Below are 50,302 nucleotides of genomic sequence, written 5' to 3'. Positions count from 1 at the left end.
CCCTGGAAGACGTGGTGGAGACCGCGGATATCTTCGTGACCACGACGGGGAACTTCAACATCATCACCGCGGAGCACATGACGCGGATGAAGCATCAGGCGATCGTGGGCAACATCGGTCACTTCGACAACGAGATCGACATGGCCGGTTTGGAGAAGGTGCCGGGTGTCCGCAAGCAGGAGATCAAGCCGCAGGTCCACGAGTACGTGTTCGGGGACGGGCACTCGATCATCGTGCTGTCGGAGGGTCGTCTGCTGAACCTGGGCAACGCCACCGGGCACCCGAGCTTCGTGATGTCGAACTCGTTCACCAATCAGACGATCGCGCAGATCGAGCTGTTCACGAAGCCGGGGGAGTACGACAAGCAGGTGTATGTGCTGCCGAAGCACCTGGATGAGAAGGTCGCGCGTCTGCACCTGGACGCGTTGGGTGTGAAGCTGACCAAGCTGACCAAGGAGCAGGCCGCCTACATCGGTGTCGATGTCAACGGCCCGTACAAGCCGGACCACTACCGCTACTGATCGATTTCTCGGCTGAGAAGGAGACCAGGCCATGACTCGGGTCATAGACCGGCTGCGCCCCGGCAAGACGGTGTTCTCGGTGGAGTTCTTCCCCGCGAAGACCGACGAAGAGGAACGCCAGCTGTGGCGGGCCATCCGGGAACTGGAGCCGCTGGACCCCGCGTACGTGTCGGTGACCTATGGCGCCGGCGGGTCCAGCCGGGACCGCACCGTGCGCACCACCGGTCGGATCGCCAGCGACACCACCCTGGTGCCGGTGGCGCACCTGACCGGCGTGAACCACTCGATCGCCGAACTGCGGCACGTCATCGGCTCGTACGCGGCCGAGGGCATCACCAACGTGCTGGCGATCCGCGGCGACCCGCCGGGCGACCCGATGGGCGAGTGGATCCCGCACCCGGAGGGCATCACCTACGCCGACGAGCTCGTGCGGCTGGTGCGCGAGTGCGGTGACTTCAGCGTGGGCGTCGCGGCGTTCCCGCACCTGCACCCGCGCTCGGTGGACCTGGAGTCCGACACCCGGCACATGGTCAACAAGCTGCGGGCCGGGGCGGACTTCGCGGTGGCGCAGATGTTCCTGAAGCCGGAGGACTTCCTGCGGCTGCGGGACCGGCTGGCGCAGCACGGCTGCGACCAGCCGCTGCTGCCGGGGATCATGCCGATCACCACGCCGCGGGTGCTGGGCATGACCACGCAGCTGAGCAACATGACGATCCCCGACGAGGTGTCGGCGGTGCTGGACCCGTTGCGCGACGACGCGGCAGCCTTCCGGGCGGCCGGGCTGGAGATCACCACCCGGCTGTGCGAGAAGCTGATCGCCGAAGGCGTACCGGCGCTGCACTTCTACAGCCTCAACCGGGCCAAGGCCACCCGCGAGGTGGTGGCCAACCTCGGACTGGCCGACGGCGTGCTGAAAGCCGCCTGAGGTCCGAGCCGTCGAAGCCCGCCGTCCCTTCGGGGCGGCGGGCTTCTGCGCGTTGGGGCGGAATTCCTGGTGAGGTCGGTCACGGGTCCGGGGCGCGCATCCGGGCCGACCCGGTGCGTGGTGTCATCGAAGCCGGTCGGCCTGCCGTCGCGCGCGGTCGCCGTGCCCCGCATTCGGGTGACCGACCGCGGGTTCTCGGCACGCAGCGGAGCGATCAACGGCAGTGCCGGCGCACCGGACCCGGCCGCTTCCTTTTTGATGCGGTCCTGCGTTTCGCTACAGTTGACTCATCGCGGCCCGGTCGGCCGAATTCGGCCGAGACCGGAAATCGATCAGTCCATTTCGGACAGAAGTGCGATGGTGCACCGGAAGCGGTGTCCCGGGGGGTCGCAAATGTCAGGATCGGGGTTCGTCGAGTGCTGTCCGCTGGGCGGGAAGGGGCAGGTCGGTGCCGGTGTGCTCGCTCCGCGATCCCGAACCGTTCGAGGGCGAATCTTTTCCGCGCATTCCGGAAGATCAATTGGTTCGGGTCGGCTCGCGGAGTGCACTCGCCGTCCGGTGTTTCGGGAACGGAAACGGTTCGGTAACCCGGCCGGTCGAATTGCCGAGTTCAAATGGTTCGCGGACACGACTTCTCGAATTGCGCGGTGAGGTGCGGCGATGACGACGACGAGCGAGGTCAGCGCCCTCGACTGGGCGTTCCTCTGCCTGGAGCAGGAAACCGCGCCGATGCACCTCGGCGCGGTCGCGGTGTTCCGGCCGACGGAACCGGCGGACCGGTTGCGCCTGCTGGCGCTGCTGGCAGAGCGGGCGCAGCGGATCGCGCGGCTGCGGCTGCGGATCGGCCAGTCCTGGCTGCCCGGCCAGGCCCACTGGGCGGAAGCGCCGGAATTCGACGCATCCGATCACGTGCACAGCCACCAGCTGCCCACGCCCGGCGGGCGGGCGGAGCTGGCCGGGCTGGTCGCGGAGCTCCTCGCGGACCCGCTGGACCGGCGCCGTCCGCTGTGGGAGCTGCACCTGATCACCGGCCTGGACGGGGACCGGTTCGCGGTGCTGGTGAAGTTCCACCACGCCCTGGCCGATGGCCGCGAGGCCGTCGAAACGGGCCTGGCGCTGCTGGACGCCTTCACGCCCGCCGAGCAGGAACCGGCCTGCCCCGGCGGCGGCCCGCTGGAGCTGCTCCGGCGCTCGCGGCGGCTGATCGGGGCGGTGCGCGGAACCCTGTCGAAGTCCGGCGAGACGCTGGGCATCGCCTCGTCGGTGGTGCGCAACATGCGGGTGCCGGTCCCGGATTCGCCGCTGCGCGCCTCGTCCTCGACGGCGCGGCGGGTGGCGCTGGTCCCGATCGACCTCGCCGACCTGCGGCGCATCCGCGCGCGGCACGGCGGCACCACCAACGACGTGGTGCTCGCGGTGCTCGCCGGGGCGTTCCGCCGGTGGCTGGGCACGCGCGGGCATCCGGTCGGCGAGCTGCCGGTGCGGGCGCTGATCCCGGTCTGCCGCCGGCGCGGCGACGACACGAGCGGGAACAACCGGCTCTCCGGCTACCTGTGCGATCTGCCGGTGGACGAACCGGATCCGGTGGCGAGGCTGCAGGCGATCCGGGCCGCGATGAGGCGCAACAAGAGCGCGGGTCCGCTGCGCGGGCCGGGCGCGTTCCCGGTGCTGGCGGGCCGCGTACCGCAGATCGTGCACCAGGTAGCCGCCCCACTGGCCGGGCAGAGCGCTGCCCTGCTGTTCGACACGGTGATCACCAACGTGCCGCTGCCGGACTTCCCGGCGACCCTGGGCGGGGCGGCGTTGGCGGAGCTGTACCCGGTGGCCCCGCTGGCGGCAGGGCAGGCGCTGGCCATCGCGGTCTCGCAGTACCGCGACACCGTGCACGTCGGCGTGCACGCCAACCGCGCCGCGCTGCCGGATCTGGAGAAGTTCAGCAGCGCGCTGCCGCTCGCGGTTGCCGAACTCGGCGACCTGTCGTGACAGATTCGCCCGCACCACCACTGTTTTCCTGGTTATATGGTCGTATGGATCTTGTGGTGCGGACCGAACACGGAGCGGTGCGCGGCACCGTCGATGGTGGAATCAGCGCGTTCAAGGGAATCCCGTACGCGGCGCCGCTGGACGGCCCGCGCCGGTTCCAGGCTCCGGTCGCGCCCGAGCGCTGGGACGGCGTGCGCGACGCGTCGACGTTCAGCGCATCGGTGCCGCAGCCCGCGATCATGCCGGGCGTGCCGGCGTTGTGGAATCCCGGCGACGGCACCGATTGCCTCACCCTGAACGTCTGGACGCCGGACCTCGGCGGCGGTCTGCCGGTGATGGTCTGGATCCACGGCGGCGCGTTCCTGGGCGGCGCGACCGACAGCCCGGCGTACGACAGTTCGCAGCTGGTGAGCGACGGCGTCGTCGTGGTGACGGTGAACTACCGGGTGGGTTACGAGGGCTTCGGCTGGGTCCAGGACGCCCCGGCCAACCGCGGCATTCTGGATCAGCTCGCGGCGTTGCGCTGGGTGCGGGAGAACATCGCGGCGTTCGGCGGCGACCCGGACAACGTGACGATCTTCGGCGAGTCGGCCGGGGCGACCTCGGTGGCGGCGCTGGTCGCCGGTTCGGCCGAGCAGGGGCTCTTCCGCCGCGCCATCGCGCAGAGTCTCGGCTCGCTCTACTCCGACGAGGACGAGGCCCGCAAGATCGGCGAGCTGATCACCGGCCGGCTGGATGTGCCGGCCACCGCCGAGGCGCTGGGCGCGGTGCCGTCCGAGGCGATCCACTCGGTCCAGTCCCCGGTGATGCAGGAGATGGGCGCCGACCGTGCGGCGTGGACGAACTCCACGGCGTACGCGGTGGTCCTGGACGGGGAGGTGCTGTCGGAGCTGCCGTGGGTGGCGCTGCGCTCCGGTGCGGCTCGCGGCGTGGACGTGATCAGCGGCTACAACACCGACGAAGCCAAGATGTTCACGGTCGGGCTCCCCGCGGAGACGAAGGACCCGGCTGCGCTGGCGCAGGGCCTGCGGCTGGCGTCGTCGGTGGTCGACGAGTACCGCGCCGGATACCCGGGCGTCGACGACGCGGAACTGTTCACGGTGATGCTCAGCGACCAGCTGTTCCGCATGCCGTCGATGTGGCTCGCCGAGGGCCACGCCGCCGGCGGCGGGCGGAGCTACCTGTACGAGTTCTCCTGGCCCGCCCCGGGGCACGGCGGTGCGCTCGGTGCCTGCCACGGGCTGGACGTGCCGTTCACCTTCGGCGTGTCGGAGAGCGAGCTCACCGCGGCGTGGTTCGAGGGTGTGGTTCCGTCGGACTTCGAGGAGCTCTCCGGCGAGCTGCGCAAGGCGTGGGTCTCCTTCGCCACCACCGGCGAACCGGGTTGGCCCGCGTACACCACCGCCGACCGCTCGGCCCGGATCTGGAACGTGCCGCCGACGGTGGTGGCCGACCCGATCAAGCCGTCCCGGGAGATCTGGCGGCACCGCTTCCCGGTGTGAGATCGCCGAGGGCCGGGATGGCGATTTTCCGCCATTCCGGCCGTTGCCGCGGCAAGCACGGGATTCTCTTGCGCATGTCCGGAAGATCGGCTCGTGCGGCAGCGGTTCTGACGATGGCGCTGGCCGTCGCGGTCCTACCGGGGACCGCGGCCGCGGCGCCGCACTGCCAGAGCATCACGGAGACCTCGAACCCGGACTGGATGGCGGGCCTGCCGGACGACAGCAGCCTCGCGCAGCTGTCGATCCCGGGCACCCACCAAACCCTTTCGCTGCACGGCGGTTCGCTGACGCAGACGCAGGAGAACCACGGCGACAGCGCGGAAACGCTGGGCGTGCAGCTGCAGTCGGGCATCCGGGCCATCGACATCCGGGTGCGGCGCTACGACGACCGGTTCACCCTGCACCACGGGCCGTTCTACCAGAACGCCAACTTCTCGGACGTGCTGCGCGAGGCGGGCGAGTTCCTGGCCGCGCACCCCGGCGAAGCGGTGCTCATGCGGCTGAAGGCCGAGTGCACCGGCGAGATGACCTCGTGCACCGACGAGAACAGCCAGCTCGACACCGCGCAGATCCTCGACTGGTACCGGGACAACGATCCCAACGGCGGGTACCTGCTCGACCCGGCGGGCGGCGAGATGCCGACGCTGGGGCAGGCGCGCGGCAAGATCGTGCTGGCCACGCTGCAGGGCGCCGGCGGCGGGCTGTACGAGGGGCGCGGGCTCGGCCAGTTCAACAACGACACCTGGGGCGAGTACGTCCAGGACGCCTACGACGTGCCGACGCTGTTCGACATCGACGACAAGTGGTTCAAGGTCCGCGACCACCTGGGCAAGACGGCGGCCGCCGACTCCGGCCGGATGTTCCTGAACTTCTCCAGCGGTTCCAGCCCGGCGGCGTTCCCGAACGCGGTCGCCTGCGGCGCGTCCGGCTTCCGCGGCGTCAACGACTACGCCCTGGAGCACCTCAACGGCACCGACCTGCCGCGGACCGGGGTGATCATGATGGACTTCCCGGGAGCGGACCTGGTGAACGCCATCATCGCGGCCAACCGCTGACCGGACGGGGCCGTCCGGAGGCCGGGAGAAATCGGGAGCCGCCGGCGAACCACGTCCCGGCGCTGAAGCTCCCAATTTTAGGCAAAATCGCCGGCCTCCTCGGGAAGGTGCGGTTCCGAGGTTTCTCATTTTAGGCAAAATTGGGAGCCCCAGCGCCGGAGTGCGGGCCCTGGTGTGCCCAATTTTAGGCAAAACTGGGCGTTTCCCCGGGGCGTCATCGGACCGGTTTGGGCGGCGTCGGGGCGCATCGGACGGGCGGAAGGGAGAATCGCGGCGGAAGACATGTCCTCGGGGCGAGGAGACGATCCGTCATCTGGGCAAGGGCGGTCGGTCGTCGGGAACTGTGATGGGTACGAGGTGAGTGGGAAGTTGGGACGCTGGATCGACGTCGCCGACGGCGTGCTGGTTCGTCGGTACGAGGAGCTGGACCTCTCGGTCGGCCTCGTCGTGGGCGGTGAGCGCTGCCTCGTCATCGACACCGGCGGCGACGCCGGGCAGGGGGCCGAGCTCGCCGCGGCGGTCCGCGAGGTCACGCCGCTGCCCTGGTCGGTGGTCCTGACCCACGCGCACTTCGACCACAGCTTCGGCACCGAGGCGTTCCTGCCGTGCCCGGTCTGGGCGCACGACCGGTGCCGTGCCCAGCTCGTGGCCACGGGCGCGGATCAGCGCGAGAAGTGGGCCCGGAACTACCGCGAGCGGGGCGAGCACGAGGTCGCCGATCGCATCGACGCGGTGCGGATCGCGTTGCCCGACAACCTGGTCGGCGACCGGCAGGTGCTCGACCTCGGCGGACGCGACGTGGCGTTGCTCCACTTCGGACCGGCGCACTCCGACCACGACGTGGTCGTGCACGTGCCGGACGCGGGTGTCGTGTTCGCGGGCGATCTGGTCGAGCAGGGCGCGCCGCCGCAGTTCGGGGACGCGTACCCGCAGGGGTGGCCCGCCGCGCTGGACGGCATCCTCGCGCTGGACGCGCCCGTGGTGCTGCCCGGGCACGGTGAGCCGGTGGACCGGGAGTTCGTGCGGCACCAGCGCGCCGAGCTGGCGACCGTGGCCGAGCTGTGCCGGGCGGTGGCGGCGGGGGAGCTCACCGCGGAGCAGGCGGTGGCGCGTTCGCCCTTCCCCGAGAAGTTCACCCTGGACGCCCTGGCGCGCTGACCTCGTTGCGTGGGTTGGTGCCCGCGTTGGTTAACGTGAGTAAGTATCGCGGCGGACGGAGGACGGCATGTCAGGCACGGCGGAGAAGGCGCTCGCGGCGCTGCGCGCGGAACTGCCGGAGCCCGTGCTGCTGACCGACCCCGACTCCGTAGCCCGCTTCGCCCACGACGAGGCCGAGTGGGCCCCGCACGGCGAACCGCTGGCGGTGGTGCGCGCGACCAGCACCGATGATGTCGTCGCCGCAGTGCGGATCTGCGCCGAGCTGGGCGTTCCGGTCGTTCCGCGAGGCGCTGGGACCGGCCTCTCGGGCGGCGCGAACGCCATCGACGGCTGCGTGCTGATCTCCTTCGAGGGCATGAACGAGATCCTGGAGATCAACCCGCGCGAGCAGCTCGCCGTGGTGCAGCCCGGCGTGGTCAACGACGATCTGCGCGCCGCCTGCCGCGAGCAGGGCGCCTGGTACCCGCCGGACCCGGCCAGCTCGCCGTGGTCGACCATCGGCGGCAACGTCGCCACCAACGCCGGCGGCGTGTGCTGCGTGAAGTACGGCGTGACCCGCGACTACGTGCTGGGCATGGAAGCCGTCGTCGGCAACGGCGAGGTGGTGCGGCTGGGGCGGCGCACCGCCAAGGGCGTCGCCGGCTACGACCTGTGCGGGCTGTTCGTCGGCTCGGAAGGCACGCTCGGCGTGATCACCGAGATCACCGTCAAGCTGCTGCCCGGCCTGCGCGCCCCGGAGCGCACCGTGGTCGGGTACTTCGATTCCCTCGTGGCGGCAGGCGAAGCGGTGGCCGCGGTCGCCGCGGCCGGGATCGTGCCGTCGGCGCTGGAACTGCTCGACCAGCACTGCCTGAAGGCCGTCGACGAGTGGAAGAACATGGGCCTCAGCGCCGAGGCGAACGTGCTGCTGCTCGGCCGTTCCGACACGCCGGGCGCGGCGGGGGAGCAGGAGGTCGACGGGCTGCTGCGCTGCTTCGACGAGGCCGGCGCCACCTGGAGCGCCCGTTCCACCGACGAGCACGAGGCGGACGCGTTGTTCGCCGCGCGCCGACTGGCGTATCCGGCGCTGGAACGGCTCGGCCCGTTGCTGACCGAAGACGTCTGCGTGCCGCGGGCGAAGGTGCCGGAGATGCTGGCCCGCATCGAGGCGGCGGCGCAGCGGCACGACACGCAGATCGCCAACATCGCGCACGCCGGCGACGGCAACCTGCACCCGCTGATCATCACGCAGCCCGGTGACGATGCGGCGCGACTGCGCGCGCAGCGGGCCTTCGACGACATCGTCGCCGACGCCATCGCGATGGGCGGCACGGTGACCGGCGAGCACGGCGTGGGCCTGCTCAAGCGCAAGGGCCTGCACGCCGAGCTCAGCCCGGCGGTGATCGGCATGCACCACGCGGTCAAGAACGCCCTCGACCCCGCCGGGATCTTCAACCCCGGCAAGGTCTTCGGCGACCCGGACAGCTGACCTTTCCCCGTCTCTTCGGCAAAGTTGCTCCGAACGGGTTCGCCGCCTTCGTTTCCGATGGCGCGGCGCGAGCTGGTTGGCCTTCTCGGCGAGTCAGCCTGCGGGAGGGTCGATGGCAACCATCGCCGGGGCGCTCGCGACGAGCGCACGGCGCTGCCCGGATCGCGTCGCGTTGATCTTCGGCGAGGCCTGAACAGTCCTCTCCTGCCAGGAGCCCGTCACCTTCCAGACGAACCGCCACCGACCGAGCGCGTCAGTCGTGGTGGCCGTGCCTGCCGAGGGTCTCCACGGGGGTCGCGCCGGGGCGGGTCCACTGCGGCACGGGGCGGCTGGTCGGGCCCCAGGTGGCGTTCCCGTCCGCGTCCGAGCGCCAGGACCAGCACGACCTGCGCCCCTCAGGCCAGCCCGCGGGCTTGTCCTCCCATGCCTCGCCGCGGCCGTAGGGCGTCATGTCGAGCAGGCCGAGGGACCCGTTGACCGTCTCGTTGCCCCGGGCCGTCGTGGAGTAGGTGAGGAACGCGCGGTCGCCGTCGCGCAGGTAGCAGGTGAGGTAACCCATGCTGCCGCCGACCGGCTCGGCCAAGTCGCGCACCGAGTACCAGGGCTGGGTGTAACCCATGAACTCGACGTAGGGGGCCACCTCGTCCCAGCGGCCCGTGGTCAGGACGGCGTACGAGACGCCGCGGGCGTTGAGGTAGGCGGCGTCCTTCAGGTGCCAGGCCGTGGTGGTGCAGCCCTCGCACTGCCCCTGGTGCGGCGCGCCGTCGTGCCACATGTGCTTGTAGACCACGAGTTCGTCGCGGCCTTGGAACAGGTCCAGGAACGGGACCGGGCCGTCGGAGCCGACGACCTCGACCGTCCCGTCGAACTCCACCATCGGCAGCCGGCGGCGGGCCGCGGCGAGGGCGTCACCCTCGCGGGTGTGGGCCTTCTCGCGGACCAGGAGCTCGTCGCGGGCGGCCTGCCAGGTGGCCAGGTCGGCCACGGGCGGGCGCCCGGGCAGTGCGGTGGTCGGGTCGTTCGGTGTGGTCGCCATGGCGTCCTCCGTGGTGTCTCGTACCGGGCAGTAACGGTCACCAGTGCAGACTCGCGACCCGGCCGGAACTCATCGCGGCAAGGGACGCCCTCGGCCGAGCTTGCACGGACGAGCCCTCAGGCACCGGGCGTGCTGCGCTCTCGCCGGTCGGGTCGGGTGAGCGGGCCGTTCACCCCACCATCCCGAAGGCACGCACCGCCCGGCCTCGGCCCCGCAGCAACGCGACGTCGCTCGGTGGCGTCAGCGCTTCGCGAGTTCCAGGGCCGCCGTTTCGATGGTGTCCTCGTCGAGCAGGACGTGGTAGGCCGCCGCGCCGAGCGGGATGAAGCTGTCCTCGCTGGCGACCCGGGCGATCGGCCCGTCGAAGCCGCCGTCGACGAGCGCCGTCACCACCGGCTCGGAAACGCCGCCGCTGCGGCGGGTTTCGTCCACCACCAGCACCCGGCCGGTCGCGCGCGCCGCGGCCAGCAGGTCCTCGACCGGCAGCGGCGCCAGCCAGCGCAGGTCCAGCACCCGCGCCCCGATGCCGCGCTCCCGCAGCCGCTTCGCGACCCGCAGGCTCATCGGCACGCCGTTGCCGAAGCTGACCAGCGTCAGGTCGTCGCCGTCGCCGTACTCGCGGGCCCGCCCGATCGGCACGTGGTGCTCACCGGGCGCGGGGTACGACGCCAGCCACTCGCCGTCGCCGGGTTCGTGCAGGTCGCGCGTGTGGTACAGCGCGATGGGCTCCAGGAACACGCACACCCGGCCGTCCTCGTGCGCGGCGGCGACGCAGGTGCGCAGCATCGCGGCGGCATCGTCGGGCCGCGACGGCGAGGCGACCACGACGCCCGGCAGGTCGCGCAGCGCGGCGACGCTGTCATCGTTGTGGAAGTGGCCGCCGAAGCCCTTCTGGTAGCCGTAGCCGGCGATGCGCACGACCATCGGATTCCGGTACTGGCCGTTGGAGAAGAAGCTCAGCGTGCTGCCCTCACCGCGCAACTGGTCGGCCGCGTTGTGCACGTACGCGAGGTACTGGATCTCGGGGATCGGCATCAGCCCGGCGAGTCCCGCACCGAGCGCGGTGCCCAGGATGCTCTGCTCGTCCAGCAGCGTGTCGAACACCTTGGTGCCGCCGAACTTCTTGCGCAGCCCGCGCGTCACCCCGTACACGCCGCCCTTGCGCGAGACGTCTTCGCCGAAGACCACGACGCCCGGGTCGCGGCCCAGCTCCTCGGTCAGCGACCGGTTGATCGCCTGCGCCAGGGTCAGCGGTCCCTCGGCCTCGGGCAGCTGATCGGCGAAGACCTCCGCGCGCCCGGGCGGGACCTCGCCCGCCCGGCGCGCGACGGCGTCGGGCCGGTCCTGGCAGATCGACGCCATCACCTCGGCGGCGCTGCCCAGCTTGCGGCGGCCGAGCGCCTCCTCCGCGATGCGCGCGACCTCGGCCCGCTTGTCCTCGTAGCGCGCGAGTACCTCGCCCGGCTCCAGGATCCCGTTGTCCACCAGCGCTTTTGCCGTGCCGAGCAGCGGGTCGCGCTGGTAGTCGGCGGCGATCTCGGTGCGCGATCGGTAGCCGGATTCCACGTCGGATCCGGCGTGCCCCATCAGCCGCACCGTCCGCAGGTGCAGGAAAGCCGGGGCGCGGTGCTCGCGAACCCAGTCCACGGCCTCCCGCGCCACCGCCAGGCTCCGCACCGGATCGGCGCCGTCGACCGCGAAGTACCGCAGCCCGGTGCGGTTGCCGTAGGTGGATTCGATCCAGCCCTGCGGGGTGCGCACGCTGATCCCGATGCCGTTGTCCTCGCACACCAGCAGCAGCGGCATCGGCAGGCCCTGGAAGGCGCAGTGCAGCGCCGAGTTGATCGCGCCGGTCGCGGTCGAGTGGTTCGCCGAGGCGTCGCCGAAGCTGCACACCACCACCGAATCCGCCGGCCACGCGGTCGGGACGCCCAGCTTCGCGGCCCGTCCCAGGGAGAACGCCAGGCCGACCGCGCGGGGCAGGTGCGAGGCGATGGTCGAGGTCTGCGGGATGACGGACAGCTCGGCGTTGCCGAACACCTTGTGCCGTCCGGCGGAGATCGGTTCGTCGGCCGCGGCGACGATGCCCAGCAGCACGTCGCGCAGGGGGTGCTGCCCCGGCACCTGCCGGCCGCGCCGGACGTAGAAGCCGCCGGAGCGGTAGTGCAGCAGCGCCGGATCGGTCGGACGCAGCGCGGCGGCGACCGCGGCGTTGGACTCGTGCCCGGACGAGCCGATGCTGTAGAAGCCCTTGCCCTGCGAGCCCAGTCGGCGCGCCTGGAAGTCCAGGTGCCGGCTGCCGGCCTGCGAGTCGAACAGCGCCAGCAATTCCTCGCCCGGCCCCGTGCCGGTCGAAGGCCGAGCGGACCAACCGGCCACGGCGGCCCGGAAGAACTCGTCGACGGGCTCGGTCTTGTCGCTCATTCGTCCTCCGTGTTGCAAGCGTGCGGGTCAGTGCTCGCGCGGTTCCGCGTGCCAGCCGTTGGCCACCTGGGCGCAGGACTTGGCCAGGCACTCCAGCGCGATCGGCAGCAGCGGGTTGGTGTTCTGCTTCCGGTACAGGGCCTTGACCCTGCGGTGCGGCTGCCAGCCGGCGATCCGGGAGATGCGCACGTGGTCGTCGGGGATCGCCAGCCCGGGCAGCACCGCGACGCCGAGGTCGCGGGCCACCAGGTCCCGGATCACCGAGTAGTCGTTGCTGCGGAAGGTGATCCGCGGCACGAACCCGGCCGCGGCGGCCAGCCGCACCAGCGCCCGCGCGCCCGCGGTGTCCTGCCGGGTGGAGATCCAGGCGTCGCCGGCGAGCTCGCGCAGCTCCACCTCCGGGGCGCCGGCCAGCCGGTGCGTCTCGGGCAGCGCCAGCCGCAGCGGCTCGGCCATCAGCTCCTCCACGCACAGCTCGATCGGCCACTGCCGCGGATCGAGGTCGTACTCGAAGACCACCGCCGCGTCCAGGACACCTTCGAGCACGTCGCCGAGCACCTCGTCCGGCTCGCCCTCGTCGAGCTGCACCTCGGCACTGGGCCGCTCGGCGACCACGGCGGCCAGCACGTCGGGCAGCACCCGCGCGTTGGCGGTGGCGAAGCTGGCCAGCCGCAGGCTGCCTTCCTCACCGGCGACCATCGCCCGCACCTCGCGTTCCAGCGAGTCGAGCGCGCCGAGCGCGTCGCGGCTGCGGTCGGCGAGCCGGACCGCCAGCGCGGTGCTGCGGGCGCTGCGGGCGGAGCGCTCGAAGAGCGGCGCGCCGACCGCGCGTTCCAGCAGCACCATCTGCTGCGACACCGCCGACGCGGTGTAGCCGAGCACCCTCCCGGCCTCGGCAAACGAGCCGGTGCGGACGCATTCCTGCAGGGTTCTCAGGTGGATCGGGTTGAGCACGCCTGCCCCCTCAGCTCTCGTCTTCCAGACCGCGCACCCGGCGTCGGCCCGCGATTCCCGTTGCAATGAGCGTTTTCCATCCTCGTTTTGCGTGGCGGTGCGGGGGGCGGAACCTCAGCGCCCGCCTGGACTGTGGGTGCCCAACCTGATGTATGTCCGATACACGGCGGTTGGGCCGTCCTCGCCAGGCGAACGCTGAGAACCCGCGGCGGTGCAAGCTGCGTAGGTGGGCTATGCGCCTGCGGCGCATGCGACTGCTTCCGGGATACGGTCCGTTGGCTGTCGCGGCTGCGGTCACCAGCCAAGATGAAAATCGCTCAATCGAACCTCCGATTTCAACGGGAATCGCGGAGTTCGCGGCAGTTCTCACGCGGTCGCGATGCTGGGCAACCGGCCGCGCAGCTGCATCGCCGTCCGCACCCGCTGCTTCGCCAGGTCCAGCGCCGCCTGGTGCGGCAGCACGCCGTCGGCCTGCGCGGTGTCCAGCACCAGCACGGTGTTGTTGCGGGTCCGCTCCGCGACCGCCCGCAGGATCGCGGTCGGCTCCGGCCGGAACGCGGAATACCGCGCGTCCATCGCGAAGCCGGCCGCGATGGCGCCGCCGGCGTTGGCGATGAAGTCCGGCACCACGGTGACCTCGCGGGTGGCCAGCAGCCGGCGGGCCTCCGGCGTGGTCGGCAGGTTCGCGCCCTCCACGACCAGCCCGGCCCTGATGCCGGCGGCGACGGCTTCGTCGATGACGTCCTGCCCGGCGGCCGGGATCAGCACGTCGCAGTCGACCAGCAGTTCCTCGCCGCGCGGAATCCGCTGCTGCGCCGAGGCCTTGGCCACGCACGCGTCGCCGAACTCGGCGCGGGCGTCCAGCCACCGCGGCACATCGAGCCCGTCCGGGTCGTGCACCGACCCGTCGATCGTGGACAGCGCCACCAGCTGCGCGCCGAGCTCGTGCAGCCGCTTCGCCGCAGCCGCCCCGACGGCGCCGAAGCCCTGCACCGCCACCCGCGCGCCGGCCACGCTGCGGCCCTGCCGGGCCAGCGCCGCGTCCACGGCCTCGGCGACGCCGTGGCCGGTCACGCCCAGCTGGTCGTAGGGCACGCCGCCCAGCGATTCGGGCACCCCGACGGCCGCGCCGCGATCGCCGAGCTCGTCCTGGATGATCGCCGCGTCGTGCTCGGTCATCCCCATGTCCAGCCCGGCGACGTAGCTGGCCGGGATCTGATCGGCCAGCCGCCGCGCGAAGGCCCGCACGATCCGCTCCTTGTCCGGCGAGTCCGGGTCGGCGAAGATGCCGGCCTTCGCGCCGCCGTGGAACAGGTCGACCGCGGCCCACTTCCAGGTCATCACGCGGGCCAGCCGGGCGACCTCGCCGACGGTGACGGTCGGGCTCATTCGGGTGCCGCCCTTGCCGGTGCCGCGGGCGGTGTTGTCGATGACCAGCACGCCGCGCATGCCGGTCCGCGCGTCGGAGACGCACACGACCTTCTCCGGGCCCCACTCGTCGATCTCCTGCAACAGATCACGCACGGTTCGCGCTCCTTCGTCGGCTGCGCCGCGCGCAGCCCGCATCGGGGAATTCAGTTCTCGTTTTTGAAGCGGCGAAGCCGCTTAGCCCACCCTCATAACCGGCACCGCCGCGGGTTCTCAGGCGTCGTCTCGGGAGGACAGCCCTAGCGCTGTGTATTGGACATACATGAGTCGGGGATCCCGGACCGAGACGGCGCCTGAGGTTCCGCTACCCGCACCGCTACGCAGAAAGAGTCCAAAACAGCCTTTCAGACGCAGTTGTGCTCGGGGCGGACCTTGGCCCCGGCGAAGCGGCGGGCGTCGAGGCCGGAGACGTCGACGACCGGTCGACGGCCGAGCACGAGGTCGCGCATCACCTCGCCGATCGCCGGCCCCTGCAGGAAGCCGTGGCCGGAGAAGCCGGTGGCGTACAGGAAGCGGCTCGGTCCCGCCGCCTCGCCGATCAGCGCGTTGTGGTCGGGCGTCATCTCGTAGAGCCCGGCCCAGCCGTGCGCCACGCCGATGTCGGCCAGCCGCGGCGCGCGCCGCGCCACCGCGTCGGCGAGCCGCCCGAGCCAGCGGTCGTCGGTGTTGAGCCGGAAGCCGTACTCCTCGTCGGGGTCGGACATGCCGATGAGCAGGCCCGGGCCCTCGTCGTGGAAGTAGAAGCTGGTGCCGAAGTCGATGGTGAACGGCAGCCGACGCGGCAGGCCCGGCACCGGCTCGGTGACCAGGATCTGCCGGCGCAGCGGGCGAACAGGCAGCTCGACGCCGGCGAACTCGCCGACGGCCGCCGACCAGGCGCCCGCCGCGCAGACCACTGTGGACGTTTCGACGGGGCCGAAGTCGGTGTGCACCGCGGTTATCTCGCCGCGGGTGACCTCGATGCCGGTCACCGGGCAGTTCCGCCGCAACAGTGCGCCGTGGTGCCGGGCGCCCTGCGCGTACCCCTGCACGACCGCCTCGGGCGTGCAGTGCCCGTCGGTGGGGGAGAAGGCCGCCGCGCGCAGCCCGTCCGGCACGACGTACGGCGAGAGCTCGCAGGCCTCCCGGACGGTCAGCATCCGGCTGGGCACGCCGAACTCGTTCTGCAGCCGCACGCCGCGCTCGAAGGCCGCGACGTCCGCGTGATCGGACAGCAGGAACAGGTAACCGTGCTGCTTGAGGTCGATCTCGCCGCCGGGCCGCCGCGCGAAGTCCTCGAACGCCCGCAGGCTGCGCTGTCCGAGCTCGATGTTGACCGGGTCGGAGAACTGCGCCCGCACGCCGCCGGCGGCCTTGCTGGTGCTACCCGCGCCGAGCTCGTCGCGCTCCAGCAGCAGCACGTCCACGCCGGCCTCGGCGAGGTGGAAGGCGGTGCTGACGCCCACCACCCCGCCGCCGATCACGACGACTTCTGCCCGGTGCGGCAGCATCACCGCGCACCGCCGAGTTCCGGTGGCAGCCGGAAGTCCAGCTCCGGCTCGACGGTGTCGACGTCCATCTGAGCCTTCTGCAGCTTGCCGGAGAAGTCCCAGTTCAACGACTGCCAGCGGGTGAACTGGTCGAGCACCCAGACGCCGGACTGGCGGCTGCCGTTGCCGGACTTGCCGTTGCCGCCGAAGGGCAGGTGCGCCTCCGCGCCGGAGGTCGAGTTGTTCACGCTGACCATGCCCGCGCCGATGCCCTGCCGGAACCGGAACGCGGTGGCCGGGTCGGTGGTGTAGATCGCCGCGGACAGCCCGTAGCCCGGGGCGTTGCCCAGCTCGATGGCCTCGTCCAGGGTGTCGTAGGTGGTGACGCCGACGATCGGGCCGAAGGTCTCGTTGCGGAACACGTGGTCGTCCGGCCGCAGCCCGTCGAGCAGCACCGGGTGGTAGTACAGCCCGGTCGACGGATCGCCCTGGAATCCCTTGCGCGGCGCCGAATCGGTGATCCGGCCGACCGATTCCGAACCGAGCACGGTGTGGTGCTCGGCGATGTTGCCCAGGATGGATTCGAAGTTGTCGGCGAACTTCTGGTCCAGCAGCGGGCCGTAGAGCACGTCGCCCGCCGGGTCGCCGATGCTGGCCGCGCGCAGCGCCGCGTCCAGCCGCCCGACGAACTCGTCGTGCACGTCGCGGTGCACGATCAGGTTGCCCAGCGAGGTGCAGCGCTGCCCGGCGGTGCCCCAGCCGGAGAACAACGCGCCCTCCACGGCCAGGTCGAGCTCGGCGTCCGGGGTGACGATCATCGGGTTCTTGCCGCCGAGCTCCAGGCACGGGCTCTGCAGATAGCGGCCGCACAGCTCGCCGACCCGCGCGCCGACCTCGCTGGAACCGGTGAAGCCGACCTTGTTGACGGTGCCCGCCGCCAGCGCGGACTCCAGGCCCTTGAAGGTCGCCTCGCCGTCGGTGTAGACGAGGTTGAGCACGCCCTTGGGCACCCCGGCGCGCCAGGCCAGCTCGGCCAGCGCCCGGGCCGCGCCCGCGGCGTACTCGGCGGGCTTCCACACCACGGCGTTGCCGCACAGCAGCGCGGGCACCATGTACCAGGACGGCACCGCGACCGGGAAGTTGCCCGCGGTGATCACCACCGCGACGCCCACCGGCACGCGGAAGGTGAACAGCTGCTTGTCCGGCATCTCCGAGGGCACGGTCTGCCCGTAGAGCCTGCGGCCCTCACCGAGGAAGAAGTCGCAGGTGTCGATGATCTCCTGCACCTCGCCGAGCGCCTCGGCGTAGGGCTTGCCGATCTCCCGGGTCACCAGCCGCGCCAGCGACTCCTTGTTCGCCTCGACCAGCCGGCCCAGCCCGGCCACCACCCGCCCGCGCACCGGCGCGGGCACCTGCGCCCACTCGCGCTGCGCGCGCTGCGCCTGCTCGGTCGCGGCCAGCAGCGTCTCGGGCCCGCCGAGGGCGACCTCGGCGACGACGTCATCCAGGTTCGCCGGGTTGCGCGAGAGGTACTCGCCTCCGCCGTCGACCCGGGCGGGGGCGTCCGGACCGATCACGGAGCTCAACGTCGACTGCACCGACATGCACCTCTTCCAGCTCGTTGGGGTTCTCGTGCGCAGGTGTGCCGCGGGACACGTGCGCCGCCGGGATCACCGTAAATCCCCGGAGGCGTATTCGCGGAGAATCAGAAGAGTGATTTCTTTTCCTTCTGAGCGACAGCTCAGCTTCTGCTCTCGATGATCTCCGCGCGCCCGGGATGTCGATCTCTACCGCCGCGGCCGGAGGTGTGGCAGCGTGCCGCGCATGGACGTGTGGAGCGACGCCGACGTGGCCGCGGCGCTGGACCTGGACACCGCCATCGCCTCGCAGCGGCTGGCGTTCGAATCGCTCGGTCGCGGCGAGGCGCAACTCGCCGAGAAGGTCGCCATCCGAACGGGCGACGACACGACGCTGTGCTACCTCAGCCGCCTGTCGCCGAGGCACGGAGCCGTCAGCAAGCTGGTCGCGGTCCACCCCGGCAACGCCGGCCGGGGCCTGCCCGCGATCTCGGCGACGGTGCTGGTCCTGGACGCGGCCACCGGCCGACCGGTGGCCACCATGCAGGCCACCGCGCTCACCGAGATCCGCACGGCCGCGGGCAGCGCCATCGCCGCCGACGCGCTCGCGGTGCCCGACGCCGACGAGCTCGCGATCCTCGGTTCCGGAGTGCAGGCGAGGGCGCACGCCCGCGCGATCGCGCGCGTGCGCGAGCTGCGCGAGATCCGGATCTACAGCCGCGACGCGGCGCGCCGTGAGGCCGCGGCCGCGGAACTGGCGGCCGAGCTGGGCATCGCGGTGCGAGCCGTGGCGAGCGCCGGGGAAGCGGTCCGCGAAGCGCCGCTGATCGCGGCCTGCACCCTCAGCGCGGAACCCGTCGTCCCGACCGCCGCGGTCGCGGCGGGAGCGACGGTGATCAGCGTCGGCAGCTTCGAGCACCACCGGTGCGAGGTGGACGCGGAGCTGATCCGGCGCGCCGGAGCGGTCGTGGTCGACGAAGTCGGCACGGCCGCGACGCACGCGGGACCGATCGTGCGCGCCTTGGAGCGCGGCGACATCGAGCGCGCGCAGCTGCGAGCGCTCGGCGCGGTGCTGCTGGGCGAAGCCCCCGGGCGCGCCAGCGCGGAGGAGGTGGTCTTCTACAACAGCGTCGGTCTGGGAGTCCAGGACGCCGCCGCGGCCCACGCCGTCCTCGGCTCCCTCTGACGCGAATCCCGGCTCGTCGCGGGAAAAGGCGAAGGGTTGCTTGGGGTCAGGGGAAGGCATCCGCGTGCTTCGCCGTCTTTCCCGGATGATCCCCATCGACGAACATCCCCGCATCGCGTGATCGCCAACCGGCGTTGCCAGCGGGGAGGTACTCGGTGCGAGATGAGACAGCCGCGACCGGCGGGTCGCTGTTCGGGACCGGGCCGAACGGGATCTTCCGCCGCACCGTGCCGAAACCCGAGGAGCAGGGCGACCGGCGGATGCTCCGCGTGCTCGGGTTGCCGCAGCTGACCATGATCGGCGTGGGCGCCATCATCGGTGCCGGGATCTTCAGCCTCGCCGGGGCCGTCGCCCGCGACGTCGCCGGTCCCGCCGTGCTGGTGTCGTTCCTCATCGCCGGCGCCGCTTCGCTGTGCGCCGCCTTCGCCTACGCCGAGTTCGCCGGGATGGTGCCGCGCGCCGGGTCGTCCTACACCTACGCCGCCGCCGTGCTCGGCGAGGTCGTCGGCTGGATCATCGGCTGGGACCTGCTGCTGGAGTACACCGCGATCGTCGCGACCGTCTCCATCGGCATGTCCGGCTACGCCGGGTTCCTGCTGGACGCCATCGGCGTCGACCTGCCCGCCTGGATGCTCGGCGCGCCCGGCACCGGCGAGGGGCACCGGGTGGACCTGATCGCGATGCTGATCTGCCTCGGCGTGGCCTGGCTGCTCAACCGCGGCACGAAGACCTCGGCGAAGGTCGACGTGGTGCTCACCGTCGTGAAGATCGCCGTGGTGCTGCTCGTCGTGGTCGTCGGACTGTCCCAAGTGGACTTCGGGAACCTGACGCCGTTCGCGCCCTTCGGCTGGGGCGGCGCGGTCACCGGGGCGGCCACGGTGTTCTTCGCGGTGTTCGGCTACGACGCGCTGTCCACCGCCGCCGAGGAATCCGTGGAGGCCCGCAAGCTGATGCCGAAGGCGATGGTCTGGTCGCTGGCCATCTCGATGGTGCTCTACGTCGGCGCCTGCATCGTGCTCACCGGCATGGTGCCCTACCACGAGGTCAACCCGGACAGCGGTTTCTCCAGCGCGTTCGCCAGCGTCGGCATGTCGGGCGTGGCGACCGTGATCGCGGTCGGCGCGATCCTCGGCATCGTCACGGTGAGCTTCTCGTTCATGATGGGCGCCTCCCGGCTGTGGTACGCGCTCAGCCGCGACGGGCTGATGCCGAAGTGGTTCGGTGAACTGCACCCGGTCCGCCGGGTGCCGCACCGCGCGACGTGGATCCTCGGCATCGTCGCCGCGGCGCTGGCCGGGCTGCTGCCGGTGCAGGAGGCCGCCGAGCTGACCAACATCGGCGTGCTGTTCGCGTTCGTCCTGGTCTGCGCCGCGGTCGTGGTGCTGCGCTACCGCAGGCCCGGCCTGCCCCGCGGCTTCCGCTGCCCGGGCATGCCGGTGGTGCCGGTCCTCGGCGTGCTGTTCTCCGCCTGGCTGATGTCGTTCCTGGCCGGCGAGACCTGGCTGCGCTTCGCCGGCTGGCTGGTGGTCGGCCTGCTCGTCTACGGCCTGTACAGCTACCGGAACACGCGGCGAGTGATGCCGGGCGGTTCTGTCGACCTGAGCGCGCTGGACGAGGAGCAGAAGTGACGACTGAACAGGGCACGACCTGGAAACCACGCGCCGCCGCAGGCGTTTTCGGCGCCGCGATCGTTACCGGCGCGGCGATCCTCGCCACCGGCGGCGCGGGCACCCTGTGGGGCCTGACGCCGATCGTGGTGTACGCGATCCTCGTCCTGCTCGACGTGGACGTCGTGCTCGCCACCCTCGCCGCGCTGGTCGTCGCGGCGCTGGAGACCGGCACCGCGCCACTGGAGCTGGGCAAGCTGATGGGCGAGTCGCTGGGCTCGTTCATCGCCGTGGTCGGCATGATCATCCTGCTCGGCGGCGGTCTCGGCCGGGTCGTCACCGAGACGGGCGCGGCCGCGACGATGGTGCGGATGGTGTTGCAGGGCATCGGGATCAGCACCCCCCTGCGGTTCCGGATCGGCGTGATGCTGTCGGCGACGCTGCTGGGCGCGGCACTGGGCACGCTGTCGGGCGCGAGCGCCCTGCTGGTGCCGATCGTGCTGCCGATCGCCGCCGCGATGCGGCTGACCCCGCCGTCGATGGCCGCGATGTTCCACGCGGGCACCGCCGCGGGCCTGGTCACCGGGCCGTTCACGCCGCCGGTGGTCACGATCATGGGCACCGCGCAGATCGGCTACGGCGAGTACCTGCTCAGCGCCGGGATCCCGATGGCCGCCACCGTCTGGCTGACCGGGCTGGGCATGTCGCACTGGATCCAGCGGCGCACCGAGGGCGGCGAGGCCTACCCGGACGACGTCGCCGAGGAGTCCGAGCACGACCCGGCGACCGCCAGGCGGGCGACCATCGGCTTCCTCGGCAGCATGGTGGTCCTGGTGGCGCTGGGCATCGCGTTCCAGGCGAGCTACACCTACGTGCTGATCGTGATGCCCGCGGCCGCCGCGGTCACGGCCCTGTGCGGCCGCATGTCGCCGACAGCGGCGCTGCACGCGATGTACCGGGGCGCGCAGCCGCTGCTGTGGCTGTTCCTGCTGTTCTGGCTGCTCAACCCGATGCTGGAGCTGCTGGAGCGCTCGGGCGCCTACGACGCGATGCAGCGGCTGGTCGCGCCGACGCTGGGCGATGTCGGGCCGTGGCTGTTCTGCATGATCGTGCTGGTCGTCGGCTGGCTCGGGGTCTCCGGTGCGGCGGTGGCGCAGGTGGTGCTGCTGCAGAAGCTGTTCGGCCCGGCGCTGGCGGGGCTGGGCATTCCGCCCGGCGCGTGGGCCGCGGTGCTGCTGGGCTCCTCGCAGATCGACTGGTTCGGGCCGTTCCCGGGGCCGGACATGATCGGGCAGATGGGGCTCGCGCGCTCCCGGAACCTGCGGATGATGATGTTCAACGGCTGGGCCATCATGGTCGCCAACCTGGCCCTGTTCGCGGTCCTGTTCCTCGTCCTGATCTGACCCGGGCAGGCCCGCCCGAGGAATCAGTTGGGAGGCGCGTGGTGGGGTTTGCGGAGCGGTTGCGGGCCGAGGCGGTGTTCGGGGGTCTGCCCGGGCGGATCGGGTTCGCCGCCTGGGATCTCGACGAGCGGGAACCGGTGCTGGTCGACGCCGAGCGGGTCGTGCACGCCGCCAGCACGATCAAGGTCCTGATCATGATCACCGCGCTGCGCGCCGTGCGCGAAGGGCGGCTCGGGCTGGACGCCGAGGTCGAGTTGCCCGCCGAGCGGGCCGGCGGGTTCGGGGTGCTGCGGGAACTTCCCAGCGTGACGGCGATCTCGCTGCGGGACCTGATCACGCTGATGATCGTGATCAGCGACAACGCCGCCACGAACGCGGTGATCGACGCGGTCGGGTTCGAGGCGATCCGGGCCTGCGCCGCCGACCTGGGCTGCACGGCGACCCAGGTCCAGCGGCGGCTGATGGACGTCAACGCCCCGGGCCGCAACGAGACCACGGCGCTGGACCAGGCGCGCGTGCTCGCCGCGCTGGCCGGCGGATCGGCGCTGCCGCCGGAGCTGACCGAGCACGCGCTCGACGTCCTGTCGCGGCAGCAGGTCCGGGACCGGCTGCCCGCGCTGCTGCCGGACGGCGCGCAGTGCTGGAACAAGACCGGCGAGCTGCTCGGGCTGCGCCACGACGTGGGGCTGATCGGCGACGACCGGCCGCGCGCGGTGGTGGCGGTGCTGGTCGACGAGCTCACCGACGAGCGCTCCGCCGCGAGCTACCGCGGCGGACCGGCCTGCGATGCGATCGCGAGCCTCGGGCGGGCCGTGCACCGGGCTCTCGGCTGAGCGCGGCCGACCCGGAGCGGCGAAACGGCCGGTCCTGCGACGAGATCGCGGCAGGCGCCGCTCGTCAGCGACTCCAGCCGGCCGGGTCGGTGACCGGGCGGGCGTCGGTTGGCGAGGGCTCGACCGGTCGCCCCTCGTACTGGGTGGACAGCACGACGTACGAGTGCATCTCGCCGTGCTCGCCGAGCCGCTCGAACAGGCCCTCCAAGTGCCGCATCGACGCCACCCGGACCTTGAGCATGCTGCACGAGCTGCCGCTGAGCTTGTGCACCTCGGCGACTTCGGGAAGGTCGGCCGCGGTGGTGGTCTTCAACAGGCAGCGGCCGAGCTGGCAGCGCATCTGCACGAACGCAGTCAGCGGCAGGCCCGCCTTCGCCGGGTCCACCCGGGCCTGGTAGCCGGTGATCACCCCGGCTTCCTCCAGCCTGCGCACCCGTTCGGCCACTGCGGGCGATGACAGGTTGACCCGGCGGCCCAGCTGGTTGTACGACAGCCGGCCGTTCTCCTGGAGTTCGGCGAGGATGCGCCAGTCGGTCTGATCGAGCGGCTTCTCCATTCGGAAAGTATCAGGGCATCGTCGCCTTGCGATCAACAACCGAACGACGTCGATCACCGCTTTTCGAACATTCAAGTCGCCGAACCGGTTTTCTACTGTGATGACCATGCTTCGAGCTGGGACGATCGATCGGCGGCGACGCGCGACACGGGCTCTGTGCGCGGGCACCGTGGTGATGAACGCGGCGATGGGCATTGCGAGCGCAGTGAGCACGATCGTCGCCGGAGAGCAGCTGGGCACGACGTGGGCCGCGGTGCCCAACACCGCCGGTGTCATCGGCACCGGCCTGGGCGCGTTGCTGCTCAGCCGCGGGATGAGCCGGTGGGGCCGGCGAGTCGGGCTGCTGCTCGGTTACGGCCTTGCCGCCGCAGGTGGTTTGGCCGCCGCCCTGGCCGCGATCCATCGGGACGCGGTCGGACTGTGCGCGGGATTGCTGCTGCTCGGTATCGGCAACGCCGGCGCGCAGTTGTCCCGGTACGCGGCTGCGGAGATGTACCCGTCGCACCGGCGAGGGCAGGCGATCGGCGTGGTCGTCTGGGCGGCCACCCTCGGCGCCGTGGGCGGGCCGCTGCTGATCGCGCCCACGGCGGCGCTCGGCGGGCCGCTCGGCTGGCCCGGGCCGGTCTGCGCCTTCCTCGCCGCTGCGGCATGTTGTGCGTTGGGTGTGGTCGCTGGGTTCGGCGTGCCTGCCGGAGCGGGCGTGCGGGACGGGGTGCCGGGAGTGCGGCCCGGGCGTCTGCTGCGGGTGCCTGCGGCCCGCAGTGCGCTGCTGGTGATGGCGAGCGCCCAGGTGGTGATGGTCGGGATCATGACGGCGGCGCCGCTTGACATGCACCACCGCGGTGCGGGGTTGGGCGAGGTCGGTGCGGTGTTGTCAGCGCACACGCTCGGCATGTTCGTGCTCTCCCCGGTCACCGGGCGATTGGTGGACCGGTTCGGCGCCCGGCCGGTGATGGCGGCGGGCCTGGCCGCGCTCGTCCTGTCCAGTGCGGTCGCCGCGTTCGGCGAGGGCGATCCGCTGCGCATTGCGGCGCTGTTCCTGCTGGGCTACGGGTGGAACCTGTGCTTCGTCGGCGGCAGCGGGCAGATCACCCGGCAGTTGCCGGCAGCGGACCGGATGCAGATCGAGGGCGCCGTGGACGCAGCGGTGTGGGGCGCGGCCGCGGTCGCGAGCCTCGCCTCCACGGCGATCCTCGCGGCAGGTGGATTCGCGGCGCTGGGAGTGGTGGGCGGAGTGCTGGCCGTGCTGCCGTTAGCGGTGCTGGTGCGGCGGAGATGATCGGTGAAGCCATCGCATCCCGAGCATCGGCGAGCCGGTTGACGATGCCGGCGGCACCACCGGGTGGTGCCGCCGCGAGGCGCCTGGCCGGGCGTCGCGAACCCTCGAAAAGGTGACGAACAAACGTTCTAAAACCAGCGTCGAAGTGCTAGAATGATGTTGTCGGGCAGGGGGTTTGGGCGCGTTTAGACCACTGTGGATCGTCTCCTTCGAGGACGGATCGCAGTGGCGCTGGATGCTGCCCTCGACCGCGGGAAGGGGCACTCGTGGACGGTGTGCAGATCAGTCTCGGTTCGTTCCTCGACTACATGCGCAGCACGCCGCGCGGTTGCGCGGGCATCGTGCGGGACCAGCGGGAGATCTACCTCGATGAGACGAGCATGGCTTGGGCGTTCTACGGGCCGTTCCGGCTGGCGTTGCGGCGGGCGGTGACGTCGCCGGACGCGACTGAGATCGTCGCGGTGGCGGTGCGGCAGGCGCGCCCGGTGCAGCAGCCTCACTTCCAGGAGCTGCACGCGGGATTCCAGCGCTGGTGGGGCCGGGCGAAGGCGGTCGGCGTGCCGATGACCTCCGCTCGGTGGAACATCGGCGGCCTCGCGGTCACCATCTCGGACCGGAGTTCGCTGGCGCTGCGGCGCCAGGACGGCCGCACCGAGGTCGTGCTGCCGTATCTGAAGGAGCCCGAGCTCGGCACGGATTCGGCGAGCCTGGCGCTGCGGCTCCTGGAGCACGCGATGCCGGCCCTGCGGCCGGGGGCGACGCCGATGGTGCTCGACGTGCGCCGCGGAAAACCGTTGCGGCTGCGCAAGAACGCGAACCGGGTGGAGCTGGACGCGTTGCTGGCGGCCGAGGCGGCCAAGTACCTCGCGCACTGGACGGCGGTGGTCGGAGCGCCGGCGCCGTCGACTGCGTCGAGCGACGTGGGATTCCGGCCGAGGCTGGTGCCGGAGATCCCGCTCCCGCGGGTGGGCGGCATCTGAGGGTTCGCGCGAGCGGCGTCGGGGGTTGGGGTGCGATCCGGATCCGGGGTCGCACCCCAACGCGCCGGTCCGCAAGCCCCAGCGCGGATTCGGCGCGCCCGCGGCGGAGGTGGGAACGCGTCACCTCATCCCGCCAGGGCGCGGCGCAGGACTGCGCCGAGCTCGGCGATCTGCCGCTGGGAAACCTCGGCGGACAGGATCGCCTGCGACCCGTGGAACGTGCCGTGCCACTGGTGCAGCTCGACCGGCACGCCCGCCTGCAACAGGCGCAGGGCGTAGTCGATGCCTTCGTCGCGGTTCGGGCAGAGTTCCGCGGTGGCGATGTAGGCGGGCGGCAGGTCGGAGAGGTCGGCGGCCCGCGCCGGGGCGGCATGCGGCGTGGCAGGTGCGGAACCCAGGTAGTGGCGCCACATTTCGGCGACCTTGCCGCGAGTCATCCAGGGCGTGTCGGTGAACTGCCGCGCGGACCAGGTCTCCTGCCGGTCGTCGAGCCCGGGCTGGTTGAGCAGCTGGAAGCGGATCGGCGGCCCCTGCCGGTCGCGGGCGCGCAACGCCGCCGCGGCGGCGAGCCCCGCGCCGGCGCTGTGACCTCCGACGGCGATCCGCTCCGGGTCGACGCCGAGTTCGGCCGCGTGCTCGGCCGCCCAGGTCAGCACGGCGCAGACATCGTCCAGCGCGGCCGGGAACGGATTCTCCGGGGCCAGGCGGTAGCCCACCGAGATCACCACCGCCCCCGAGAGGTCCGCCATCCGGGTGGCCCACGGGTGCTCGGTGTCCAGGTCGCCCATGACGAATCCGCCGCCGTGCAACCAGACGATGGCGCCCTGCGCCGCCCGCAGGCGGTAGATCCGCACCGGCACCTCCGGATCGGCGGGCACCGAGCGGTCCTCGACCTGCATGTCGGCGGAGTCCGGTACCGGCATGGCCGCGGCGAGCTCGGCGAAGTTCTCGCGCGCGGCGACCGGGTCGCTCAGGTCGGCCTTGGGGAACAGCGGGATGAACGCTTCCAGTTCGGGATCCATGACCACGATCCTGGCCAACCGCGCCCGGGAGGGCATCCGCCACGCGTCGCGCGATTCGCCCCGGCAGCGCGACGATCGCCGCATATCCTCCTGGCATGGAGGCATTGGCCGCGCGGCTGTCGCGGTTGGATTCGGAAGCGGAAGGCGCGCTCCGCGTCGTGATGTTCTACGACACGCTGATGCGCCGGCGGGTGGATCTCCCGGCGCTCGCGCGGGCCTCGGCGGGTCTGGCCGAGTGCGTCGCCGGGATTCGGCTGCACGGCACGGGACGGTCGATCCGCATCTCGCACGACGGCGCGGCAGCCTCCGCCCCAACGTCACCCACGCCCACCACCGTGCCGATCGTGCTCGACGAGGAGGAGATCGGCGAGGTGTGGCTGGAACGCGTCGGCCCGCCCATCTCGCTCGACGAACTGCTGCTGGAACGGCTCGCCATCGCGGCCGCGGCGGTGGTCGAGCGTTACGGCCCGGCGCGCACCACCATGGCCGACCCCGCCCTGGTCGAGCTGGTGATCAGCGTCGACAGTGACGAAGCGGCCAGGAGCCGGGCCCTGCGGCTGCTGGGTTTCGCCGCCGACCTGCCGATCCGCGTCGTCGCCGTGCGGTCGAGGCTGCCGCTCGACCAGGTCGGCGGCGTGATCTGCCCGGCCCGCCTGGTGAAGGCGGCGCCGCTGGCCGACGTGGGCGTCATCCTGGCGACCACTGTGGACCCGGCCCGGTTTCCGGCGGGTGTGCGCGCGGGCATCGGCGCCGCCGGAAACCCCGACCGGTCCTGGCGGGAAGCCCGCACCGCCCTGCGCTTCACCACCTCGCGCGGGCCGGTGGTCCACTTCGACGATTTGGGGGCGTTGGCGCTTCTCGCGCACGTGCCCGACGACGTCGCGCGGGACAACGGCGATGTGTCGGCGATCGCCCGCGTGGCAGGCAATCCGGAGGACCTGGAGACCTTGGACGTCTACTGCGCCGCAGGTTCTCTGCGTCGGGCCGCCGAACTCCTCCACCTGCACCACAGCAGCGTCGCCCGCCGACTGGAGCAGATCGGGAAAGCCCTGGACATCGACCTCGCCGACCCCACCGGACTGACGCGGGCCAGGCTCGCCCTCACTTCGTGGCGGTTGCTGGACGACTGACGAATCGTGTTGTGGCACACCGGCGAACGCCCGGTGTGGTTCCGGCAGGATCGAGCAGGTGAACGCAGGGACGGATCCGGCTCCTCGCTTCGCCGTGCTGCCGCGTTCTCGTTCATGCCGGCAGTCTCGACCGCTTGGCGGAGCCCGTCTTGAACGAACCGCCAGCCCGGCCGGAACGCGTTCAGCCGCGCCGGGGCTGGCGGTGCATCAGTCCGAAGCGGGACCACTGGGTCTCGGCCGCTTCGATGGACTTGCGGGTCCGCTCGGGGTCCACTGTGGACAATTGGGCGACGATGGCCTGGGCGACCGCCAGGCCCGGTGCGAGCGAGGGGAAGAACGCCACGCCCTCGGCAGGGATCAGCACGACCTGCTCCGCGGCGGCGGCCAGGGCGGGGCTCGCGGCGTCGGTGAGCGCGAAGACCCGCGCGCCGCGGCTGCTCGCCTCCTCGGCCGCCGTCACCGTGCTCTGGTACAGCCGCCAGAAGCTGATCGCCACCAGCACGTCGCCCGGCTCGATCCGCGACACGGAGTTGGCCAGGTCGGCGTCGTCGCGCACCACCGTCGCGTCGTAACCGGCCAGCCGCACGTTGTGCCCCAGCGCCGAGCCGACGGCGACGTAGCTGCCGTTGGCGATGATCAGCACCCGCCGGGCCTGCGCGATCGCCTCGGCGATGGTCCGGATCAGCTGGTCGTCCAGTCGCCGGTTCAGCACGGCCAGCGACTCCAGGTCGCGGCGCAGCGATGCGCCGCCCAGCTCGCCCTCGGTGCGCTGCGCGGCGGCGACGTCCGGTGCGCTCAGCGAGGACAGGTACCGGGCGCGCAACTCCTGTTGCAGATCCGACCAGCCGCTGAAGCCGAGCGCCTGTGCGGTCCGGCTGACCGTCGCGACGTTGACGCCGGCCAGCTCGGCGGCCTCGGCTGCGGAGCTGTAGGACACCCGCCGGGGCTGCGTGAGCAGCACCTCCAGCACCGACGCGCCCTTGCTGCGCAGCCCGCGCTCGGGCACGCGCCCGCGCAGCCAGGTCTCGAATCCGTCGGATTCCCCGGCTGCGCTGGTGGTGGCGCTGTCGGTCATCGCGTTCCTCTCGTCGGGTCGATCGCGGCGCATCGGTGCACGTCGAGGCGCCGATACACACTGTAACGAGCTTAAAACGCAACAGCTATTGCACTTCTGTTCATCTGCACTATATGTTGCCGGTCACTTCGTTCGGTGCTGCAACTCTCCTGGAGGCACCTCGTGTCCCTGTTGGCCCGGTTGGACCGGCTCCCGCTGAGCCGGCCGCACTACCTGCTGTTGCTGCTCGGCGGGCTCGGCTACACCTTCGACGGGATGGACTCCGCCGTGGTGGCCTTCCTGCTGCCCAGCGTGCAAGACGAATGGGGGCTGACCAACGCCCAGCTCGGCCTGATCGGCTCGGCCACCCCGTTCGGCTTCCTGTTCGGCGCCACCTGCGCGGGCCTGCTCGGCGACCGCATCGGCCGCCGCAAGGTGATGATGTGGGCGCTGGCCGTCTACGCGCTGTTCTCGATCGTCGGCGCGATGTCCCCGAACTACGAGATCTTCCTCGGCGCCCGGGTGCTGGCCGGTTTCGGCGCCGGCGCCGAGAGCGCGATCATCGCGCCGTTCCTGTCCGAGTTCGTCCCCGCCGCCCGGCGCGGCTGGTTCGTCGGCGCCCTGGCCGGCTTCTTCTCCTTCGGCTTCGTCGCGGCCGCGCTGCTGGGCCGGTTCGTGGTGCAGCCGCTGCCCGAGGGCTGGCGCTGGGCGCAGGTGATCACCGCGGTGCCGATCGTGATGCTGCTGTGGTGGCGGCGTTCGCTGCCGGAATCGCCGCGCTACCTGCTGGCCAACGGCCGGACCGCCGAAGCCGAGGCGGTCGTGCTGGACCTGGAGCGCAAGGTGCAGGCCGCGACGAAGGCGCCGCTGCCGCCGGTGCCGGAGACCGCGGTGGACAAGCCCGCGGAGGCCCGCAAGATCGGCCTGTTCTCCGCGCTGAAGTTCCTGTGGACCGGCCGGATGGCGCGGCGCACCGCGATCACCTGGCTGATCTGGTTCGTGATCACCTTCTCCTACTACGGCTTCTTCACCTGGATCCCGACGCTGCTGGTGCAGCAGGGCATCACGGTCACCAAGAGCTTCGAGTTCTCGATCATCATCTACCTGGCGCAGGTGCCGGGCTACTTCTCGGCGGCGTGGCTGGGCGAGTTCCTGGACCGCAAGAACACCATCGCGCTGTACCTGGCGGGCGCGGCGGCCAGCGCGTTCTGGATGTCGCAGATGACCGACCCGGTGATGATCACGACCGCGGCGGCGGTGCTGTCGTTCTTCCTCAACGGCACCTACGCGGCGGTGTACTCCTACACCCCGGAGGTGTTCCCGACCTGGATCCGCGCGTCGGGCACTGGGCTGTCCAGCGCGTTCGGCCGCATCGGCAGCATCATCGCGCCGTCGGTGATCGGCATGTCCGCCGCGTCGCTGGGCTTCGCGGGCGTGTTCGGCATGACCACCGCGGTGCTGGCGGTCGGCGTGGTGTGCACGCTGCTGTTCGGCCTGTCCACCGCGGGCCGGTCGCTGGAGGACCTGACCGAAACCGACACGCGGAAGGCGGCCACCCGATGAATCTGTCCACAGTGGAAGAACGGGTCCGGCGGGAGATCGGCGTCCGGCTGTTCACCGTGCTGGCCTGGCTGCCCGGCCGCCGCGTGCTGCACCGGGCGCACACCAGCCACCCCGAGCAGTACCCGGTGGGCGGCGAGAAGTCCGTCGAGGTCGCCGCCGACTGGCTGGACCGTTGCATCCGGCAGCAGAAGCCGTTCTTCGGGCCCGATGCCGAGTCGGTCCGCCAGGTCTTCGCCGACCACGCGCTGATCGCGGAGCTCGGCTGCGGCTCGGTGATCAACGTGCCGGTCATCGGCACCGACGGCACCACCCTGGGCACCCTCGCCCTGCTCGACGCCGAGCACGCCTACGGTCCGGCCCAGGTGGACCGGGCCGCCGAGCTGGCGGCGCTGGCCGTTCCCGCGCTGGCCGAACTCGTCCAGCGCCTCGACAACACCAAGGAGGAGTCGAACTCGTGACCGCCCTGCTGCTGCGTTCCGGCAAGCTGCTCGACGTCGAGACCGGCGAGTACGCCGAAGGCGACCTGCTGTGCGTCGATGGCCGGATCGCCGAGACCGGCCCCGGCCTGACCGCGCCGGATGGCGCGCAGATCGTGGACCTGGCAGGCGCCACCGTCCTGCCCGGGCTGATCGACGCGCACGTGCACGTCACCGCCGCTACCGCCGATCTCGGTGCGCTGCCCGCGTGGTCGCCGTCCTACGCCACCGCGCACGCCGCGCAGATCATGGGCAAGATGCTCGACCGCGGCTTCACCACGGTCCGCGACGCCTCCGGCGCCGACTTCGGTCTGGCCGACGCGCAGGCCGAAGGCCTCATCCGCGGGCCGCGGCTGGCGTTCTGCGGCAAGGCGCTCAGCCAGACCGGCGGGCACGGGGACAGCCGCCCGCGCGGCACCCGGGTGCACGACGGGCACCAGTGCTGCGCCGGGCTCGGGCGGATCGCCGACGGCGTGGACGCGGTGCGCGCCGCGGCGCGCGACGAGCTCCGCAAGGGCGCGCACCACATCAAGGTGATGGCCGGCGGCGGCGTGGCCTCGCCGACCGACCGCATCGACTCCACCCAGTACTCGATGGACGAGCTGAGGGCCATCGTCGAGGAGGCGGATGCCGCCAACCGCTACGTCGCCGCGCACGCCTACACGGCGCGCTCGGTCAGCCGGGCGCTGCGGGCGGGCATCCGGTCGATCGAGCACGGCAACCTCATCGACGAGTCCAACGTGGCCGAGTTCCTCGAACACGACGCGTTCCTGGTGCCGACGCTGGTGACGTACTGGGCGCTGAAGACCGAGGGCCGCGAGTTCGGGCTGCCGGAGGACAGCTGGCGGAAGGTCGACGACGTGCTGGGCGCCGGGCTGGCGGCGCTGGAGATGGCCCACCGCGGCGGCGTCAAGATCGTCTACGGCAGCGACCTGCTCGGCGGCATGCACCGCCACCAGAACGAGGAGTTCCGGATCCGCGGCGAGGTCCTGCCGGCGCTGGAGGTCATCCGCTCGGCGACGACCACGGCGGCGGACCTGCTCGGCATGACCGGCGAGATCGGCACGCTGCGGGTGGGCGCCCTGGCGGACCTGGTGGTCCTCGACGGCGACCCGCTGGAGGACATCGCAACCCTCGCGAACCCCGAGCGCATCCGCCACGTCGTCCAGCACGGCACCGTGGTCTGAGCCGCCGGACCAGACCGCCTCACCCGAGGCGGGCGCAATTTCGCGAGAAATCGCGCCCGCCCCGGGTGACGGCAGAGGTCGCTCTGCGTAGCCGCGCCGACGCGTCTTCGCAGGTGATGGTCAATTTCGCGAGAAATTGGCGTTCACCCTGGTGACGGTCAAATTCTCGCGAAATTGCGCACCGCCGGCCCGAGCAGGCGACGCCTGACGTGCCGGTTGGCCCGGTAGCCATCCGGTCGGCGCGGGGGTTCCCAATTTTAGGCAAAATCGGGAAACCTCTGCGGCGGCCGGAGTGCGCGGCTCAGCCGAGCACCGGGTCCCAGCTCGACGGCAGCCGGGCCAGGGACGTGCCGAGGCCGGTGGGGCCGGGGAGCACGCTCCTGGTCAGGCCGACCGGGATGTTGTGGCGCAATTCCGAGTCGAAGTACCGGCGGCATTCCCGGTGCCAGTTCAGGATTCCCGCCATCCAGTCCTGCAGTTCCGAGGCGTAGCGGTTGAGCATCGCCCGCGCCTCGGCGTCCAGTTCCCGCTCCTCGAACAGCGCCGGCAGCTCGACCTCCACGGTGTGCTCGAACTGCTTCATCCGCGCGGTCATCAGGTCGTGCACGATGTCGAAGGCCCGATCCTGCCCGCAGTCCAGGAAGTTCTGCACGACCAGCACCGCGTTGTGCACCTCGCCCTCGTACTCGATCTCCTTGCGGTACGAGAAGACGTCGTTGACCAGCGTCGCGTAGTCGATCGCCGAGTTCTCCATGTTGCGGATCGTGCGCGTCCGGTAGATCTCCGGCGGCACCGACTGCCCGTGCGAGAAGCGGGACAGGCTCAACGTGAGGTCGGAACCGAACGTCCGGCGCCGCATCTCGACGTAGTCGATCGGGTCCGGGATGTGGTTCTGGTGCTGGTTGTCCAGTTCCCACAACCAGCTGTCGAGCATCACGTCCACGGATTTGCGGAACGCCCGGCGGGCGTCGGGCGACAGCGCGCCCGCGGTGCGCTCCCACAGGTCGGCCAGGCCGCGTTCCAGCATGTTGACCGGGACGACCGGGCTGGCGCCTTCGAGGGGGATCAGTTCCTTCAGGCGGGCGTTCTGCGCCTTCGCGCCGGCCATGTTCCGCCCGTGGCCGAAGACCGACGGGTAGTAGTCGTCGCCGTAGGTGCCCCACGTCAGCCACGCCGCCGACAGGTCCAGCTCCTCGACGGTCGCATCGGGGTCGAGCCCGGCGGAGCAGTGCGGGAGGTCGTAGTCCCGCAGCATCTGCTCGGTCCACACCTGCGGCACGTCGTCGAACATGCCCATGGCGCGGGCCCATTCGACGTTGTGCTCCCGCGTGGCGTCGAGGTGCGGGGACATCGTCACCGCGTAGGGCATGTGGATCTCCCGGGGCGCGATCTCGCCGACGGGCTGGTGCGGAATCCGGGTGAAGCTGCGCATCCGTTGCGGCGCGGTCGAAAGCAGCGACGAGACGATGTGCGTGGCCGCGGTGCCCAGCCCGTTCGGGCCAGCCAGCACCGTCGGCGTGCTCGATCCGTCCGGGTAGCGGCCGGACTGCATGTGCCACTCGTGGCCGCCGGACTGCCAGTCCTGCAGGCCCTTCACGTAGCCGAGGACGGCCAATCGGCCGACCGGGTCGATGCCGTGCTCGTCGAGCAGGCGCGGCACCTCCGTCAGCGCGGTGTGCTCGAACTGGTGCAGCCGGGAGGTGAGCAGGTCGTTGACCGCGTTCGCGGCCTCCTGCGTCGTGCAGCCCAGGAACTTCTCGAAGACCAGCACGCCGTTGCTCAGCTCGCCCTCGTCCTGCACCTCGCGCTCGTAGGAGAACAGGTCGTTGCGCAGGTGCACGGCGTCGGAGAACGTGTCGCGCAGCACCTCCATCGGGCGGGTCGCCGCGATCTCGGCCGGCACCTCCGCGCCGACGGCGTGCTCCACCAGGTTCGCCGACCACGGCGCGCCGCCCACCTTGCGGCGCATCTCCACGTACTCGATGGGATTGGACAGCCGGTTCTCCGAGATGTTGGCCAGTTCCCACAGCGATTCGTCCAGCAGGTGCTTGGTGTTCTCGGCGAACCGCCGCCGCCAGTCCGCGCTCATGGCGGGCACCGTGCGGGTCCACAGGTCGGCCAGGCCGCGTTCCACCGGGTTCGTCGGCTCCGCCGTGATCGGCCCCTCCGCCGGCATGAACGCGGCCAGCCCGTCGAGGTACTCGCGGGCCCCGGCGAGGTCCGGATTCCGCTTGTACAGCTCGACGAAGTGGTCGTCGAAGTAGAACACCCACACGTACCAGTCGGTGATCAGGTCCAGTTCCGGGCCGTCCGCGTCCGGGTGCGTGTAGGCGCACAGCAGCGCGTAGTCGTGGCGGTCGAGGTCCGCCTCGTCCCAGATCGGCACGCCGTCCTGCGGCACGTCGATCATGTCCATCCGGTAAGCCCACGCCTTGCTGTGCTCTCGTGCCCGTTCCAGGTTCGGGTTCAGCCGAGCCGGGTAGGACAGGTAGAAGTCCGGCAGTCGGAAGGGCTGCATGGTTTCGCGCACCTGACCTCTCTGCGATGGTCGTCGACCCTGCGCACGAAACCAGCGTTGGCGGTGGCCGCCAATGCCTGCGGTGGGGTTGCACACGATCGAGAATCGGCGTCGCCCGACCAGCCCAGCACGAGGCTGCGTTGGGTCACGCCTTGCGCTCGTGCACGACCACGCCGTCGACCATCGTGAGGTCCACCCGGCACTGCCCGATTTCCGCTGGCGGCAAGGAGAACGGGTCGCGGTCGAGCACGACGAGGTCGGCGGCCTTGCCGACCTCGACGGTGCCGGTTTCGCCGTCCACGTGGTTCACCCAGGCGCTGCCCGCGGTGTAGGCGGCGAGCGCATCCACGAGATCGAGCGCCTGTTCCGGCAGGAACGGCGCGTCATCGGTGTCCGGTTCGCGCCGGTTGACCGCCACGTGCACCGCCTGCATCGGATCGGCGTCGGACACCGGCCAGTCGCTGCCCGCGGCCAGCACCGCGCCCGCGGCGCGCAGCGACCGGAACGGGTACTGCCAGCCGGCGCGCCGATGTCCCAGGTGCGGCACGGTCAACTCGGTCATCGCGGCGTCGTTGACCGCCCACCGGGGCTGGATCGTCGCGACGACCCCGAGTTCGTGGAACCGCGGGACGTCGCTGGGGTGCACCACCTGCAGGTGGGCGATCTGGTGCCGCAGGTGCCGCCCGGTGGTGCCGGCGAGCGCGTCCAGCACGTCGCGCACCGCGCGGTCGCCGATTGCGTGGAAGTGCAGCTGGAACCCGTCGGCGGCGAGCTCGGGAACCACCTCGGCGAGGACGTCGCGATCCACGAAGGACATTCCGCGGCCGTGGCCGCCCAGGTACGGAAGTTGCAGCGCGGCAGTGAAGTTCTCGCACACGCCGTCCTGCATGATCTTCACCGCGTCGGCGCGGAACCGCCGCCCCCACGCCAGCTCGCGCCGCTGCCGCAGCTCCTCGATCTGCTCCCGGCCGCGCCCGCGGTCCCACCACAGCGCACCGCGGGCCTTGCCGGTCAGCAGGCCTTGCCGGTCGGCCGCCAGGTAGGTCTCCATCGTGTCGGCGTAGCCGAGGTACGGGCCGATGATCGCGTCGTGCCAAGAGGTCACGCCGCACGAGTGCAGGTGGCGCTGGCCCTCCAGCAAGCCCGCGAGGTACTCCTGCGCGTTGGTCGGCGGCAGCACCCGCTCGACCAGGCTGGTGGCGCCCTCGTGCAAGGTCCCGGCGGGCTCGCCGTCTGCGTCGCGCTCGATCCGGCCGTCCGGCGGGTCCGGGGTGTCGCGGTCGACGCCCGCCAGCCGCAGCGCCACCGAGTTCACCCACGCGCCGTGGTGATCGCGGTTGAGCAGGTACGCCGGCCGGCCGCCGGTCACCGAGTCCAGGGCGGCGCGGTCGGGCGTGCCGCCCGGGAACTGGCCCATGTCCCAGCCGCCGCCGAGCACCCAGCCCGCGTCCGGCCGGAACTCGGCGATGCGCCGTAGGCATTCGGCCGAGTCGAGGCAGTCGGAGAGGTCGCAGCGAAGCCGCTCGATGCCGCCGTACACCGGGTGCACGTGCGCGTCGTGGAAGCCGGGCAGCAGCAACCGGCCGTCGAGGTCGATCACCTCGGTCGCAGGGGTCAGCCGGGCGCGCACGGCGGCGTCGCCGACGGCCGCGATCCGGCCGTCGCGCACGGCGACGGCATCGGTGAACGAGCGGGCGGCGTCCATTGTGGCCACCGGCCCGCCTGCGAAGACGACTTCGCGCATGCCCGGATTGTCGCAGGACCGCGCCCCGGCGCGGCCGATCGATCCGGGCCCGTCGTCAGATGCGCTGTTCGCCGGTGATGACCGCGACCGCCTGCTCGCGGACGGGCTCGTCGACGTCCGGGACCTGGAAGCCGCGGCTGCGGATGTGCGCCACCAGCTCCGCCTCGGGGGCGACGCCGTGCTGGCGGAGGTAGTAGCCGACCGCGCCGGGCCAGATCCAGCTGCCGTCGGTGTGGAAGGTCATCGGCACCGCCGGGCTGCGGTGCGGGTCCAGCCGGTCGGTGTCGTAGCTGCGCGCGGCCAGCACGATCGGCGCCCGCTCCAGGTATTCGGCCACCTGGTCGAGCTCCGCCGGGTTCAGCTCCGGCCGCTCGGTGATCGGCCGCCCGCCGTCGTCGAAGACCTCAGCGGTGCGCAGGCCTGCGGGGCCGGTGCTGCGCGGAGCCAGCCAGTCCGGCGTGACTGCGGCGGGCCGCGGGTAGCGGCGCAGCTCCTCGGCGAAGGCCTCCGGCGGGGGAGCGGTGCGCCAGCTGGGCTGGTAGTCCCCGTTGAAGTCGACGGTGTAGCTGCCGGGCCGCTGCAGCCGGTAGAGCGCGCTGACCCAGGTGCCGCGGTCCGGCTGGTACATGCCGCTGCGCAGCCGCAGGAACAGCTCGGTGGCGTCGGTGGGGACGGCGAGCGGGACGGCCGTGCCGTTGGGAGCGAGCAGCTGCGCCACGAGTTCGCGGTGGTCGCCGAGTTCGCGGTATTCGACGGTGGCTTCCTGCCAGCCCGGAGGCAAGGCGCGCACGACAACCCGGCCGATCTCCTGGATCAGCTGCTGCTGCGTGACCTCGTCCAGCGATCCCGGTCGGTCATGGGGTCCCGGTTGGCTCATGCGTGCATCCTCCCAGTCGCGCGGGAACCGTGGGAGTCGTTTCGGCCAAGATCGCACACCGGTTCGCGCGACGCAGTCGTACGTCGTGCCCGGAAGCTTAGAACCCCGCCCGGTGGGTCGTCGCGGCCGAGTTGATCACGTTTTCGCACCTCCGGGTGCTGCCCCGAACCCGCAGGTAACCGGGGAACACGCACCCGTTCCGATGACGTAGCGGCAGATTGTTGACAATCCGACGACGCGGCGTTTAATTTCGAGCCATTCCGGCCGTATGTGGGAGGTGGGCTATGCGAACCGATTTTTACCGCAACCCCCGCCCGGCCCGATGGTTGTCATCTTCCTCGCTCTGGCTGCGACATCACTGACCGACTCTTCGGCAGTGGCCGGTGACCGTCGCGGGTGCCCCGCGGGTCGCCTGAACATCGTTTCCCGATGAAATCCGGGCGTGCGCGCCCGCGTCAGGTATGCGCTCTGAGAGGAGGTTCGGCCCGTGGTATTCGTCGACCGCGACCCGCTGATGAGGGTGATCTGGACGGACTCGGTGACCGGCTGCAACGGTTACCTGGTCGTGCACAGTCTTGTGTCCGGTCTCGCCACCGGCGGGACTCGGATGCGTGCCGGTTGCACGCTGTCCGAGGTGGAGGCGTTGGCGCGTGGCATGGCGCGCAAGACGGCCGTGTTCGACCTGCCGGTCGGCGGCGCCAAGGGCGGGATCGACTGCGATCCGAAGGATCCCGCCGCCCGCGGCGTGCTGAGCCGCTTCCTGCAGGCGATGCGGCCGTGGGTGGACGCGCACTGGGTGACGGCCGAGGACCTCGGGGTGCCACAGCACCTGATCGACGAGGTGTTCGCCGAGCTCGGGCTGCATCAGTCCTACCACGCGGCGATCCGCCGGGCGCCGGACGCGGAGCGCACGCTGCGCCGCGTTCGCGCCGGGCTCAACGCGCCGGTGCCCGGCGGCCTGCTGCTAGGCGACGTGGTCGGCGGCTACGGCGTCGCGCAGAGCTGCCTGGGCGTCGTGCACGCGCGCGGCTGGGCGCAGGCGGAGACCACTGTGGCCGTGCAGGGCGTCGGCACGATGGGCGGCGGCGCGGCCTACTACCTGCACGAGGCGGGGCTGAAGGTCGTCGCGCTGGCCGACGCGGCGGGTACCTTGTGGCATCCCGACGGGCTCGATGTCCCGGCACTGCTGGAAACCCGCGACCGGTTCGGCGAGATCGACCGCGCCCAGGTGCCCCCGGATGTCGAGCAGCTGCCGCGCGAAGCCGTCCTCTCCGCCGAGGTCGACGTGCTGATCCCGGCGGCGGTCTCGTTCACCATCAAGGCGCCGCAGGTGCCGGAGGTCAACGCCAAGATCATCATCGAGGCGGCCAACACCCCGGTCACCGAGGACGCCGAGGAAATGCTCGCGACGCGCGGGATTCCGGTGATCCCGGACTTCGTGGCCAACGCCGGCGCCGTGGCCTGGGCGTGGTGGCTGCTGCTCGGCCGGGTCGACGCCGACCCGGTGCTGTCCTTCCAGGTGTTGCGGGAGGAGATGCTGGCCAAGATCCCGCCGCTGCTCGCGGCCTGGGAGACCGAAGGCCTCACGCCGCGCGCCGCGGCGCTGCGGCTCGCGGAGCTCCGCAGTGAGCAGAACCGCGCCGCCGAGGCTAGCGGACAGGGGCTGCTCAGCATCCCCTGACACCTGCGGTTTTGACCCCGCAGAGGCTGCGGGTTGCACACGCCGTTCACGCACTGCGATCGGTGTGTGACAACCCGCAGTCTGAGTGCTAGCTTTGCGGTGGTTGCAGTTTTGGTCCTAGCAGTACTGGAAAAGTGCCTGCCAGAACGCAGGCGCTTTTTTTGTGCCGTGGTGTTCCGGCCGCGCCGGGCACCGGGTGATCAGCTCGGCGACCGGGGGTCTGCACAGTGTTGACCCTGGCCAGCAGAATCAGGAGAACAGGGAATGGCTACCGGTACGGTGAAGTGGTTCAACGCGGAGAAGGGCTACGGGTTCATCACCCCCGACGGCGGTGGCGCTGACGTCTTCGCCCACTACTCCGCGATCCAGTCCACCGGCTTCCGCACGCTGGAGGAACAGCAGCGGGTGGAGTTCGAGATCGCCCAGGGCCCGAAGGGCCCGCAGGCCGCGGACATTCGCGCGGTCTGACCGGATCGGATCGTGCCCGAAGGGGCATGACGATGCATCGGGGAAAGCTCTGATGCCGCCTCCGATGGGCGGCAGAACCGGGCCGCCTGCGGTGCCGGTCTGCCGCCGAGGAGGCCCTTTTTCACCCGTTGTGGGGTACGTCGCCGGGGTAGGCTTCCAGCCCGCTGACGTTTAACCCGGTGCGAGGTCGATGTGCCCCTGCGTGTGGTTGTCGCCGGTGCTACCGGCGTTGTCGGGAGAACCCTGCTGCCGTTGTTGCGGGATCGCGGTCATCACGTGACCGCGCTCGTCCGGCACGCGGACCGACTTGATGGTGCGGTCGCGGTCGACGACGTCGCCGTTGCCGATGTGCTGGATCCGCCGCGATTACGCCGGGAACTGGCCCGCGTGGAGCCGGAAGTGGTCATCGACCAGACGTCCGGTTTCGGTGGTGCGGGCCAGGACGAGGGCCTGCGCCGGACCGCGCGGCTGCGTGAGAACGGGGCCAGGAACCTGGTCGACGCCGCCGTGGCGGTCGGCGCGCGGCGCATCATCGGGCAGAGCATGACCGCCGCCTACCGCCCGCACGGGCACGACGTGCTGGACGAAGATTCTCCACTGTGGACGGAAGCGCCGGGCTGCTGGGGTGATGCGGTGCGCGCCCTGGCGGCGATGGAAGAAGCGGTGCTGACGCGTCCGGACATCGAGGGCGTCGCGCTGCGCTACGGCGCGCTTTATGGTCCGGACACCCAGTTCGCTCCTGGTGGCGCGATCCACGCGCGGGTGTGCGGCAGCGAACTGCCGCTGGTGGACGACGGGGTGGGCCTGACGTCGTTCACCCACGTCGAGGACGCGGCCGGAGCGGTGCTCGAGCTGCTCGCCAGCGGCGAGCCCGGCACCTACAACGTGGTGGACAACGAGCCGGCCGAATCGGCGGAATGGCTCCCGGCCTACGCGCGGATGGCGGGCGGTCCGGCCCCGGTTTCGCTGACCATGGACCAGGCCCGGACCCAGCTGGACTGGCTGACCGTGCACCAGCTGACCGAGCAGCGCGGCGCCACCAACTTCCGATTGCGCGAGACGCTGGGCTGGCGCCCGGCGTGGCCGAGCTGGCGGGAGGGCTTCGCCTCGTTGTTCGGCCTCTGGGCGGCCTGACACTGGGATTCCCGACTCATGTGCGTCGCGGGGCTGGGAGATCCGGGGTGGCACGGGTTAGGTTCAGAGGTAAGACCATGCCCCCCCCGAGGTCGGAGACGAGAGCAACCGATGACCGCCACTGACGTGCACCCGCTGCGGGAACTGCTGCCCGACGGCAGCGTTTTCGACGACGCCGACGTGCTGGAGGCCCACCGCAGGGACCGGGCCACCTTCTGCCCGGCCGGGACGCCGTCGGTGCTGGTCCGCGCCCGGTCCACTGAGGACGTTGCGACGACCTTGCGATGGGCGCACGAGAACCGGGTCCCGGTGGTGCCGCAGGGCGCCCGCTCCGGGCTCTCCGGCGCGGCCAACGCCATCGACGGCTGCATCCTGCTGTCGCTGGAGAAGATGGACGCCATCCTCGAGATCGACACCGAGGAGCAGATCGCGGTCGTGCAGCCCGGCGTGGTCAACGGCGTGTTCGCGGCGAAGGCGGGCGAGCACGGGCTGTTCTACCCGCCCGACCCCGGCTCCCGCAGCATCTCGACCATCGGCGGCAACGTGGCCACCAACGCCGGCGGCATGTGCTGCGTGAAGTACGGCGTGACCGGCGACTTCGTGCGCGGCCTCGAAGTGGTGCTCGCCGACGGCAGGGTGATGCGCACCGGCCGCCGCACGGCCAAGGGAGTCGCCGGCTACGACCTGACGCGGCTGATCGTCGGCTCCGAGGGAACCCTCGGCGTGGTCACCGAGATCACCGTCGCGCTGCGGCCCGCCACCGCGCAACCGCTGACCGCGGTCGCGTTCTTCCCGACCATCGCCGACGCGGCCCGCACCGTGGCCGGGTACCTGGGGGAGGGCTACCGGCCGTCGGTGCTGGAGTTCATGGACGCCCCGACGGTGCACGCGGTGCAGCGCATCGCCGACCTCGGCTTCCCCGACGGCGTGGCGGGCATGCTGCTGGTGCAGTCCGATCGCGGCGACGCCGCGCCGGGCGACCTGGCGGCCTTCGAGCGGGTGGCCCGGTCGTTCGCCGCCACCGAGGTGGTCGTCGCCGACGACCCGGCCGAGGGCGAGCTGCTGATGCAGGCCCGGCGGCTGGTCGGGGACGCGCACGAGAAGCTCGGCCTGGCGACGCTGGTCGACGACGTGTGCGTGCCCCGGCGGCGCCTGGTGGACCTCGTCGAGGGGCTGACCCCGATCGCCGAGACGTACCGGGTGCAGGTGCTGTGCGCCGGGCACGCCGGGGACGGCAACATGCACCCGGTGGTGGCCTTCGACTCCAGCGACCCGGAGGAGTCGGCCCGCGCCCAGCAGGCGTTCGACGCGATCATGGCCCTGGGCCTGAGGCTCGGCGGCACCATCACCGGCGAGCACGGCGTCGGCCACCTGAAGCGGCGCTGGCTGGGCGAGGAACTCGACGAGGCGGGCCTGTGGAGCCAGCGGGCGATCAAGAACGCCCTGGATCCCCGCAACATCCTCAACCCCGGCCGGGTCCTCCCCGACGCGGGCTGAACGTCGGTTTCGCGCGAAACCGCCACTTGGCACGCGTGGTAACGCCGGTTTCGCGCGAAACCGCCGCATTTCCGGGCCCGACGTGACGCACGCGCCTCCGTCTGGCAGGCGCCGCTCGCGTCTCGCTGGGACGGCGGTCAGTCGTGGTCGTAGGCGTCGTCGACCGGGACCGGGCGGTGCTGGTCGGCGAGGTCGGCCGGGTTGGCGTCGAGCGGAACCTCCAACGGCTCCGGCTCCTCCTCTTCGGGGATTTCCTCGGCTTGCTGGGCCTGCTCGGCGGCGTCGGCTTCCGGGGTTTCCGCGTTCATCGAGTCCTCCCGTCGGTAGCTGGTCGGATCAACCGCCACGGTAACGAGCCCGGCCGCGCGGCGCGCGGCTCACGCCGACAGCCGGGCCAGCCGGTCGCCGAGGTCGTGCAGCCGGGTGAGCCCCTCGATCCGCCGCAGCCACGACTGCGGCCAACCGGCGGCGCCGCGCAGCGCCCCGGCGAGCGCAGCCGCCATGCTGGCGATGGTGTCGGTGTCGCCACCCGCCCGGATGCACTGCCGCACGACGTCGACCGGGGCCTCGGCGTGGGCTAGGAACGCCCACAGCGCCAGCGGCACCGAGTGCGTCGCGCGCACGTCGTTGCCGAGCTCCTCGGCGGCGCGGTGCGGGTCGCGGTTCCCGAGCTGCGCGGCGACGGTGTGCAGCCGCCGCACCCACTCCGGTTCGTGGATCACGTGAGCCAGCTTCTCCAGGAACGACTCCGGGTCGAGCGGCCCGTCGTGGTGCAGGGCCAGGTACGCGCTGCATGCCTGCACCGCCGCTCCCTCCTGGCCGTCCGGGTGGGCGTGGGTCACCGACGCCGCGCGCCGGCCCAGTTCCGCGGCGTGGTGGGCGCTTCGCGCGGCCAGCGCCACCGGCGCGCTGCGCATCGCCGCGCCGTTGCCGAAGGAACCCTGCCCGCGGAACACCGACACCGCCGCGTCCCGCCACGGCATGCCGGAGTCGAGCCGCTCGAACGTCGCCGCCGCCGAGTCGGCGAACCCGCGCCACGGCTCGCGGGTCCAGGCGCAGGCCAGGGCGGTGGCCAGCTCGCCCTCGTCGAGCAGGTGCCCGCCGCGGCGGGCGCGTTCCAGCAGGTGTTCGGCCACCGCGATGGTCAGCGCGGTGTCGTCGGTGTAGCGCAGCTGGTGGTGGGCGCGTTCGAACTCCAGCAGCGCCAGCTCGGTGACCGACGGTTGGCCTTCGAACGCCGCACCCATCGCGTCGCCGAGCCCGACTCCCGTGAACAGCCCGCGGGCGCGGTCGTGCACCGGCGGGGGACCGGTCGAGTTCACCCGAGCCTCCCGAGGACACAGGCGGTTGGTGTCAACGGTACGCCCGGCGCGGGCCGGCGAACGTGGTCAACTTCGCCCGCCGACCGGCCGCCGCCGGATAGTCTCTGCCGCGAAAGCGCTTTTCGACTTGGGAGTTCGTGGTGGCGGTCGTCCTCGGCGCCTTGATCGTCTTGTCCGCAGTGGTCGCCCTGGTGGGCTGGCGGTGGCCGCGGCGGCAACGCGGCTCGCGCCCGACCCCGTTGCGGCACCCCGGTTTCTGGCTGCTGGTGGTCTCCGGCGCGATCTACCTGAACCAGGTGTTGTGCACGATCTACCTGATGCGCGTGTGGCACGGCGACCCGTCGTTCATCGCGCGCTACCTGCCGACCGGCTGGTTCGCGCTGGCCGATGACAACCCGCTGATCTCCTGGCTGGCCGAGGTGTGGCCGCGGCCGGAACTGCTGTCGTGGAGCCTGCTGCGGGTGCCTGCGCTGCTGGAGCTGCCGTTCGTGCTGCTGGCGTACCTGACGCTCTGCCGGTGGTTCGGGGCCGAGGTGTTCCGGCGGGTCCTGGTGTGGCCGGTGGCGGTGTCCTACACCGCGACGTTCTGCTTGATCGAGTGGTCGCTGGCCAATCCCTACACGGCCGAGGACATCGCGCTCCGCGTCGTGTCCGGGCTGGTGACGCCGTGGTTGCTGGCGCGGTTGACCGCGGGCCGCCGGGAGCGGGTCGGCTCGGTGGCGGAGCTGGTGGCGTTCGTGGTTTCGGCTGCGGCGCTGGGCGTCCTGGTGCTGACCGTTTACGACACCGCGCTGCTCTACAACCTCGGGCACCTCGCGGCGGCGGCGCCGGTGATGGCGGCGGCGGCCGTGGTGCTCGTCGTGGCGCGGCTGGTCGCGCGCCGGTTGCCGACCTCGCAGGCCGGGCCGGGCATCACGGCGGTCAGCGCGTCGCTCGGCTGGTTCCTGGTGTTCTTCTTCGCGCCCGCGCTGCCGATCCGCTACGGGATCTCCTTCGGCACCCCGATGCTGTCGGCGACGGTCGGCTTGATCATCATCGCGGCCGCGGTGGTCTGCGGCGTGCACGAAGCGGCCCGCGGCTCGGCGATGTCGTGGCGGGTCCGGGCCGTCGAGCTGGTCGTCGCGGCGGCGGTGGGTGCGGCGGCGGCAGGTGCCGGATTCCTCGCCACGGGCGGATATCCCGAGGCCCGGCTGCTCGCCGCCGCCAGCGCATTCTTCGTCGTGGCCATCGCGGTCTGCGCGGCGCTGGACCGGGTCGTCGCCGCCAGGTGAGCGGGACTCCGAGGAGCCCCGCTCACGTTCAATCGATGGACCGCCCTGCGTACTCCGGCGGCTGCTCGGCCAGCGCGGCGAACCGCTCGGCGATCGCCGCCGGGAACGGCGTGGTGCCGCCCTGCGCGCCGTCGACGTGCAGCGCCATGATCTCCTCGGTCGCCACCACGGTGCCGTCGACCGCCATCTCGTGGCAGATGCGCACCTTCTTCGCGCCGGTGCCCACGATGCGGCTGGTCACCACGAGCTCCGCATCCGCCTTGACCTCGCGCAGGTAGCGCACGTGCGCCTCGACCGTGTACAGCGAGCACCCGGTGCCGGTGCGGTACGCGGCGTCGAGCCCGACCTGGTCCATCACCGCGTCGGTGGCGAAGCCGAACACCAGCACGTAGTACGCCTCGCTGAGGTGACCGTTGTAGTCGATCCACTCTGGACGGACGCGCTCCCGGTGCTCCCGCAGGCCGGTCACGACTTGCCGTTCCGCACGCCGTCGATCGCGCGCATCACCGCGATCACCGCCCGGTCGCGGTCTGCGACGAGCTCGGCGATGCTGCGGCCGTCGGCGGCTTCTTCGCAGCCCTGGACCATGGCGTCGCGAAGCTCGTCGGTCAGCTCCGGCGCCTCCAGCCGGGTCCACGGCGACTTCAGCGACGGGCCGAAGTGGTCGAGCATGTGCGCCATGCCGCCCTCACCGCCGGCCAGGTGGAAGGTCAGGCACGGCCCGAGCAGCGGCCAGCGCAGGCCGGGCCCCTCGGTGATCGACGCATCGATCTGCGCGGGCGTGGCCTCGCCGTTGGCGACCATGTGCAGCGCCTCGCGCCAGATCGCCTCCTGCAGCCGGTTGGCGATGAAGCCCGGCACCTCGCGGTCCATGGTGATCACGGACTTGCCCGCGACCTCGAAGAACTCCGCGGCCCACCGCACCGCCCACGGCTCGGTCCGCTCGCCGCCGACGACCTCGACCAGCGGGATGAGGTACGGCGGGTTGAACGGGTGCCCGACCACGAGCCGCTGCGGCGTCGGGCAGTCCACCTGCATCTCGGTCATGCCGTAGCCGGAGGTCGACGACGAGACCACGACACCAGCCGGGGTCGCAGCGTCGATGCGGGCCAGCAGATCCCGTTTGAGGGCAAGGTCTTCCGGCGCGCTCTCCTGCACGAACTCGGCCTCGGCGACGGCGTCTTCCAGCGTCGGGGCGATGACGAGGTTGTCGCGGGAGGCGCCGTCGGCGAGTCCGAGCTCGATGAGCGCGGGCCACGCGGCGTCGACCAGCCGGCGCAGCTTGGTCTCGAAGTCGGGCGCGGGGTCCCACGCGGTCACCTGGAAGCCGCGCGCCAGGAAGTGCGCGACCCAACCGCCGCCGATGACACCGGCACCGATGCACGCGACCCGCCGCACCGCCGCGGGGGAGGGGGTGTTCTGGTTCAACTTGGGAGTTCCTTTTCGAGGTCGTCTTCGATGCGCGGCCGCACGTGTGGCGGGTGATTTCGATGCTCCGAAATCGCCCGCCCGCACGGGGGACCGATGGCGATTTCGCGCGAAATCGCCAGGGACTACGGAACGTCCGGCGTCAACGCTTCTGGAGCCCGAGCTGCTCGCGGGCCTGATCGGGGGTGGCGACCTTCATGCCCATGCCCTCGACGATCGTCACCGCGCGCTCGACCAGCTGTCCGTTGGTGGCCTTGACGCCTCGGCTCAGGTAGAGGTTGTCCTCCAGGCCGACGCGGACGTTGCCGCCCAGCGCGGCGGTCAGGCCGACCCAGCGCAGCTGGTCGCGGCCGATGGCGAAGCTCGCCCAGTTCGCGCCGGCGGGCAGCATGTTCACCATCGCCTGCAGCAGGCCCGGGTTCGGCGGGGCGCCCCACGGGATGCCCGCGCACAGCTGGAACAGCGGCGGGGCGTCGATCAGCCCCTCCTCGATCAGCTTGGTGGCGAACCACAGGTTGCCGGTGTCGAAGATCTCCAGCTCCGGCTTGACGCCCAGCTCCTGGATCCGCTTGGCGCCGGCGCGCAGCATGTCCGGGGTGGAGATGTAGAGCTGGCTGCCATCGCCGAAGTTCAGCGAACCGCAGTCCAGCGTGCAGATGTCCGGCAGCAGCTCCTCGACGTGCGGCAGCCGGTCCAGGCCGTTGACCAGGTCGGTGCCGTCCACCGGCTTGAGCGGGTCGTCGGGGTCGATGAAGAGGTCGCCGCCCATCCCGGCGGTCAGGTTGATGACCACGTCGATGCCGGTTTCCTTGATCCGCTCCACCACCTCGCGGTAGAGCGAGACGTCGCGGGAGCCCTGCCCGGTCTCGACGTTGCGGACGTGGATGTGCACCACGGCCGCGCCGGCTTCGGCGGCCTCGACCGCGGATTTGGCGATCTGTTCCGGGGTGACCGGGACGAATTCGCTCTTGCCGGTGGTGTCACCGGCGCCGGTGAGCGCGGCGGTGATGATCACTTCGTTGCCCATCGGGCTCTCCCTTCCGTGGGTGCGGCTGATCGCCCGGGCGCGCCGTTGTCCGCGCCCGGGTGGGTTCTTCGGGTGTCAGTGCCGGACGATCTCGCGCTCGACGAATTCGCGCAGCACGCGGCGCATCCGCTCCACCGACCGGCCGGGCCGCCCGGCGAGGACCTGGATGCCCAGGCCGTCGATGAGCGCGGTGAGCGTCACGGTGAGCTCTTCGGCGTCGGTGTCGGTGAACACGCCTTGCTGCTGGCCCTGCCGGATGGTGCGGGCGATCGTGTCGTGCCAGCGGGTGTAGGAATCGTTGTGCAGCACCTGGAGATCCGGGTTCAGGGCGCTCTCGGTCCACACCTGGAGCCAGATCGACCACTCCGCGCGCAGCAGGCCCGGGGTGGGCAGCTGGAGCTCGACCAGCTGCAGCAGGCGCTCGTGCGCGTCCTCGATGCTGTGCAGCTCGGCGACCTGCCGGTCGAAGGCCAGCCGCACCGAGTACCGCAGGGTCTCGGTGAGCAGGTCGTTGCGGCCCGGGAAGTAGTAGTGGATCGTCGCGGCGCTGGTGCCGCAGGCCTTGGCGACGTCGGCGATCCGCACCGAGTGGTAGCCGCGCTCGGCGACCAGCGTCCAGGCGGCGTCGAGGATCTGCTGGTACCGGCCCGCCTCGCGGAGGTCGCCGGGTTCGCGCTCGGGCCGCGCGGTGCGCTGCGGCGCGGCGGCCACCGCCTCGACGTCGGCGCCGCCGTAGATCAGCCAGTTCACCGTGACGCCGGTGAGCTCGGCGATGCGGGTGAGCTCGATCGGCGTGAACCGGCGGGTGCCGGTCAGCGACTTGGACAGCTTGGTCGGGTCGAGCCCGATCTGCTCGGCGAAGGCACGCTGGCTCCCCGGGTACTGGCGCAACGCGTCGCGCACTCGCTGGCGCAACGCCACCGTCGTGTCCTGCACGGGACGGAACGCTAACAGTCCATTGCGAGAATCGCAATTAGTCGGTGGTGTTGCGATCCCGCCGGGTTGCCGTCGATCGGGTCAACGTGCCTAGCCAATCGCTTGAATCGAGATCCCGGCGACAGCCGGCGGGGAGTCGGACTGTGATTGATACGTCAGTCGGTCGCAATGTCGGCCCGGGCCGGATGGTGCGAGGGTAGTACGAACGTGCTGAGCTGGACCCGTGAACCACATCGAGCCGGCGGCGAAGACGACGGAGCGGCGGGAGAACGCGCGGCGCTGGCGGGTGCTGGCCATCTGCCTGGTCGCCGGGTTCATGACCCTGCTCGACGTCAGCATCGTCAACGTCGCGCTGCCGTCGATCCAGCAGGGCCTGGACGCGCCGGCGGCGGCGCTGTCGTGGGTGGTCTCCGGCTACGCCCTGACCTTCGGGCTGGTCCTGGTGCCCGCCGGGAGGCTCGGCGACGACCGGGGCCGCAGCCGGATGTTCTTGGTGGCGCTGGGGGCGTTCACGGTGGCCAGCGCGCTGGCCGGGTTCGCCATGACGCCGCTGTGGCTCGTCATCGCCCGGTTGCTGCAGGGCGTCGCGGGCGGACTGCTCAACCCGCAGGTGCTCGGCCTGATGCAGCAGCTGTTCCACGGCCGCGAGCGCGGCAAGGCGTTCGGCCTGTTCGGCGCGGTGGTGGGCATTTCGACGGCGATCGGCCCGCTGCTGGGCGGCCTGATCATCCAGCTCGCGGGGCAGGAGCACGGCTGGCGCTGGGTGTTCTTCGTGAACCTGCCGATCGGTGTCGCGGCGGTGCTGTACGGGCTGAAGGTGCTGCCGCGGGACAGCGTGCGCGAGCAGTCCCGCAGCCTCGACCTCGTCGGGGTGCTGCTGCTCGGCGGTGGCCTGCTGTGCCTGCTGCTGCCGCTGGTCGAGCAGCAGGGCGGCGGGGCGCCGTGGATCCTGCTGATCGTCGCCGCGGTGCTGCTGGTGCTCTTCGTGGCGTGGGAGCACTGGTACCGGGTGCGTGGTCACTCGCCGCTGGTAAACTTGCGGCTGCTGAAGATCCGCAGCTACTCGTTCGGCGCGACGCTGGGCCTGCTGTACTTCGCGGGATTCACCAGCATCTTCTTCGTGCTGGCGGTGTACTTCCAGCGCGGGCTGGGCTATTCGGCGCTGCAAGCGGGGCTGGCGCTGACGCCGTTCGCGGTGGGTTCGGCGGTGGCGTCGGCGCTCGGCGGCCGGATCGTGTACCGGATGGGCCGCCGCCTGGTGATCATCGGCCTGGCGGCGGCACTGCTCGGCCTGCTGGCGACGGATCTGCTGCTGGCCACGCACCCCGGAGAGGTGGCGGGGCTGGTGACGGCGCTGCCGCTGCTAGTCGCCGGAACCGGAAGCGGCCTGGTGATCTCGCCGAACCAGACGGTGACGCTCAGCGAGATCGACGCGGCGCACGGCGGAACGGCGGCGGGCGTCCAGCAGACGGGCCAGCGAATCGGTTCGGCGGTGGGCACGGCGGCGGCCTCGGGCCTGTTCTTCGGCACGCTGATGACGAGCGGCTTCGACGCGGCGATCTCGGACGGCCTGATCGTCTCGGTCGGCTTCGTGACGGCCGCCCTGGTCGTGGCCCTGGCCGAGGTCTTCCTAGCGAGGCGTCCCGCTGATCCGTCGGCCGGGGGCTGACGCCGAGAGCGGCCGATGTCTGGGCGAGCGTGCCAGAATCGCGGGATGCGGTGGGCGCCGGATCGAGAAGCGCTGCGCGGGCGCGTCGCTCTCGTCGCGGGGGCGACCCGGGGTGCCGGGCGGGGTATTGCGGCTGCGCTGGGGGAGGCCGGTGCGACCGTCATCTGCACGGGACGCAGCAGCTCGAGCGGCCGTGGCGGTTCGGACTACGACCGCGCCGAGACGATCGAGGAGACCGCCGAGGTCGTAACCAGCCTCGGCGGTACCGGGATCGCGATGCAGGTCGATCATCTCGACGCGGAGCAGGTGCGCCGCTTGGCAGGACGGGTCCGGGCCGAGCACGGCCACCTCGACGTGCTGGTCAACGACATCTGGGGCGCCGAGCGGCTCAAAGGTGGGCCCGCCGACTGGAACACCCCGATCTGGGAGCACGATCTGGCGGCCGGTCTGCGCATCCTCCGGCTCGGCGTCGAGACGCACCTGACCACCTCGCACCACCTGTTGCCGCTGCTGATCACCAAGCCCGGCGGCCTGCTCGTCGAAGTCACCGACGGCACCGCCGCCTACAACGCTTCGAGGTACCGCATTTCGGTGTTCTACGACCTGGCCAAGGTCGCGGTGAACCGCCTGGCGTTCTCCCAGGGCCACGAACTCGCGCCGCACGGCGCAACGGCCGTCGCGATCACACCGGGCTGGCTGCGCTCGGAGATGATGCTCGACAACTACGGGGTCACCGAAGCGAACTGGCGCGCCGCATTGGAACCCGACCGGGCCGACGGACGCCCGACTGCTCCGGGTGGATTCGCAGCGTCGGAATCACCGCGCTACGTCGGCCGGGCGGTCGCGGCACTGGCCGCAGACCCGAACCGAGCGAGGTGGAACCAAAGCTCGGTCAGCTCCGCCGAACTCGCCGGGGAGTACGGCTTCACCGACACCGACGGAACCCAACCGGAC

42 protein-coding genes (1 of these 42 only partly in view) are annotated in these 50,302 nt (G+C 71.5%); 24 read left to right on the top strand and 18 right to left on the bottom strand.

Annotated elements, in window-relative coordinates; genetic code table 11:
* The 7 genes from BLW84_RS28485 to BLW84_RS28455 all read left to right on the top strand — a co-directional run.
* Positions 1-521: adenosylhomocysteinase (locus BLW84_RS28485; protein WP_143061128.1), on the top strand; the 521-nt coding region annotated here is incomplete at its 5' end.
* Between the two features lie 31 nt (positions 522-552).
* Positions 553-1,446 carry a methylenetetrahydrofolate reductase gene (locus BLW84_RS28480; RefSeq protein WP_093271292.1) on the top strand — a complete coding sequence of 298 codons (894 nt, stop codon included), beginning with the start codon at positions 553-555 and terminating at the stop codon, positions 1,444-1,446.
* 660 nt (positions 1,447-2,106) lie between these two features.
* Positions 2,107-3,429 (top strand): wax ester/triacylglycerol synthase family O-acyltransferase, encoded by a 1,323-nt coding sequence (locus BLW84_RS28475; protein WP_093271290.1) that lies wholly within the window; start codon positions 2,107-2,109, stop codon positions 3,427-3,429.
* A gap of 56 nt (positions 3,430-3,485) precedes the next feature.
* Positions 3,486-4,931, top strand: a complete 1,446-nt coding sequence (locus tag BLW84_RS28470; RefSeq protein WP_245761440.1) for a carboxylesterase/lipase family protein — start codon at positions 3,486-3,488, stop codon at positions 4,929-4,931.
* A 74-nt stretch (positions 4,932-5,005) separates the two neighbouring features.
* Positions 5,006-5,986, top strand: coding sequence for a phosphatidylinositol-specific phospholipase C (locus BLW84_RS28465; protein ID WP_093271285.1), 981 nt, complete (start codon positions 5,006-5,008; stop codon positions 5,984-5,986).
* A gap of 369 nt (positions 5,987-6,355) precedes the next feature.
* Positions 6,356-7,144, top strand: coding sequence for an MBL fold metallo-hydrolase (locus BLW84_RS28460; protein ID WP_093271282.1), 789 nt, complete (start codon positions 6,356-6,358; stop codon positions 7,142-7,144).
* 67 nt (positions 7,145-7,211) lie between these two features.
* Complete coding sequence (locus tag BLW84_RS28455) at positions 7,212-8,612, top strand: FAD-binding oxidoreductase (protein WP_093271280.1); 1,401 nt, start codon at positions 7,212-7,214, stop codon at positions 8,610-8,612.
* A gap of 253 nt (positions 8,613-8,865) precedes the next feature.
* Here the strand turns inward: BLW84_RS28455 and BLW84_RS28450 are convergent, their stop codons facing one another.
* The 6 genes from BLW84_RS28450 to BLW84_RS28425 all read right to left on the bottom strand — a co-directional run bounded on the left by BLW84_RS28450 (position 8,866) and on the right by BLW84_RS28425 (position 17,527).
* Positions 8,866-9,648, bottom strand: coding sequence for a DUF899 family protein (locus BLW84_RS28450; protein WP_093271277.1), 783 nt, complete (start codon positions 9,646-9,648; stop codon positions 8,866-8,868).
* A gap of 240 nt (positions 9,649-9,888) precedes the next feature.
* Entirely contained in the window at positions 9,889-12,072 is a 2,184-nt protein-coding gene (locus tag BLW84_RS28445; protein ID WP_093271275.1) for a thiamine pyrophosphate-dependent enzyme, read from the bottom strand.
* Positions 12,073-12,099: 27 nt separating this feature from the next.
* A complete protein-coding gene (locus tag BLW84_RS28440; RefSeq protein ID WP_093271273.1) occupies positions 12,100-13,026 on the bottom strand; it encodes a LysR family transcriptional regulator in 927 nt (308 codons plus the stop codon).
* 366 nt (positions 13,027-13,392) lie between these two features.
* Entirely contained in the window at positions 13,393-14,550 is a 1,158-nt protein-coding gene (locus BLW84_RS28435; protein WP_093271331.1) for a Glu/Leu/Phe/Val family dehydrogenase, read from the bottom strand.
* 248 nt (positions 14,551-14,798) lie between these two features.
* On the bottom strand, positions 14,799-15,944 hold the full coding sequence (locus BLW84_RS28430) for an NAD(P)/FAD-dependent oxidoreductase (RefSeq protein WP_093271329.1): 1,146 nt from the start codon (positions 15,942-15,944) through the stop codon (positions 14,799-14,801).
* On the bottom strand, positions 15,944-17,527 hold the full coding sequence (locus BLW84_RS28425; RefSeq protein WP_093271272.1) for an aldehyde dehydrogenase family protein: 1,584 nt from the start codon (positions 17,525-17,527) through the stop codon (positions 15,944-15,946). The genes BLW84_RS28430 and BLW84_RS28425 overlap by 1 nt, the downstream gene beginning before the upstream one ends.
* A gap of 220 nt (positions 17,528-17,747) precedes the next feature.
* On the opposite strand from BLW84_RS28425, the gene BLW84_RS28420 reads away from it, so the two are divergent.
* The 4 genes from BLW84_RS28420 (at position 17,748) to BLW84_RS28405 (ending at position 22,529) form a co-directional block, all read left to right on the top strand.
* The gene (locus tag BLW84_RS28420) at positions 17,748-18,686 is read left to right on the top strand and encodes an ornithine cyclodeaminase family protein (RefSeq protein ID WP_245761442.1); all 939 of its coding nucleotides are present in this window, start codon (positions 17,748-17,750) and stop codon (positions 18,684-18,686) included.
* 155 nt (positions 18,687-18,841) lie between these two features.
* Entirely contained in the window at positions 18,842-20,314 is a 1,473-nt protein-coding gene (locus BLW84_RS28415; protein ID WP_093271270.1) for an amino acid permease, read from the top strand.
* A complete protein-coding gene (locus tag BLW84_RS28410; RefSeq protein ID WP_093271268.1) occupies positions 20,311-21,696 on the top strand; it encodes a GntT/GntP/DsdX family permease in 1,386 nt (461 codons plus the stop codon). The genes BLW84_RS28415 and BLW84_RS28410 overlap by 4 nt, the downstream gene beginning before the upstream one ends.
* Before the next feature lie 38 nt (positions 21,697-21,734).
* Positions 21,735-22,529, top strand: coding sequence for a serine hydrolase (locus tag BLW84_RS28405; RefSeq protein WP_093271267.1), 795 nt, complete (start codon positions 21,735-21,737; stop codon positions 22,527-22,529).
* Positions 22,530-22,593: 64 nt separating this feature from the next.
* On the opposite strand, the gene BLW84_RS28400 is transcribed toward BLW84_RS28405, so the two are convergent.
* The gene (locus BLW84_RS28400; protein ID WP_093271265.1) at positions 22,594-23,085 is read right to left on the bottom strand and encodes an Lrp/AsnC family transcriptional regulator; all 492 of its coding nucleotides are present in this window, start codon (positions 23,083-23,085) and stop codon (positions 22,594-22,596) included.
* Between the two features lie 100 nt (positions 23,086-23,185).
* Between BLW84_RS28400 and BLW84_RS28395 the strand changes: the two genes are divergently transcribed.
* Both BLW84_RS28395 and BLW84_RS28390 read left to right on the top strand, forming a co-directional pair.
* The gene (locus BLW84_RS28395) at positions 23,186-24,364 is read left to right on the top strand and encodes an MFS transporter (RefSeq protein ID WP_093271264.1); all 1,179 of its coding nucleotides are present in this window, start codon (positions 23,186-23,188) and stop codon (positions 24,362-24,364) included.
* A gap of 266 nt (positions 24,365-24,630) precedes the next feature.
* Complete coding sequence (locus BLW84_RS28390; RefSeq protein ID WP_093271262.1) at positions 24,631-25,344, top strand: hypothetical protein; 714 nt, start codon at positions 24,631-24,633, stop codon at positions 25,342-25,344.
* Between the two features lie 125 nt (positions 25,345-25,469).
* On the opposite strand, the gene BLW84_RS28385 is transcribed toward BLW84_RS28390, so the two are convergent.
* Entirely contained in the window at positions 25,470-26,366 is an 897-nt protein-coding gene (locus BLW84_RS28385) for an alpha/beta hydrolase (RefSeq protein WP_093271261.1), read from the bottom strand.
* 95 nt (positions 26,367-26,461) lie between these two features.
* Between BLW84_RS28385 and BLW84_RS28380 the strand changes: the two genes are divergently transcribed.
* On the top strand, positions 26,462-27,496 hold the full coding sequence (locus BLW84_RS28380; protein ID WP_093271259.1) for a PucR family transcriptional regulator: 1,035 nt from the start codon (positions 26,462-26,464) through the stop codon (positions 27,494-27,496).
* 181 nt (positions 27,497-27,677) lie between these two features.
* Here BLW84_RS28380 and BLW84_RS28375 read toward each other — a convergent pair whose 3' ends face one another.
* Positions 27,678-28,571 carry a MurR/RpiR family transcriptional regulator gene (locus tag BLW84_RS28375; protein WP_093271258.1) on the bottom strand — a complete coding sequence of 298 codons (894 nt, stop codon included), beginning with the start codon at positions 28,569-28,571 and terminating at the stop codon, positions 27,678-27,680.
* 162 nt (positions 28,572-28,733) lie between these two features.
* Between BLW84_RS28375 and BLW84_RS28370 the strand changes: the two genes are divergently transcribed.
* From BLW84_RS28370 to BLW84_RS28360, 3 genes are read left to right on the top strand one after another with little or no spacing between them, the layout of a single operon-like run.
* The gene (locus tag BLW84_RS28370; RefSeq protein ID WP_093271256.1) at positions 28,734-30,113 is read left to right on the top strand and encodes an MFS transporter; all 1,380 of its coding nucleotides are present in this window, start codon (positions 28,734-28,736) and stop codon (positions 30,111-30,113) included.
* Positions 30,110-30,571 (top strand): GAF domain-containing protein, encoded by a 462-nt coding sequence (locus BLW84_RS28365; protein WP_093271255.1) that lies wholly within the window; start codon positions 30,110-30,112, stop codon positions 30,569-30,571. Before BLW84_RS28370 ends, BLW84_RS28365 begins: the two co-directional genes overlap by 4 nt.
* Positions 30,568-31,776 carry a metal-dependent hydrolase family protein gene (locus BLW84_RS28360; protein ID WP_093271253.1) on the top strand — a complete coding sequence of 403 codons (1,209 nt, stop codon included), beginning with the start codon at positions 30,568-30,570 and terminating at the stop codon, positions 31,774-31,776. Before BLW84_RS28365 ends, BLW84_RS28360 begins: the two co-directional genes overlap by 4 nt.
* Positions 31,777-32,077: 301 nt before the next feature.
* Here the strand turns inward: BLW84_RS28360 and BLW84_RS28355 are convergent, their stop codons facing one another.
* The 3 genes from BLW84_RS28355 to BLW84_RS28345 all read right to left on the bottom strand — a co-directional run bounded on the left by BLW84_RS28355 (position 32,078) and on the right by BLW84_RS28345 (position 36,915).
* Entirely contained in the window at positions 32,078-34,294 is a 2,217-nt protein-coding gene (locus tag BLW84_RS28355) for a terpene synthase family protein (protein ID WP_093271324.1), read from the bottom strand.
* A gap of 145 nt (positions 34,295-34,439) precedes the next feature.
* A complete protein-coding gene (locus BLW84_RS28350; RefSeq protein ID WP_093271251.1) occupies positions 34,440-36,038 on the bottom strand; it encodes an amidohydrolase in 1,599 nt (532 codons plus the stop codon).
* A gap of 55 nt (positions 36,039-36,093) precedes the next feature.
* A complete protein-coding gene (locus BLW84_RS28345) occupies positions 36,094-36,915 on the bottom strand; it encodes a hypothetical protein (protein WP_093271250.1) in 822 nt (273 codons plus the stop codon).
* 514 nt (positions 36,916-37,429) lie between these two features.
* On the opposite strand from BLW84_RS28345, the gene BLW84_RS28340 reads away from it, so the two are divergent.
* The 4 genes from BLW84_RS28340 (at position 37,430) to BLW84_RS28325 (ending at position 41,695) form a co-directional block, all read left to right on the top strand.
* A complete protein-coding gene (locus BLW84_RS28340; protein WP_093271321.1) occupies positions 37,430-38,596 on the top strand; it encodes a Glu/Leu/Phe/Val family dehydrogenase in 1,167 nt (388 codons plus the stop codon).
* A gap of 264 nt (positions 38,597-38,860) precedes the next feature.
* Positions 38,861-39,064, top strand: coding sequence for a cold-shock protein (locus tag BLW84_RS28335; protein WP_093271248.1), 204 nt, complete (start codon positions 38,861-38,863; stop codon positions 39,062-39,064).
* Positions 39,065-39,256: 192 nt separating this feature from the next.
* Entirely contained in the window at positions 39,257-40,198 is a 942-nt protein-coding gene (locus BLW84_RS28330; protein WP_245761439.1) for an NAD-dependent epimerase/dehydratase family protein, read from the top strand.
* Between the two features lie 111 nt (positions 40,199-40,309).
* Complete coding sequence (locus BLW84_RS28325; protein ID WP_093271245.1) at positions 40,310-41,695, top strand: FAD-binding oxidoreductase; 1,386 nt, start codon at positions 40,310-40,312, stop codon at positions 41,693-41,695.
* A gap of 137 nt (positions 41,696-41,832) precedes the next feature.
* On the opposite strand, the gene BLW84_RS47760 is transcribed toward BLW84_RS28325, so the two are convergent.
* Positions 41,833-42,003 carry a hypothetical protein gene (locus tag BLW84_RS47760; protein ID WP_177226731.1) on the bottom strand — a complete coding sequence of 57 codons (171 nt, stop codon included), beginning with the start codon at positions 42,001-42,003 and terminating at the stop codon, positions 41,833-41,835.
* A 69-nt stretch (positions 42,004-42,072) separates the two neighbouring features.
* Positions 42,073-43,017, bottom strand: coding sequence for an ADP-ribosylglycohydrolase family protein (locus tag BLW84_RS28320; RefSeq protein ID WP_218157495.1), 945 nt, complete (start codon positions 43,015-43,017; stop codon positions 42,073-42,075).
* Between the two features lie 140 nt (positions 43,018-43,157).
* On the opposite strand from BLW84_RS28320, the gene BLW84_RS47755 reads away from it, so the two are divergent.
* On the top strand, positions 43,158-44,288 hold the full coding sequence (locus tag BLW84_RS47755; protein ID WP_177226730.1) for a hypothetical protein: 1,131 nt from the start codon (positions 43,158-43,160) through the stop codon (positions 44,286-44,288).
* A gap of 28 nt (positions 44,289-44,316) precedes the next feature.
* Here the strand turns inward: BLW84_RS47755 and BLW84_RS28310 are convergent, their stop codons facing one another.
* The 4 genes from BLW84_RS28310 to BLW84_RS28295 form a co-directional block, all read right to left on the bottom strand.
* The gene (locus tag BLW84_RS28310; protein ID WP_425441764.1) at positions 44,317-44,748 is read right to left on the bottom strand and encodes a thioesterase family protein; all 432 of its coding nucleotides are present in this window, start codon (positions 44,746-44,748) and stop codon (positions 44,317-44,319) included.
* 5 nt (positions 44,749-44,753) lie between these two features.
* On the bottom strand, positions 44,754-45,716 hold the full coding sequence (locus BLW84_RS28305) for a 3-hydroxyacyl-CoA dehydrogenase NAD-binding domain-containing protein (RefSeq protein WP_093271242.1): 963 nt from the start codon (positions 45,714-45,716) through the stop codon (positions 44,754-44,756).
* Positions 45,717-45,858: 142 nt separating this feature from the next.
* Positions 45,859-46,743, bottom strand: a complete 885-nt coding sequence (locus tag BLW84_RS28300; RefSeq protein ID WP_093271240.1) for a beta-keto acid cleavage family enzyme — start codon at positions 46,741-46,743, stop codon at positions 45,859-45,861.
* A gap of 75 nt (positions 46,744-46,818) precedes the next feature.
* Positions 46,819-47,679, bottom strand: a complete 861-nt coding sequence (locus BLW84_RS28295) for a TetR/AcrR family transcriptional regulator (RefSeq protein WP_093271238.1) — start codon at positions 47,677-47,679, stop codon at positions 46,819-46,821.
* 223 nt (positions 47,680-47,902) lie between these two features.
* Between BLW84_RS28295 and BLW84_RS28290 the strand changes: the two genes are divergently transcribed.
* Both BLW84_RS28290 and BLW84_RS28285 read left to right on the top strand, forming a co-directional pair.
* Positions 47,903-49,348: an MFS transporter gene (locus BLW84_RS28290; RefSeq protein WP_143061126.1), complete on the top strand. Its 1,446-nt coding sequence runs from the start codon at positions 47,903-47,905 to the stop codon at positions 49,346-49,348.
* A gap of 45 nt (positions 49,349-49,393) precedes the next feature.
* Positions 49,394-50,302 carry the 5' portion of an SDR family oxidoreductase gene (locus tag BLW84_RS28285; protein WP_093271237.1) on the top strand. The gene runs 15 nt beyond the window's last position, so the window shows 909 of its 924 coding nt (coding positions 1-909); the start codon lies at positions 49,394-49,396; its stop codon lies beyond the right edge, outside the window.

This window comes from Saccharopolyspora shandongensis, assembly GCF_900106995.1.
GTDB lineage: Bacteria > Actinomycetota > Actinomycetes > Mycobacteriales > Pseudonocardiaceae > Saccharopolyspora > Saccharopolyspora shandongensis.
Note: the sequence above shows the minus strand (reverse complement) of the source record. Positions and strands in the feature narration are given on the sequence as shown.

Coding starts and splice junctions, on each gene's coding strand:
- BLW84_RS28385 (WP_093271261.1), bottom strand. CDS start 26,366: ATGGATCCCGAACTGGAAGCGTTCATCCCGCTGTTCCCCAAGGCCGAC.
- BLW84_RS28395 (WP_093271264.1), top strand. CDS start 23,186: ATGACCATGCTTCGAGCTGGGACGATCGATCGGCGGCGACGCGCGACA.
- BLW84_RS28300 (WP_093271240.1), bottom strand. CDS start 46,743: ATGGGCAACGAAGTGATCATCACCGCCGCGCTCACCGGCGCCGGTGAC.
- BLW84_RS28455 (WP_093271280.1), top strand. CDS start 7,212: ATGTCAGGCACGGCGGAGAAGGCGCTCGCGGCGCTGCGCGCGGAACTG.
- BLW84_RS28340 (WP_093271321.1), top strand. CDS start 37,430: ATGAGGGTGATCTGGACGGACTCGGTGACCGGCTGCAACGGTTACCTG.
- BLW84_RS28420 (WP_245761442.1), top strand. CDS start 17,748: ATGGACGTGTGGAGCGACGCCGACGTGGCCGCGGCGCTGGACCTGGAC.
- BLW84_RS28350 (WP_093271251.1), bottom strand. CDS start 36,038: ATGCGCGAAGTCGTCTTCGCAGGCGGGCCGGTGGCCACAATGGACGCC.
- BLW84_RS28345 (WP_093271250.1), bottom strand. CDS start 36,915: ATGAGCCAACCGGGACCCCATGACCGACCGGGATCGCTGGACGAGGTC.
- BLW84_RS28465 (WP_093271285.1), top strand. CDS start 5,006: ATGTCCGGAAGATCGGCTCGTGCGGCAGCGGTTCTGACGATGGCGCTG.
- BLW84_RS28325 (WP_093271245.1), top strand. CDS start 40,310: ATGACCGCCACTGACGTGCACCCGCTGCGGGAACTGCTGCCCGACGGC.
- BLW84_RS28335 (WP_093271248.1), top strand. CDS start 38,861: ATGGCTACCGGTACGGTGAAGTGGTTCAACGCGGAGAAGGGCTACGGG.
- BLW84_RS28375 (WP_093271258.1), bottom strand. CDS start 28,571: ATGACCGACAGCGCCACCACCAGCGCAGCCGGGGAATCCGACGGATTC.
- BLW84_RS28400 (WP_093271265.1), bottom strand. CDS start 23,085: ATGGAGAAGCCGCTCGATCAGACCGACTGGCGCATCCTCGCCGAACTC.
- BLW84_RS28445 (WP_093271275.1), bottom strand. CDS start 12,072: ATGAGCGACAAGACCGAGCCCGTCGACGAGTTCTTCCGGGCCGCCGTG.
- BLW84_RS28425 (WP_093271272.1), bottom strand. CDS start 17,527: ATGTCGGTGCAGTCGACGTTGAGCTCCGTGATCGGTCCGGACGCCCCC.
- BLW84_RS28450 (WP_093271277.1), bottom strand. CDS start 9,648: ATGGCGACCACACCGAACGACCCGACCACCGCACTGCCCGGGCGCCCG.
- BLW84_RS28430 (WP_093271329.1), bottom strand. CDS start 15,944: ATGCTGCCGCACCGGGCAGAAGTCGTCGTGATCGGCGGCGGGGTGGTG.
- BLW84_RS28480 (WP_093271292.1), top strand. CDS start 553: ATGACTCGGGTCATAGACCGGCTGCGCCCCGGCAAGACGGTGTTCTCG.
- BLW84_RS28355 (WP_093271324.1), bottom strand. CDS start 34,294: ATGCAGCCCTTCCGACTGCCGGACTTCTACCTGTCCTACCCGGCTCGG.
- BLW84_RS28365 (WP_093271255.1), top strand. CDS start 30,110: ATGAATCTGTCCACAGTGGAAGAACGGGTCCGGCGGGAGATCGGCGTC.
- BLW84_RS28475 (WP_093271290.1), top strand. CDS start 2,107: ATGACGACGACGAGCGAGGTCAGCGCCCTCGACTGGGCGTTCCTCTGC.
- BLW84_RS47760 (WP_177226731.1), bottom strand. CDS start 42,003: ATGAACGCGGAAACCCCGGAAGCCGACGCCGCCGAGCAGGCCCAGCAA.
- BLW84_RS28380 (WP_093271259.1), top strand. CDS start 26,462: ATGGAGGCATTGGCCGCGCGGCTGTCGCGGTTGGATTCGGAAGCGGAA.